At 72.0% G+C, this 57671-nt stretch carries 47 protein-coding genes (1 of these 47 running past the window's edge); 24 read left to right on the top strand and 23 right to left on the bottom strand.

All coding sequences use genetic code 11. The annotated features are described in order from the left end of the window. A protein-coding gene (locus tag ACIRR9_RS19520; RefSeq protein ID WP_403753191.1) for a phosphotransferase family protein crosses the window boundary here: on the top strand, positions 1–265 show its 3' portion. 839 nt of this gene lie to the left of the window's left edge; only the last 265 of its 1104 coding nucleotides appear in the window; the start codon falls outside the window, past its left edge; the stop codon is at positions 263–265. A gap of 1 nt (position 266) precedes the next feature. Here ACIRR9_RS19520 and ACIRR9_RS19515 read toward each other — a convergent pair whose 3' ends face one another. Beyond that, positions 267–725, bottom strand: a complete 459-nt coding sequence (locus ACIRR9_RS19515) for a hypothetical protein (protein WP_403753188.1) — start codon at positions 723–725, stop codon at positions 267–269. Positions 726–991: 266 nt separating this feature from the next. Here ACIRR9_RS19515 and ACIRR9_RS19510 point away from each other — a divergent pair, with 266 nt between their 5' ends. From ACIRR9_RS19510 to fxsA, 4 genes are all read left to right on the top strand, one after another. Next, positions 992–1432 (top strand): Lrp/AsnC family transcriptional regulator, encoded by a 441-nt coding sequence (locus tag ACIRR9_RS19510; protein ID WP_004002750.1) that lies wholly within the window; start codon positions 992–994, stop codon positions 1430–1432. A 161-nt stretch (positions 1433–1593) separates the two neighbouring features. Further along, positions 1594–3198: an amidohydrolase gene (locus ACIRR9_RS19505; protein ID WP_403753185.1), complete on the top strand. Its 1605-nt coding sequence runs from the start codon at positions 1594–1596 to the stop codon at positions 3196–3198. Between the two features lie 610 nt (positions 3199–3808). Then, entirely contained in the window at positions 3809–4603 is a 795-nt protein-coding gene (locus ACIRR9_RS19500) for a polyprenol monophosphomannose synthase (RefSeq protein WP_365343114.1), read from the top strand. A gap of 105 nt (positions 4604–4708) precedes the next feature. Then, the gene (gene fxsA / locus ACIRR9_RS19495) at positions 4709–5272 is read left to right on the top strand and encodes an FxsA family membrane protein (protein ID WP_403258151.1); all 564 of its coding nucleotides are present in this window, start codon (positions 4709–4711) and stop codon (positions 5270–5272) included. Between the two features lie 148 nt (positions 5273–5420). On the opposite strand, the gene ACIRR9_RS19490 is transcribed toward fxsA, so the two are convergent. The 4 genes from ACIRR9_RS19490 to ACIRR9_RS19475 form a co-directional block, all read right to left on the bottom strand. Then, a complete protein-coding gene (locus ACIRR9_RS19490) occupies positions 5421–5795 on the bottom strand; it encodes an RNA polymerase-binding protein RbpA (protein ID WP_010046329.1) in 375 nt (124 codons plus the stop codon). Positions 5796–6076: 281 nt separating this feature from the next. Further along, a complete protein-coding gene (locus ACIRR9_RS19485; protein ID WP_403753181.1) occupies positions 6077–7432 on the bottom strand; it encodes an MFS transporter in 1356 nt (451 codons plus the stop codon). Between the two features lie 41 nt (positions 7433–7473). Next, positions 7474–8241 carry a glycerophosphodiester phosphodiesterase gene (locus tag ACIRR9_RS19480; protein WP_403753177.1) on the bottom strand — a complete coding sequence of 256 codons (768 nt, stop codon included), beginning with the start codon at positions 8239–8241 and terminating at the stop codon, positions 7474–7476. Further along, positions 8238–8891: a YitT family protein gene (locus tag ACIRR9_RS19475; protein ID WP_403753174.1), complete on the bottom strand. Its 654-nt coding sequence runs from the start codon at positions 8889–8891 to the stop codon at positions 8238–8240. Before ACIRR9_RS19475 ends, ACIRR9_RS19480 begins: the two co-directional genes overlap by 4 nt. Before the next feature lie 101 nt (positions 8892–8992). On the opposite strand from ACIRR9_RS19475, the gene ACIRR9_RS19470 reads away from it, so the two are divergent. Next, complete coding sequence (locus tag ACIRR9_RS19470) at positions 8993–10492, top strand: PLP-dependent aminotransferase family protein (protein ID WP_403753171.1); 1500 nt, start codon at positions 8993–8995, stop codon at positions 10490–10492. A gap of 174 nt (positions 10493–10666) precedes the next feature. On the opposite strand, the gene ACIRR9_RS19465 is transcribed toward ACIRR9_RS19470, so the two are convergent. After that, the gene (locus ACIRR9_RS19465; RefSeq protein WP_403753168.1) at positions 10667–12220 is read right to left on the bottom strand and encodes an ABC transporter ATP-binding protein; all 1554 of its coding nucleotides are present in this window, start codon (positions 12218–12220) and stop codon (positions 10667–10669) included. Positions 12221–12257: 37 nt separating this feature from the next. Continuing rightward, positions 12258–12452 (bottom strand): hypothetical protein, encoded by a 195-nt coding sequence (locus ACIRR9_RS19460; protein WP_123978603.1) that lies wholly within the window; start codon positions 12450–12452, stop codon positions 12258–12260. Positions 12453–12746: 294 nt separating this feature from the next. On the opposite strand from ACIRR9_RS19460, the gene ACIRR9_RS19455 reads away from it, so the two are divergent. Further along, positions 12747–13139, top strand: coding sequence for an ankyrin repeat domain-containing protein (locus ACIRR9_RS19455; protein WP_123978604.1), 393 nt, complete (start codon positions 12747–12749; stop codon positions 13137–13139). 310 nt (positions 13140–13449) lie between these two features. After that, the gene (locus tag ACIRR9_RS19450) at positions 13450–14868 is read left to right on the top strand and encodes a HEAT repeat domain-containing protein (protein ID WP_403753164.1); all 1419 of its coding nucleotides are present in this window, start codon (positions 13450–13452) and stop codon (positions 14866–14868) included. A 129-nt stretch (positions 14869–14997) separates the two neighbouring features. On the opposite strand, the gene ACIRR9_RS19445 is transcribed toward ACIRR9_RS19450, so the two are convergent. Next, positions 14998–15216: a hypothetical protein gene (locus ACIRR9_RS19445; protein ID WP_185149711.1), complete on the bottom strand. Its 219-nt coding sequence runs from the start codon at positions 15214–15216 to the stop codon at positions 14998–15000. Here ACIRR9_RS19445 and ACIRR9_RS19440 point away from each other — a divergent pair. Genes ACIRR9_RS19440 through ACIRR9_RS19430 form a run of 3 tightly spaced genes read left to right on the top strand, consistent with a single transcriptional unit; the run spans position 15118 to position 18289 of the window. After that, entirely contained in the window at positions 15118–16248 is a 1131-nt protein-coding gene (locus ACIRR9_RS19440) for a glycosyltransferase family 4 protein (protein WP_403753161.1), read from the top strand. The two genes, ACIRR9_RS19445 and ACIRR9_RS19440, sit on opposite strands and share 99 nt — an antisense overlap. Next, positions 16245–17441 carry a glycosyltransferase gene (locus tag ACIRR9_RS19435; RefSeq protein ID WP_403753158.1) on the top strand — a complete coding sequence of 399 codons (1197 nt, stop codon included), beginning with the start codon at positions 16245–16247 and terminating at the stop codon, positions 17439–17441. The genes ACIRR9_RS19440 and ACIRR9_RS19435 overlap by 4 nt, the downstream gene beginning before the upstream one ends. After that, positions 17438–18289: an SGNH/GDSL hydrolase family protein gene (locus ACIRR9_RS19430; protein ID WP_403753156.1), complete on the top strand. Its 852-nt coding sequence runs from the start codon at positions 17438–17440 to the stop codon at positions 18287–18289. Before ACIRR9_RS19435 ends, ACIRR9_RS19430 begins: the two co-directional genes overlap by 4 nt. A 75-nt stretch (positions 18290–18364) precedes the next feature. Here ACIRR9_RS19430 and ACIRR9_RS19425 read toward each other — a convergent pair whose 3' ends face one another. From ACIRR9_RS19425 to ACIRR9_RS19405, 5 genes are read right to left on the bottom strand one after another with little or no spacing between them, the layout of a single operon-like run. Then, positions 18365–19234 (bottom strand): biotin-dependent carboxyltransferase family protein, encoded by an 870-nt coding sequence (locus ACIRR9_RS19425; RefSeq protein ID WP_403753153.1) that lies wholly within the window; start codon positions 19232–19234, stop codon positions 18365–18367. After that, positions 19231–19866: an allophanate hydrolase subunit 1 gene (locus ACIRR9_RS19420; RefSeq protein ID WP_403753150.1), complete on the bottom strand. Its 636-nt coding sequence runs from the start codon at positions 19864–19866 to the stop codon at positions 19231–19233. Before ACIRR9_RS19420 ends, ACIRR9_RS19425 begins: the two co-directional genes overlap by 4 nt. A gap of 32 nt (positions 19867–19898) precedes the next feature. After that, complete coding sequence (locus ACIRR9_RS19415) at positions 19899–20657, bottom strand: LamB/YcsF family protein (RefSeq protein ID WP_403753147.1); 759 nt, start codon at positions 20655–20657, stop codon at positions 19899–19901. Positions 20658–20676: 19 nt separating this feature from the next. After that, entirely contained in the window at positions 20677–21528 is an 852-nt protein-coding gene (locus tag ACIRR9_RS19410) for a putative hydro-lyase (protein WP_403753144.1), read from the bottom strand. Then, the gene (locus ACIRR9_RS19405) at positions 21525–22844 is read right to left on the bottom strand and encodes an MFS transporter (protein ID WP_403753141.1); all 1320 of its coding nucleotides are present in this window, start codon (positions 22842–22844) and stop codon (positions 21525–21527) included. The genes ACIRR9_RS19410 and ACIRR9_RS19405 overlap by 4 nt, the downstream gene beginning before the upstream one ends. A gap of 150 nt (positions 22845–22994) precedes the next feature. Here ACIRR9_RS19405 and ACIRR9_RS19400 point away from each other — a divergent pair, with 150 nt between their 5' ends. From ACIRR9_RS19400 to ACIRR9_RS19385, 4 genes are all read left to right on the top strand, one after another. Then, complete coding sequence (locus ACIRR9_RS19400; protein ID WP_365343146.1) at positions 22995–23690, top strand: GntR family transcriptional regulator; 696 nt, start codon at positions 22995–22997, stop codon at positions 23688–23690. 165 nt (positions 23691–23855) lie between these two features. Continuing rightward, positions 23856–25382, top strand: coding sequence for a hypothetical protein (locus tag ACIRR9_RS19395; RefSeq protein ID WP_403753138.1), 1527 nt, complete (start codon positions 23856–23858; stop codon positions 25380–25382). A 133-nt stretch (positions 25383–25515) separates the two neighbouring features. Further along, a complete protein-coding gene (locus tag ACIRR9_RS19390) occupies positions 25516–26385 on the top strand; it encodes a hypothetical protein (protein ID WP_403753135.1) in 870 nt (289 codons plus the stop codon). Positions 26386–26425: 40 nt separating this feature from the next. Continuing rightward, complete coding sequence (locus ACIRR9_RS19385) at positions 26426–31024, top strand: hypothetical protein (protein WP_403753132.1); 4599 nt, start codon at positions 26426–26428, stop codon at positions 31022–31024. Positions 31025–31055: 31 nt separating this feature from the next. On the opposite strand, the gene ACIRR9_RS19380 is transcribed toward ACIRR9_RS19385, so the two are convergent. Continuing rightward, complete coding sequence (locus tag ACIRR9_RS19380) at positions 31056–31604, bottom strand: hypothetical protein (protein ID WP_403753129.1); 549 nt, start codon at positions 31602–31604, stop codon at positions 31056–31058. 433 nt (positions 31605–32037) lie between these two features. Between ACIRR9_RS19380 and ACIRR9_RS19375 the strand changes: the two genes are divergently transcribed. From ACIRR9_RS19375 to ACIRR9_RS19355, 5 genes are read left to right on the top strand one after another with little or no spacing between them, the layout of a single operon-like run. After that, positions 32038–34863 (top strand): nitrate- and nitrite sensing domain-containing protein, encoded by a 2826-nt coding sequence (locus ACIRR9_RS19375; RefSeq protein ID WP_403753126.1) that lies wholly within the window; start codon positions 32038–32040, stop codon positions 34861–34863. Continuing rightward, positions 34860–35294: a roadblock/LC7 domain-containing protein gene (locus ACIRR9_RS19370; RefSeq protein ID WP_365343158.1), complete on the top strand. Its 435-nt coding sequence runs from the start codon at positions 34860–34862 to the stop codon at positions 35292–35294. The genes ACIRR9_RS19375 and ACIRR9_RS19370 overlap by 4 nt, the downstream gene beginning before the upstream one ends. A 9-nt stretch (positions 35295–35303) precedes the next feature. After that, positions 35304–35699 (top strand): DUF742 domain-containing protein, encoded by a 396-nt coding sequence (locus ACIRR9_RS19365; protein ID WP_403753123.1) that lies wholly within the window; start codon positions 35304–35306, stop codon positions 35697–35699. 24 nt (positions 35700–35723) lie between these two features. Then, positions 35724–39359: a hydantoinase B/oxoprolinase family protein gene (locus ACIRR9_RS19360; RefSeq protein WP_403753120.1), complete on the top strand. Its 3636-nt coding sequence runs from the start codon at positions 35724–35726 to the stop codon at positions 39357–39359. Then, a complete protein-coding gene (locus ACIRR9_RS19355; RefSeq protein WP_123978622.1) occupies positions 39340–39945 on the top strand; it encodes an ATP/GTP-binding protein in 606 nt (201 codons plus the stop codon). The genes ACIRR9_RS19360 and ACIRR9_RS19355 overlap by 20 nt, the downstream gene beginning before the upstream one ends. A 58-nt stretch (positions 39946–40003) precedes the next feature. On the opposite strand, the gene glpK is transcribed toward ACIRR9_RS19355, so the two are convergent. The 5 genes from glpK to ACIRR9_RS19330 form a co-directional block, all read right to left on the bottom strand. Then, complete coding sequence (gene glpK / locus ACIRR9_RS19350; protein ID WP_403753116.1) at positions 40004–41524, bottom strand: glycerol kinase GlpK; 1521 nt, start codon at positions 41522–41524, stop codon at positions 40004–40006. Positions 41525–41545: 21 nt separating this feature from the next. After that, complete coding sequence (locus ACIRR9_RS19345) at positions 41546–42283, bottom strand: MIP/aquaporin family protein (protein ID WP_403753113.1); 738 nt, start codon at positions 42281–42283, stop codon at positions 41546–41548. A gap of 305 nt (positions 42284–42588) precedes the next feature. Continuing rightward, positions 42589–44229 (bottom strand): EAL domain-containing protein, encoded by a 1641-nt coding sequence (locus ACIRR9_RS19340; RefSeq protein ID WP_403753110.1) that lies wholly within the window; start codon positions 44227–44229, stop codon positions 42589–42591. A gap of 113 nt (positions 44230–44342) precedes the next feature. Further along, positions 44343–45533 carry a lipid-transfer protein gene (locus ACIRR9_RS19335; protein ID WP_403753107.1) on the bottom strand — a complete coding sequence of 397 codons (1191 nt, stop codon included), beginning with the start codon at positions 45531–45533 and terminating at the stop codon, positions 44343–44345. Then, entirely contained in the window at positions 45530–45976 is a 447-nt protein-coding gene (locus tag ACIRR9_RS19330; RefSeq protein WP_403753104.1) for a Zn-ribbon domain-containing OB-fold protein, read from the bottom strand. The genes ACIRR9_RS19335 and ACIRR9_RS19330 overlap by 4 nt, the downstream gene beginning before the upstream one ends. 188 nt (positions 45977–46164) lie before the next feature. On the opposite strand from ACIRR9_RS19330, the gene ACIRR9_RS19325 reads away from it, so the two are divergent. Further along, positions 46165–46698 carry an NUDIX domain-containing protein gene (locus ACIRR9_RS19325; protein WP_384573948.1) on the top strand — a complete coding sequence of 178 codons (534 nt, stop codon included), beginning with the start codon at positions 46165–46167 and terminating at the stop codon, positions 46696–46698. Between the two features lie 10 nt (positions 46699–46708). On the opposite strand, the gene ACIRR9_RS19320 is transcribed toward ACIRR9_RS19325, so the two are convergent. After that, entirely contained in the window at positions 46709–49069 is a 2361-nt protein-coding gene (locus ACIRR9_RS19320; RefSeq protein WP_403753101.1) for a TIM-barrel domain-containing protein, read from the bottom strand. Positions 49070–49282: 213 nt separating this feature from the next. Here ACIRR9_RS19320 and ACIRR9_RS19315 point away from each other — a divergent pair, with 213 nt between their 5' ends. Further along, positions 49283–51250 (top strand): acetoacetate--CoA ligase, encoded by a 1968-nt coding sequence (locus ACIRR9_RS19315; protein WP_403753098.1) that lies wholly within the window; start codon positions 49283–49285, stop codon positions 51248–51250. Positions 51251–51268: 18 nt separating this feature from the next. On the opposite strand, the gene ACIRR9_RS19310 is transcribed toward ACIRR9_RS19315, so the two are convergent. Continuing rightward, positions 51269–52588, bottom strand: a complete 1320-nt coding sequence (locus ACIRR9_RS19310; RefSeq protein ID WP_403753095.1) for an aminotransferase class I/II-fold pyridoxal phosphate-dependent enzyme — start codon at positions 52586–52588, stop codon at positions 51269–51271. A 111-nt stretch (positions 52589–52699) separates the two neighbouring features. On the opposite strand from ACIRR9_RS19310, the gene ACIRR9_RS19305 reads away from it, so the two are divergent. Continuing rightward, positions 52700–53908 (top strand): MFS transporter, encoded by a 1209-nt coding sequence (locus ACIRR9_RS19305; RefSeq protein ID WP_403753092.1) that lies wholly within the window; start codon positions 52700–52702, stop codon positions 53906–53908. A 22-nt stretch (positions 53909–53930) separates the two neighbouring features. Next, positions 53931–54824, top strand: coding sequence for a hypothetical protein (locus ACIRR9_RS19300; RefSeq protein WP_403753089.1), 894 nt, complete (start codon positions 53931–53933; stop codon positions 54822–54824). An 80-nt stretch (positions 54825–54904) separates the two neighbouring features. Here the strand turns inward: ACIRR9_RS19300 and ptsP are convergent, their stop codons facing one another. Together ptsP and ACIRR9_RS19290 are read right to left on the bottom strand one after the other, a co-directional pair. Further along, positions 54905–56575, bottom strand: coding sequence for a phosphoenolpyruvate--protein phosphotransferase (gene ptsP / locus ACIRR9_RS19295; protein ID WP_365343191.1), 1671 nt, complete (start codon positions 56573–56575; stop codon positions 54905–54907). A gap of 110 nt (positions 56576–56685) precedes the next feature. Then, positions 56686–57135, bottom strand: coding sequence for a PTS glucose transporter subunit IIA (locus ACIRR9_RS19290; protein WP_385680688.1), 450 nt, complete (start codon positions 57133–57135; stop codon positions 56686–56688). Between the last annotated feature and the right edge of the window lie 536 nt (positions 57136–57671).

Genomic DNA, 57671 nt, shown 5'->3' with positions numbered 1-57671 from the left:
CTCCGGACAGCGCGGGCTGCCGGGCTTCCTGCGCCGCGACCGCATCGAGGCCCGCTACGCCCGGCTGACCGGCCACACCCCGCGCGACATGGACTTCTACACCCTGTACGCCGCCCTGCGGCACGCGATCGTCATGCTGCGCATCGCCTATCGGCAGGTGCACTTCAAAGAGGTCGCCGTCCCGGCGGATCCGGACACACTGATCCTGCACCACGGCAGTCTGCGCGCCATGGTGCAGGGCAGCTACTGGGACGCGGTGCGGTGACTCAGGCGGCCTGGCGGTCGACGGCGTAGCCGCCGCGGCGCATCGCCGGTACGTGCATCGGGCGCGAGCCCGGGCCGCCGACGTGCGAGAACGGCTGTGTGCGCCAGTTCAGACTCTGCGGGAGGACGAGCAGGAGGGCGGTCTCCTGCTCCTGCGGCTCGGTCGACTCGTCCGTGGAGCGGATGTCGGCGGCCGCGCGGCCCGTACCGGCACAGACCGTGAGACCGAACGGGTTCCACGGCGAGGCGCACAGCGCGTGCTCCGGCAGGAACTCCTCGTCCGCCAGCAGCGCGATGGACTGCGCGCAGTCCGGGCAGATCACCCGGTACATCTCGAAGGTGTCGTAGTCGTCCAGTTCATCGACGTCGAAGAGGTCGGGTTCGACGCCCTCCGGCTCGGGCTCGACGACCAACTGCGGGCGCTTGGACGTGGTGCGACCAGGGCGCTTGAGACTCTGCATGGGTAACTCCCCCTCGGGCTGGGCCGTAAGGCGCTGCGGCCTCGACCACAGCAAGCACTTCCCGTCCGGTCTACGGGGTAATCACGAGACCATCACGGAGCCCACTCAGGGGCTGTGTCGTTCGTCACATGCCGAACGCAGGTGCCCGGTGCGGTGGATTTGTCCCTCAGACGGCGCACAGCCTGCTCCCTGTCACATCACGAACCGGCCATGACCTGCGCCGCTGAGGTATCCCAGGAGATCAGGCGCAATGTAGTTTTTGCGCCATGGAGGAGCTGGACCGTCAAATTGTGCAGCTGCTCGTCAAGGACGGGCGGATGAGCTACACAGACCTGGGCAAGGCCACGGGTCTTTCCACGTCGGCCGTGCACCAGCGGGTGCGCCGGCTGGAACAGCGCGGTGTGATCCGCGGCTATGCCGCGGTCGTGGACCCGGAGGCCGTCGGGCTGCCCATGACGGCGTTCATCTCGGTGAAACCGTTCGACCCCAGCGCACCCGACGACATCGCGGACCGTCTGGCGGGCGTCCCCGAGATCGAGGCGTGCCACAGTGTGGCCGGCGACGAGAACTACATCCTCAAGGTGCGGGTGGCGACCCCGCACGAACTGGAGGAGCTGCTGGCGCGGCTGCGCAGCCTGGCGGGGGTGTCCACGCGGACGACGGTGGTGTTGTCGACGCCTTATGAGGCACGGCCGCCGAGGATTTGAGCGCCGTTGAAGTGTCGGCCGTCGGTTGGCTGCGGGCCCGTCGTGGCTGGTCGCGTCCACGCGGCGGAGCCGCATATCGACACAGCCCCGCGCCCCTTTCGGGGCGCGTTCGGGGTGCCCCTCGTTCAGAGTGATCGGTGTCAGGCGCGAGACTGGTGCCCATGAGTGAGCGCAGCCCCGAGCCCAAGACCGTCCTCCTCCGTCGTGGAGAGGTGCACAGTCCCGCCGATCCGTTCGCTACCGCGATGGTCGTGGAGCGGGGGCAGGTGGCCTGGGTCGGATCCGAGGGGGCCGCCGACGCCTTCGCGGACGGTGCCGACGAGATCGTCGACCTGGACGGCGCCCTGGTCACCCCCGCTTTCACGGACGCCCATGTCCACACCACGTCCACCGGGCTCGCACTGACCGGCCTCGACCTGTCCGGGGCGGCCTCGTTGGACGCCGCCCTCGCGCTGGTTCGGGACTTCGCCGCCGCCCGCCCGGACGACCGGGTCCTGCTCGGGCACGGCTGGGACGCCTCCCGCTGGTCCGACGGCCGCCCGCCGACCCGCGCCGAGCTGGACGCGGCCACCCGCGGACGTCCCCTCTATCTCTCCCGTATCGACGTCCACTCGGCCGTCGTCACCACGGCCCTGCTGGACCTGGTCCCGGGCGCGGTCCCGCGGGCGGACGCTCCACTGACGAGCGACGCCCACCACGCCGTACGCGCCGCCGCGTTCGCGGCTGTGACGCCCGCGCAGCGCACCGAGGCCCAGCGCACCGCCCTCGCGCACGCGGCCTCCCTCGGCATCGGCACCGTGCACGAGTGCGGGGGGCCGAAGATCTCCTCCGAGGACGACTTCACCGGGCTGCTGAGGCTCGCCGCCGGGCTGCCCGGCCCCCGGGTGGTCGGCTACTGGGCGGAGGAGGACGCCGACAAGGCGCGCGAGCTGGGCGCGCTCGGCGCCGCCGGTGATCTGTTCGTGGACGGCGCCCTCGGCTCCCACACCGCCTGCCTGGACGAGCCGTACGCCGACGCGGGCCACACCGGTGCCGCCTACCTGGACGCGGCCGCCGTCGCCGCCCATGTCACCTCCTGCACCGAGGCCGGCCTGCAGGCGGGCTTCCACGCCATCGGCGACGCCGCCGTGAGCGCCGTCGTGGAGGGCGTGCGCGCCGCCGCCGAGAAGGTCGGCCCGGCCCGCGTCCGCGCCGCCCGGCACCGTGTCGAGCACGCCGAGATGCTCACGCCCGAGCACATCGCAGCCTTCGCGGAACTCGGTCTGATCGCCTCCGTGCAGCCGGCCTTCGACGCTCTGTGGGGCGGCGAGGACGGCATGTACGCCCGGCGGCTCGGCACGGAGCGGGCGCGCACCCTGAACCCCTACGCGGCCCTCCTCAAGGCCGGGGTCCCGCTCGCCTTCGGCTCCGACAGCCCGGTCACCCCCCTGGATCCCTGGGGGACCGTCCGCGCCGCCGCCTTCCACCGCACGCCCGAGCACCGCGTCTCCGTACGCGCCGCGTTCACGGCGCACACGCGCGGCGGCTGGCGGGCGATCGGCCGGGACGACGCGGGCGTCCTGGTGCCCGGCGCGCCCGCCGACTACGCGGTCTGGCGCACCGACGAACTCGTCGTCCAGGCACCCGACGACCGCGTCGCCCGCTGGTCCACCGACCCTCGCTCCGGCACCCCCGGCCTGCCCGACCTGACCCCGGGACGTGACCTGCCGGTCTGTCTGCGTACCGTGGTGGGCGGCCGGACCGTGTTCGTACGACCGGGCGAGTGACCCGGTCGCATTCGTACGGCCGGGCGAGTGATCTCCCGGGGTGGCGCGACCGCGATCGACCGCCGTCGCCCCGTCGCGCGACCTGCACATCCTCCCCGCTGACCAGGGGTTTGAGGTCGTCAGGCCAGGTCAGACGACTGTTGACAGCCAGCCGCAGCAGGCCGGTAGGTTCGGCGGAGTCCACCACCGGACGCCCGACCGGGGAGCAGTTCGCGCACTCGTCGCAGCGCCGCTGGGTCAGGGACGGTGTGCCGCACCGGGGCACCGTCACTGGGAGCCAGGCTCAGCGCCCGCGCCGACGAGGGAACGTTCCGGCCGGTCGGGAGGTGTGACCCGGGTGGGGCCCGGACGCTCAGTAGACAACGGCTTTCGGTCGACCCGCAGCCAGCGGGCCCCAGGTCGGCCCGAAGGGCGCCGGGCCCCCATCCGTAGGGGAACAAAGTCGCTGTGCGGGGGAACAGGGTGGCGAAAGCGAGGATGACGGCCACCCGAAACGGGCATCCTTACCCCGTTCTTGTGCAATCGACACCACCATACGAATGAGCTGTCACGTCAGCGCAGGCCGCGGCCACTATGGTGGGACCCCTGCGTACGACATGAAGGGGCAGCAGTGAACGACGGCGACGGGACCCTCGCGGCAAAGGCCCAGGGTAGGCAGTTCGGCCCGCTCGGCACGGCCTTGGTGATCATTCCGACCTACAACGAGGCGGAGAACATCAAGTCCATCGTCGGCCGGGTGCGCAAGGCCGTCCCCGAGGCGCACGTTCTGGTGGCGGACGACAACAGCCCCGATGGCACGGGCAAGCTCGCCGACGAACTGGCCGCCGAGGACGACCATGTCCAGGTGCTGCACCGCAAGGGCAAGGAGGGCCTCGGCGCCGCCTACCTCGCGGGCTTCCACTGGGGCATGGACAACGGCTACGGCGTGCTCGTCGAGATGGACGCCGACGGCTCCCACCAGCCGGAGGAGCTGCCCCGCCTGCTCACCGCGCTGAAGGGCGCCGACCTGGTGCTCGGCTCCCGCTGGGTACCCGGCGGCCGGGTCGTCAACTGGCCGAAGTCCCGCGAGTTCATCTCCCGGGGCGGATCCCTGTACTCCCGCCTCGCCCTCGACCTCCCGCTCCGGGACATCACCGGCGGCTACCGCGCCTTCCGGCGCGAGACGCTGGAGGGCCTGGGCCTGGACGAGGTCGCCTCCCAGGGCTACTGCTTCCAGGTCGACCTGGCCCGCCGGGCGATCAAGGCCGGCTTCCACGTCGTGGAGGTGCCCATCACGTTCGTGGAGCGTGAGCTGGGCGACTCCAAGATGAGCCGCGACATCCTCGTGGAGGCCCTGTGGCGGGTCACCTCGTGGGGCGTCACCGAGCGAGTGGGAAAGATCACCGGCAAGGGCAAGCGGCCCTAGCGGGGACGTGGGGCCCGGCGATCACAGCGAGGGCCCGGAACACTCACAGATCCGGTCGATCATCCCCTTATCCCGCACTGAGCCGGGCCCAGGCACACTGGGAGCATGACGACTGGCGCGCAGACCCCTCCGTACACCGCCCGGCCCCGGCGCTCCCGGCTGGCCAGATATCTGCCGCTGGGTGTGGCGGCGTGGCTGGTGCTGGAGATCTGGCTGCTGACGGTGGTCGCCGGCGCGGCGGGCGGCATGACCGTGTTCCTGCTGCTGGTGGCGGGTTTCGTCGCCGGTTCCGTGGTCATCAAGCGGGCCGGCCGACGTGCCTTCCGGAGCCTCAACGAGGCGATCCAGCGCGGCGGCTCCCCGGAGCGCGGCGGCGGCAACGGCCTGATGATGCTCGGCGGCCTGCTGCTCATGATCCCCGGTCTGGTCTCCGACGCGCTCGGCCTGCTGCTTCTGCTGCCGCCGGTCCAGAAGGCGGTCTCCCGCCTCACGGAGCGCACCCTCGACCGCAAGCTCCGCGCCGCCGCCCCCGGCACCCTGGGCAACGCCTTCCAGCAGGCCCGCATGCACCGCCCGGACGGGAAGGTGGTCCAGGGCGAGGTGATCCGCAGCGACGCTCCGGAGGACGGGGACGAGCCGACGAAGGAGCGGCCGCCGCTGACGCGGTGACCGGCCGCCCCGGTTCTTCCGGGCACCCGGAGGCCTGGTCCCTCCGGGCAGGCGAAGGTTTTTTCGGGCAGGCGAAACCGAGGGCGCCGTACGTTCAGCGAACGTACGGCGCCCTCGGTTTGTTGTGTCGGCTTCCCGTTACACGGGACTATGCGGACTTGCGGCTGTCCCTCGGATGAATCGCGATGTTCATCGCTCCGGAGCGCAGAACCGCCAGACGCTCCTCGAGGACCTCTTCGAGCTCCTCACGGGTGCGCCGCTCCATCAGCATGTCCCAGTGGGTACGCGCGGGCTTGGCCTTCTTCTCTTCAGGGCCGTCGCCGTCCACGAGGAGTGCCTGGGCCCCGCAGACCTTGCACTCCCACTCCGGCGGGATCTCCGCCTCGACCGAGAAGGGCATCTCGAACCGATGCCCCTTCTCGCATGCGTACTCCACGGCCTGGCGCGGGGCCAGGTCGATACCGCGGTCCGTCTCGTAGCTGGTCACCACGAGGCGCGTACCGCGAAGAGCTCGCTCACTCATGAATCGTGCCTCCCGGGCTTGTCGCCCACAGGACAGGTGTCGCTGTCGTCGTCATCCGGTCAACGTCCGGTCGGCGGTAAAGATTCCCGTTCCGGGTCATGCGTCGCCGTCGTAGCCGCCCCTTGTTGTACCCACCAGCGCCCGGTTTGTCACATCTGCTAACAGATGTCACCCAGCGTTTCGGCATCTTTGACGCGCAGTAACGGTACGCCTGGCAGGCCAAACGCGTACACTACCGCCCTTTCGCGTTGAACGCTAAATCTTCTTGCTGGATCTTGTCGTCAGATCTTCTGCGGCACCGGGTTGCCGGCCTCACTGATCGCCTGCCGCACCGGCACCCGCGCCAGCAGCGCGAACCCGATGACGAAGAAGACCACCAGCGAGATGATCGCCGAGCGGTAGCTTCCGGTCAGCTGGTAAGTGATCCCGAACAGCAACGGTCCCAGCCAGCTCATCCCCCGATCGCTCACCTCGTACGCCGCGAAGTACTCGGCTTCTTTTCCGGGCGGTACGAGATGCGAGAACAGGGAGCGGGACAGCGCCTGGCTGCCGCCGAGGACGAGACCGATGCCGCCCGCGAGGACGAAGAACCACACCGGTGCCCCGGCCGGCAGGAAGTACCCCGCCGCCAGCGTCACCGTCCACGCCACCAGCGACCCGAGAATCGTGCGCTTCGCCCCGTGGGTCCGCGCCAGCCGCCCCATCGTCAGGGCACCGGCCACGGCCAGCACCTGCACCATCAGGACGGCGCCGATGAGTGTCGACTGACCGAGCCCGAGCTCCTGGGAACCGTAGATGGACGCCTGGGAGATCACGGTCTGGATGCCGTCGTTGTAGATGAGGTACGCCAGCAGGAAGGAGAGCGTCAACGGGTGGCGGCGCATGTCCCGGACCGTCGCCACGAGCTGACGCAGCCCCGGTGCCGTCGCCTCGGCCGTCCCGCCGCCCCGGCCGCCCCGGTCGCGCAGCCACTGCAGCGCCACGAGGGTGAAGGCGCCCCACCACAGTCCCGCCGCGGCCAGACAGATCCGGACCGCTTGCGTCTCGGACAGGCCGAAGGAGCCGTGCGCGGAGTAGAGGACCAGGTCGGCGACGAGCACCAGGGAGCCGGACGCGTAGCCGAAGGCCCAGCCGCGGGAGGAGATCGTGTCGCGTTCCTCGGGCGGCGCGATCTGGGGGAGGTAGGAGTTGTAGAGCATCAGGGCGACGCACTGGGCGGCGTTCGCGACGATCAGCAGCGCCCCGCCGAGCAGGTAGCGGTCGCCGTCCAGGAAGAACATGCCCGTCGTCGCCACGGCCCCGGTGTACGCGGCCGCGCCGAGCAGCCGCTTCTTACGCCCCGTGCGGTCGGCCGCGCTGCCCACCAGGGGCATGAGCACGACCGCCACGATCACCGACAGGGAGACCGAGTAGGCGAAGAAGGAGCCCGCCCGGACCGGGATTCCCAGTGGGTGCACATAGCCGTCGGCGTCGGCCGCGTTGTCGGCGACCGATGTCAGATACGGACCCAGGAACACGGTGAGGACGCTCGTCGAGTAGACGGAGCACGCCCAGTCGTAGAAGTACCAGCCGCGCTGTTCGCGCCGCAGCCCGGTGGCCTCGTCCGAGACCCCCGTCCGCACGGTTTCGGTGCCCACCCGTGCCCTCGCCTTTCCCGCAGCGGTGCCGTGCGCGGGTCTCAGACCCAGACGCCCCGGTCCTGCATGACCTCGCGCAACGTGTCGATGTGATCGGTCATGATGCCATCGACACCCAGGTCCAGGAGCCGGTGCATCCGCTCCGGTTCGTTGATGGTCCACACGTGGACGTGCAGCCCGCGCGCATGGGCGGCGCGCACGAAGCGCCGGTCGACCACCGGAACGCCGGACTGGAACTCGGGCACCTGCGCGGCGACCGCCGACCGGCGCACCGCCGCGGGCAGCCCCCAGGAGCGCAGCCGCAGCCCGACCACACCGCGGGTACCGAACGAGGTCGCCAGCCGCGGCCCCGCGATGCGCTGCGCCCGCAGCACCCGCGCCTCCGAGAACGACCCGACACAGACGCGGTCGTACGCGTCCGTCTTCTCGATCAGATCGAGGAGCGGCCGCAGCGCCGGCTCCGCCTTGGCGTCCACGTTCCAGCGGACGTCCGGGAACTCCTCGAGCAGTTCCTCGAAGAGGGGGAGCGGCTCGCGGCCCGCCACGCGCGCGTGCCGTACGTCCTCCCACGGCAGGTCGGCGATCCGGCCGGCCCCGTCCGTGACCCGGTCCAGGGTGTCGTCGTGGAAGGCGACGAGCTTCCCGTCCGTCGTAGCGTGCACATCGGTCTCGATGTAGCGGTAGCCGAGCTCGACCGCGCGCCGGAACTGCGCCACGGTGTTCTCCAGGCCGTCGGCGGCCCCGCCCCGGTGGGCGAAGGCGATGGGGCCGGGGTGGTCCAGGTACGGGTGGCGTGTCAGCGTGCTCACGAACGCAGTATGGCCTGCTCCGATGACCCCTTGGCAACGACCGCGCTGCGACCGGATGCCGTCCGCACGGCGAACACCTTCAGGAACAGCTGGGCGAGCGGCCCGATGGCCACGGCGTAGAGCAGGGTGCCCACGCCGATCGTCCCGCCGAGCGCGAAGCCGGTGACGACCACGGCGACCTCGATCGCCGTCCGGATCAGCCGGATCGAACGGCCGGTGCGCCGGTGCAGCCCCGTCATCAGACCGTCGCGCGGACCCGGTCCGAAGCTCGCCGCGATGTACAGCCCGGTCGCCACCCCGTTGAGTACGATCCCCGCCGCCATCAGCGGGATCCGCACGGCGAACGCGTGTGCCACGGGGACGACGGCGAGCGTGGCGTTCATCGCCAGGCCGATGACGAAGACGTTGGAGACCGTGCCGAGGCCCGGACGCTGCCGCAGCGGGATCCACAGGAGCAGCACGGCCGCGCCCACGATGATCGCCACCGTGCCGATGCTCAGCCCGGTGCGCCGGGCGAGCCCCTGGTGCAGCACGCCCCACGGCTCCAGACCCAGACCGGCCACGACGAGAAGCGCGGAGCTCACGCCGTACAACGTGAGCCCCACGTAGAGCTGGACCAACCGTCGTCCGAGACGGCCTTGCGTGGACAAGAGATACCCCCCTGGTGGTGAAGGTGGCCTGACCCGTGTCACTCTGTGGCTTGGGAGAGTGAGCCATCCATGGCCAATTCGGGGAAGGTGGACTGATTCTCGTGACGCAGTGGACTTCGGCGGTTGGCGCCGCACAGCTCGCCCGGCTGCTCAACTCGCAGCAGGAGCGCCCGGCCGGTCCCGGCACCCGGCGTCCGCCCGCCTACCGTGCGCTCGCCGACGGGGTCCGGCTGCTGGTGCTCGAAGGGCGTGTCCCGGTCGCCGCCAGGCTGCCCGCCGAACGCGAGCTGGCGCTCTCCCTGTCCGTCAGCCGTACGACCGTGGCGGCCGCGTACGAGGCACTGCGCGCGGAGGGGTTCCTGGAGTCCCGGCGGGGCGCCGGCAGCTGGACCGCCGTCCCGGCGGGCAACCCGCTGCCCGCCCGTGGCCTCGAACCACTGCCCCCCGAAGCCCTCGGCTCGCTGATCGACCTGGGCACCGCGGCCCTGCCCGCCCCCGAGCCGTGGCTGACCCGCGCGGTCCAGGGCGCCCTGGAGGAACTCCCGCCGTACGCCCACACCCACGGCGACTATCCGGCCGGCCTCCCGGTCCTGCGCTCGATGATCGCGGAGCGCTACACCGCGCGCGGGATCCCGACCATGCCCGAGCAGATCATGGTCACGACGGGTGCGATGGGCGCGATCGACGCGATCTGTCACCTCTTCGGCGGACGTGGCGAACGCATCGCCGTCGAGTCGCCCTCGTACGCCAACATCCTGCAGCTGATGCGGGAGGCGGGCGCCAGGCTGGTCCCCGTCGCGATGGCCGAGGGGCTGTCGGGGTGGGACATGGACCGCTGGCGCCAGGTCCTGCGGGAGGCGGCGCCCCGGATCGCGTACGTCGTCGCCGACTTCCACAACCCCACCGGGGCGCTCGCCGACGAGGACCAACGCCGTCGGCTGGTGGACGCGGCCCGCTCGGCGGGGACGGTGCTGGTCGCCGACGAGACGATGACCGAGCTGTGGCTGGACGACGATGTGGAGATGCCGCGCAAGGTCTGCGGTTTCGACCCGGCGGGCTCGACCGTCGTCACGGTCGGCTCCGCCAGCAAGGCCTTCTGGGCGGGCATGCGCATCGGCTGGGTACGGGCGGCTCCCGACGTGATCCGCAGCCTGGTCGCCGCGCGGGCCTATGCCGACCTGGGGACGCCGGTGCTGGAGCAGTTGGCGGTGAACTGGCTGTTCAGCACGGGTGGTTGGGAACAGGCCGTCGAACTTCGCCGGGCGCAGGCGCGGGAGAACCGGGACGATCTGCTGACCGCGATCCGACGGGAGCTGCCGGGCTGGGAGTTCGAGGTGCCGAAGGGCGGCCTGACGCTCTGGGTCCGTACCGGGGGCCTGTCGGGCTCCCGGCTGGCGGAGGCGGGGGAGCGGGTGGGGGTGCGGGTCCCCTCGGGGCCGCGGTTCGGGGTCGACGGGGCCTTCGAGGGCTATGTGCGCCTTCCGTTCACCGTGGGGGGAGCGGTGGCGGAGGAGGCGGCGGTGCGGTTGGCCGCGGCGGCGCGGCTGGTGGAGTCGGGGGTCACGGGAGGGAACGAGTCGCCGCGGAGTTTTGTGGCGTAGTTGTTCGGCTGCGGGTGAGTGGGGGCTGGTCGCGCAGTTCCCCGCGCCCCTGAAGGGGCGCTGCAGCAGCCGTCCTTTTCAGCTCGCGCAGCTGCGGGCATGCGTGCCGCCTGGGGCGGCACGGGTGGGCGCAGCGGCACCCCGCAAGCGCGGGCGAGTGACACCCACCTCACCTCAGCCCTCGGCGACCGCAGCCTCCACCGGCACCGCTTCCATCTCCTCACTTCGCGGTGGGAGCAAGGACAGCACCGCTTCGCGGTACACGTCACTCGTCGCATCGTCGTACGGATCCGGAGTGGCCGGTACCTGAAGCCGCAGTACCGGTCCGTGCCCCAGTCGGGCGTAGCCCCGCCCCGGCGGCACCTGGGCCAGCGGTGTCGTATGGGGCGGAGCCCCCAGCGCTGCCGCCAGCTCGTCCGGCAGTGCCGGACCGAGCACGGCACGCGCGCGCGTGTGCTGTCGTACCGCCTCGCTCAACGCGTCCGCGCTGTCGAGGTGCTCGGCGACGACCACGGTGACGTTCGCCGCGCGGCCGTGCCGGAGGGGGATCTGGAGGAGGGCCTGCGGGTCCTTGTGGCCGTCCGCCGAAGCCAGGTGGAGGAACGGGCTCGGGCGGTCCAGCAGGATCCAGAGGGGACGCCGGCAGTCGTCCGGCGGCGGGTGGCCCGTCTGGCGCGCGCGGTTGACGGCGATGAGGCGCCGTTCCGTCTCGTGCGCCGCCCACTCCAGGCTGGCCAGCGCCCCGGCGAGACCGCACTCCACGGCGAGGACCCCGGCCCGGCCGGAGAGGCAGGCGTACTCGCCGGTGCCGCTGCCCTCGACGACCAGCACGTCACCGTACTGGAGGGCCTGCAGGGCGATGGAGCGCAGCAGGGTGGAGGTGCCGCTGCCGGGGCGGCCCACGACGAGCAGGTGCGGTTCGGTGGAGCGGGCGCCGGTGCGCCAGACGACCGGGGGGACGTCGCGCTGCTCCTCGCCGTACGCGAGGGGGAGCGTGCGCTGGACCTCGGTGGGGTCGGTGAAGCCGAGGACCGTCTCGCCCGGCGCGGTGACGAAGCGCTGGGCGGCGATGTCGGTGGGCAGGGGGGCGAGGACGGTCATCGTGAGCAGGTTTCCCTCCTCGTCCCATGCGAAGTGGTACTCGCGGCCCCGCCCGGACTTCGCGGTGAGCAGGTACTCGATCCGCGCGCGGGCCCCGGGCTCGCCGTCCGGGAAGTACGCGGGGTAGCGGATCACCAGCTGGCCGACACGGCCCGCGTCGTCGAACTCGTGGGCGATGAACGCTTTCTCCCACTCCCCGCCGTGTGCGTACAGCGGCGCCGGGTCCTCGGCGGCCGAGAAGTACGGCACCAGGGCCTCGTACAGGGACTGGAGTCGCTGGGTCTGCGACTCGTCGGGGCCCTCCGGCGGGGGTGCGGCGTGGTCGCGGCCGTGCCAGGCGCTCGCCGCCATCAGGGTGATGACGGCGAGCAGCGGTCCGTACGGCACCAGCGCCATGACCAGGACGACCGAGGCCACCATGAAGAGCAGTGGTCCGCGCTTGTCCTTGGGTGTCTCCGCCCATCTGCGCCGCCCGGCCGAGGCCAGCCGGCGCAGCCCGCGGGTGACGGTGATGAGCGGATGGAGGACATCGGTGGCGCTGTCTGCGGCCGTCCGGGCCAGATCCCGGCTGCGGGCGAGCTGTGCGCTGCCGTTGCTCAGAATGCGGGGGAGAGGGCGCAGGGCCACTGCTGTCTCCTGACGGTGCGTACGGGCGGGAGGGGCGTCAGAACTTGATTCCGCCGAGCAGGCTGGCCAGGCTCTCGCCGCCGGCCTTGATGCTCGGGGCGATGGCCGTGCTGGCGAGGTAGAAGCCGAAGAGCGCCGAGGTCGTGGCGTGCGACGCCTTCAGCCCGTCCTTGCGGAAGAAGAGGAAGACGATGATGCCGAGCAGGACCACGCCTGACATGGAGAGGATCATTTGAGATCTCCTGGTGTCGAAGGGGGACAGTCACCATGAGTTCTTCCAGGATCACAGCAGGTATCCATACGATAAAAGGTGCAAATGAGTGAATTTCGGAGAATTTCACTCGGTTGGCGGATCGTTTCTGATTCATCCTGACCGTCGTGATCTTTACCTCGGGCAGATCCGCTCATGTTCACCCTGAGCCAGTACGCTGGCGATTCACTCGTACGGCCCCGCGGCCCGCCCGTTGCCGTACGCTCCCCCCGTCCGCGGAAGTCACCGCAGCACACAGGAGAGGCGGTCCGGCCGATGAGTGAAGCCCCCGACCCGGAGGTCGTGGAGCTGGCTACCAGGATCTTCGATCTGGCCCGGCAGGGGCGGACCGAAGCGCTCGTGGCGTACCTCGACGCGGGCGTTCCGGCCAACCTCACCAACGACCGCGGCGACTCCCTCGTGATGCTCGCCGCCTACCACGGGCACGCCGAGGCGGTGCGGGAGCTGCTCGCCCGCGGTGCCGCGGCGGACCGGGTCAACGACCGAGGCCAGACCCCGCTCGCCGGTGCGGTCTTCAAGGGCGAGACGGAAGTGATCAAGGTGCTGCTCGAGGCCGGCGCCGACCCGGCGGCGGGTACTCCGTCGGCCGTCGACACCGCGCGGATGTTCGCCAAGACGGAACTTCTGGAACTGTTCGGTACCCATTGACCCAACTGACCCATCTGTTCTGACCAGCTAAAACACACAAAACGGGGGAGGCGGTACAGGGCCGCCGAAATTTCGGTCGCGGCAGGTCGAAGTGCCGAGTCATCATGACGTCGTGATTCACGGACGCGATGGCTGGGCAGGTGTTGCCGCACCGCGCGGGCCGTGATGCGGTCCGCATGGGCCACTGACGAGAGGCAGAGAGAAATGGTCTACAGCAAGCAAGAGACGGCGGGCGCTCCGACGTTGTGTCACGCGGCCAGGTAGTGCGTGTTCTCCGGTTGCGTCGACGCTTGATGTGAGGCTGTTTCCCATGTTCGATCCGGTCATAGCGCCCAGCGGTACGCTGCTCGGCCTGCTTCAGCGGGGCCGCGGCGACGGCACGCTGCACGCGCTCACCGCCCCGCGCGCCGAGGCGCTCGCGGCTCTGAACCACTGTGTGCTGCGCGATCCCCGCCACGACTGGCAGGTGGAGAACCGCTCCCTTTACTACGCCCGGCTCTACCTCGACCTGAACGGCGAGCTGGACGCCATCGAGGCGCACCTCTTCGACACCGAGGACATCCTCGACACCGAGGAGTCCCGCACCGGCCTCGCGCTGGCCGTGCTCGGGCACCTCGCCTCCTACGGCAGGCGGGACGCGCTCGAACTGCTGCGCAGGTACGCCGCCACCGGCGCCAACTGGGCCTGGGCCCTGGACGAACTGGCGCTGCGCGACGACGACGCGGGCCTGCGCGCCCTCGCCGCCCCGGTGCTCGCGCGGTTCGCCACGGACGCCGAGGGCGAGGCCGAGCTGGCCGCCGCCGTGCGGGACGCCTTCGAACCGCGGCCCTGGCGGCTGTGGGCCGAGGATCCCCGCGAATCGATCGCCACGCGCGTGCGTGCCGCGCAGGAAACCGGCTGCTTCGACCGCTGGCAACGGCAGATGCGACCAACCGGGCCCCGTCCGGGGTGGAGCGTCCAGGCGGTCTTCGAGTGGGCCCAGCAGGGCGTCGAACGGGGCGCGGCCCTCCATGTGCCCGCCGCCCGCTGCCTGGTCGCCGTGGCCGGCCCCGAGGACCGGCCGGAGATTCTCCAGGCCGCCAAGGACGGCACCGACGGAGCCCGCTGCACCGCGCTGCGCTACCTCGCCGACACCAACGACCCCGACGCGCTGAACCTGATCGAAGCGGCGGTGATCGACGGCACGGCCGCCGTCGTGGAGGCCGCCGTCGACGCCTTCGAACGTATGCGCAGTATCGCCGCCGTCGACCGCGCCCGCGGCTGGGCCCGCCGGCCCGACGCCCTCGGCGCCGCCGCCGGACGGATGCTCGCCTGCCGGGGCGGAGCCCAGGACAGCGAACTCGTGCTCGCGGCGCTCCGGGAGGCCGTACGGGGCGAGGGCCCCGACGCGCCGACGCTGTGGACCCTCGTCGACGGCACCGGACGACTCGGAATCGCCTGCGCCGCACCCGTGCTGCGCCACGTCTACCGAGAGACCGCCTCGTCCCATCTCCGCGGTCGCGCCGCCCGCGCCCTCGCCGCCACCGACCCCTCCTTCCCCACCGGATTCGCCGTCGAATGCCTGTGGGACTGCGAGGAGACCACCCGCGAGATCGCCGCCCGGCACGCCGAGACCGGTGACGCCCGGGTCGTCGAACAGCTCCGCCGGCTCGCCGCCGACCCCGCCGAGGAGGCCGAGGTCCAGACGGCCGTACGCAGCCGCATCGGACCGGACACCACCGCCGTGTGACGCATCGCCACGGGGGACCACGGCTTCACCACGAGAGACCACGGCTCCACCACGGGAACCACGGGGGGTCCCGCACACGTTCCGTACTCGGACGACTGCCCGTCGGGTGAACAGCCGGTGACCGGCAGGTCAGCCGGGCATGGCCACCGGCTGGCCCGCTCGGGTGTGCAGGTCAACGCTCATGGGACGTTTAACAACCGGAAAGATCCACTTTGACGCGGCCACGTCCAGCGCGGCGACAACACCGGTATGCGTGTCGTCATCGTGACCGAATCCTTTCCCCCCGATGTGAACGGCGTGGCCCACTGCGCGCTCCAGACCGCCCGACACCTCGTCGATCGCGGTCACGCTCCCCTCGTCGTCGCTCCGGCTCCCGCCCCCGGACACAGGCTCGACGCGTCCGCCGCGCCCTGCCCCGTGGTCCACGTCCCCTCCCTCCCGCTCCCGGGCTATCCCCAGGTCCGCGTCGCTCTCCCCAGCCGTAAGCTCGCCGCCGCGCTGATCGAGCACCGCGCCGACGTCGTCCATCTGGCCAGCCCCTTCATCCTCGGTGTCCGCGGCATGGCGGCCGCCGCCCGCCTAGGCATCCCCGCCGTCGCCGTCTACCAGACCGACCTGGCCGGATACGCCCGTACCTACGTGGGCGCCGGCGAGGCGGCCGCCTGGCGGCGGATCCGGTCCGTCCACGGCGCGGCCGACCGCACCCTCGCCCCGTCCACCGCCTCGATCAGCGACCTGGAGGCGCACGGAGTCCCCCGGATCCAGCTGTGGCAGCGCGGCGTGGACACCGTCCGCTTCCGCCCCGAGTTCCGTGACGAGGCACTGCGCCGCGAGATCGCCCCGAACGGCGAGGTGATCGTCGGCTACGTCGGCCGTCTGGCGCCCGAGAAGCAGGTCGAACTCCTCGCCGGGGTCTGCGGCCTGGAAGGCGTGAAGGTCGTGATCGTGGGCGACGGGCCCGCTCAGGCCCACCTCACCGAGGCGCTGCCCGGCGCGGTCTTCCTCGGCCGCCGCACCGGCCACGACCTCGCCCGGATCTTCGCCTCGTTCGACGTCTTCGCGCACACCGGCCCCTTCGAGACGTTCTGCCAGACCGTCCAGGAGGCCATGGCCAGCGGCGTCCCGGTCGTCGCCCCCGCCGCCGGCGGTCCGATCGACCTGGTCGACCACGGCCGCACCGGCTTCCTGGTCCCGCCGCGCGACGCCGGCGCCGTCCGCGAGGCCGTCGCGTCCCTCGTGGCCGACCCCGCGATGCGGGCCGGTTTCGGCGCCGCCGCGCGCGAGACCGTCGAGGGCCGCACCTGGGCCGCGGTCGGCGACCAGCTGATCCAGCACTACGAGGACGTGCTCGCGGCACGCCGGACGGTGGTGGCGGCATGACCGGCGAACCGCTGCGCATCGTCCGCCTCGCCAACTTCGTGGCACCCTCCTCCGGCGGCCTGCGCACCGCCCTGCGCGAGCTCGGCAAGGGCTTCGTGGCCGCCGGTCACGAATCGGTCCTGATCGTGCCCGGCGAGCGCTACTCGGACCGGACCGAGGAGCAGGGCCGCGTCATCACCCTGCCCGGCCCGATGCTGCCCGGCACCGGCGGCTACCGCGTCCTCGTCGACAAGCAGCGGGTGCAGACCCTCCTGGAGTACCTCGCTCCGGACCGCCTGGAGGTGTCCGACCGCACCACCCTGCGCTGGACCGGCCGCTGGGCCCGGCGCGCCCGGATACCCGCCGTGATGGTCTCCCACGAGACCGCCGACGGTGTCCTGCGCACCTGGGGCATGTCCGAGAACATGTCCCGGCGCACCGCCGACGCCCTCAACATCCGTACGGCGCACACGTACGCGCGCGTGGTGTGCACCACCGAGTTCGCCGAGCGCGAGTTCATCCGCATCGGCGCGCGCAACGTCGTACGCGCCCCCCTCGGCGTCGACCTGGCGGGCCGCCACCCCTCACTGCGCGACCTGGGCCTGCGGGAACGCTACGCGCGCGAGGACGAGACGCTCCTCGTCATGTGCTCGCGGCTGTCCGTGGAGAAGCGGCCCGGCACCGCCCTCGACGCCCTGGAGGCGATGGTGCGGCGCGGGCGCCGGGTGGTCCTGGTCGTCGCCGGCGACGGGCCGCTGCGGGAGCGTCTGGAGCAGCGGGCGCGGGAGCGGAGGCTGCCGGTGACCTTCCTGGGGCATGTCTCCGACCGGGACAGCCTGGGCGCGCTGCAGGCGTCCGCCGATGTCGCCCTGGCGCCCGGACCCGCCGAGACCTTCGGGCTCGCGGCCCTGGAGGCCATGGCCTGCGGGACGCCCGTGGTGGCCAGCGCCTCCTCCGCGCTGCCCGAGGTGATCGGATCCGCGGGGGCCACCGCGGCCGACCGCGGGGAGGCGTTCGCCGACGCCGTGGAGATGCTCCTGGAGCGTCCCGCCGCCGAGCGCCGGGAGGCGGCACGCGCGCGTGCGGAGTGCTTCAGCTGGGGCACGGCCGTGGAGGCCTTCCTCGCCGCGCACGACGCGCCGGTGCTGTGCCGTCGTGACGAGAGCGCAGTGACGGAACCGGTCCGTCGTGTCGTTCCGGAGGGCGTGGCATGAGAGCGGTCCGGTTCGTGGCGCTCGGGGACTCGCTGACCGAGGGCGTGGGCGACCCCGCCGGCGACGGGTGGCGCGGCTGGGCCGCGCTGCTGGCCGGCGGACTCGCAGCGAAGGAGGTGGAGTTCACCAACCTCGCGGTCAGCGGGGCGCAGACCCGGGACGTACTGGAACGCCAGACCCCGGCCGCGCTGGAACTTCGTCCCGACATCGTCGCCGTCGTCATAGGCGTCAACGACACCCTGCGCTGCACCTTCGACATCCACGCGGTGGCCGAACGGCTCGACAAGGTCTACGCGGCCTTCACCGCGTCGGGCACCACCCTGCTCACGGCCTGTCTGCCCGACCCCGGCTCCATGCTCGGACTCCCGGGCGCCCTGGCCCGTCCGCTGGCCCGTCGGCAGCGTGCGGTCAACATGGTGGTGCACGCGCTGTCCGAGCGGTACGGGGCGGTTCACCTGCACGCGGCGGAGGGCGCCTGGCTCGCCGACCGCGCGATGTGGAGCGCGGACCGGCTGCACCCGTGCGAGCTCGGGCACCGGCAGCTCGCCGTCCGCTTCCACGCCCTCCTCGCCCCGATGGGCAAGGCGACGGGGAGGGCGCCGTCGCCCGAGCCCGAGTTCCCGGCGCCGACGAAGAAGGCGAGCCTGGTGTGGCTGGCCACCGCCGGCACCGCGTGGGTGATCAGGCGCTGCCGCGACCTGCTGCCCCAGCTGCTGCGGCTCGCCCTCGACGAGATGCGGCACCGCCGCAAGGGCACCAGCGCCCGACTGGACCTGAGCGCGTCCGCCGCCGTGTCCGCCGCGCTGGCCGCCCTCCAGCCGCCGGAGCGGCCGGCCGACGCGGCGTGAGGCCGACCTGCCGGCCGAGGCCGCATCGGCGGTCGAGCGGCGGCTTACGACGGTTCGGCGACGGCGTATCGCCGTTCAGCGACGGCGTACGGCCACGAACCGGACCGGGATGCCCGGGACCGCCTGGGCCGCCGCCGGGAGATCGGCGGCGCGGACCACCGCGATCACCGGATAGCCGCCGGTGGTCGGATGGTCGGCGAGGAACACCACCGGACGGCCGTCCGGCGGAACCTGGACGGCGCCGAGGACCATGCCCTCACTGGGGAGTTCACCGGGACGGGCCCGCTCCAGGGCGGGCCCTTCCGTGCGCAGCCCGATGCGGTTGCTCGCCGACGACACGCGGTACGCGCGCGAGGTGAACGCCCGTACGGCAGCGGGCGTGAACCAGTCGGCACGCGGCCCGAGCGTCACCCGCAGCACCAGCTCCGCCGGCGGGGACGGCTGCGGAGCGACGTCCACGCGCGCGTGCGGGCCCGCCGGAGTGCCCAGCGGCAGCACCGTACCGTCCGCCAGCGGAGCGGGACCGAGCCCGGAGAGCAGATCCGTGGCCCGGCTGCCCAGCACGGGCTCGACGGCGACACCGCCGGAGACGGCCACATAACTGCGTACACCGGACAGGGCCGTACCCACCTCCAGCAGCTCCCCGGCGGCGACCACGACGGGTGCGCCCCACGCGGCCGGGCGCCCGCCCACCGCGACCGGACACGGCGCACCCCCGACCGCCACCACCACCGTCGAACGCGGCCGCACGGCACAGCCGTCGAGGGTCGTCTCCAGGACGGCCGCCTCGGGGGAGTTGCCGACCAGCCGGTTGACGAGCGCCGCGGCGGGGGCGTCCAGTGCTCCGGAGCGGGGCACCCCGAGATGCGCGTACCCGGGCCGCCCCCGGTCCTGCACGGTCGTCAGCGCCCCGGCCCGTACGACGACGAGTGCCCGGTCGGTCACAGGCCCCCCACCGGCCCCACCGGCCCCACTGGCACGAACCGCACCCGCGTACCCGGCGCCAGCAGTGCGGCCGGCACACGCGCGTGGTCCCACAGCACCGCCTCCGTCGTCCCGATCAGCTGCCAGCCGCCCGGCGACGAGCGCGGGTACACGCCGGTGTACGGCCCGGCCAGCGCCACCGCCCCCGCGGGCACGGCCGTGCGCGGAGTGGCGCGGCGCGGCATGTCGTACTGGGCGGGGAGCCCGGTGAGATAACCGAAGCCGGGCGCGAAGCCGCAGAAGGCGACCGTGAACTCGGTTCCCGAGTGGATACGGGCCACCTCGTGCTCGGACACCCGCCAGCGGGCGGCGACCTCGGAGAGGTCCGGGCCGTCGTAGCGCACAGGCAGCTCGATCGCCGCACGCGCGCGTGCGGGACGGGGAGGGATCTCGGCGGCGGACAGCTCGGCGGCCCGGTGGGCCGGGTCGTCGAGGCCGTCGAGCAGGACCGTGCGGGCCGCCGGCACGATCTCGCGGACCACCAGTGAGCCCTCCGCGCGGCGGCGCAGCAACTCGGCGTGCAGGGCCTGGGCCTCGGCGTCGGAGCCGACCTCGAGGAGCAGGGCGTCGTCACCGACAGGGCGGGTGGTCATGGGCATGGTGGTGCCGGTCGGCATCGTCCCGGTCACGCGAAGGCCGCCACGGTCACGCCCGCCTCCGTGAGCCGCGTGCGCACCCTGCGTGCCAGCTCCACGGCGCCCGGGGTGTCACCGTGCAGACAGAGCGAGCGGGCACGCACGCCGATACGCGCGCCGGAGTGCGCGATGACCGCGCCGGAGCGTGCCAGTTCCACCGAGCGCTCCACCACCGCCTCCGGGTCGCTCACCACCGCGCCTTCGCGCCCGCGCGGGACGAGCATCCCCTCGTCGGTGTAGGCGCGGTCCGCGAACGCCTCCGTGACCGCCGGCAGCCCCGCCTGCGCGGCCAGCTCCAGCAGCCGCGAACCGGGCAGCCCCAGGACCGGCAGCGAGGCGTCCGCGAGGAGCACGCCGCCGACCACCGCGGCGGCCTGCTCCTCGTCGTGCACGACCCGGTTGTAGAGCGCGCCGTGCGGCTTCACGTACGCCACGCGCGCGCCCGCCGCACGTGCGAAGACCTCCAGGGCGCCGATCTGGTAGGCCACCTCGGCCGCCAGCTCGGCGGGCGGCACGTCCATCGCGCGCCGCCCGAAACCCGCCAGGTCCCGGTAGGACACCTGGGCGCCGATCGTCACCCCGCGTTCGGCCGCCAGTTCGCACACCCGCCGCATGGTGGCCGCGTCCCCCGCGTGGAAGCCGCAGGCGACATTGGCACTGGTGACGACGGACAGCAGCTGTTCGTCGTCGGTGAGCCGCCAACGGCCGAAGCCCTCGCCCAGGTCGGCGTTCAGGTCGATCGAGGTCATATATCCGCTGTCTCTCGTGTCAGGCCACGCGGTACTGCTCGTCGCGGGCGTCGGTGATGAACATCTGGCCGGGCGCGTGGGTGATGGCGAAGGGCGGGCGCGAGGCCGTCACCACCGCCTGCGGGGTCACCCCGCACGCCCAGAACACCGGGATGTCGTCGGGGTCGGCGTCCACCGGGTCGCCGAAGTCGGGCCGGCCGAGGTCGTCGATGCCGAGTGCCGAGGGATCGCCGCAGTGCACGGGGGAGCCGTGCACCGCCGGGAGCAGACTGCTCTCCCGGATCGCGGCGGACAGCCGTGCCGGCGGCACCGGGCGCATCGACACCACCATCGGCCCGCTCAGCCGCCCCGCCGGACGGCACGGGCGGCTGGTGACGTACATCGGCACGTTCCGGCCCTGCTCGACATGGCGGATCGGCACGCCGGCCTCGGCCAGCGCCCACTCGAACGTGAAGCTGCACCCGAGCAGGAACGACACCAGATCGTCCCGCCAGTACGCGCGCACGTCCGTCGGCTCGTCCACCAGCTCCCCGTCCCGCCACACCCGGTAGCGCGGCAGGTCGGTGCGCAGGTCCGCGCCCTCCGCGAGGACGGTGCTCGTGGCCCCGGCGTCGGTGACGTCGAGCACCGGACACGGCTTGGGGTTGCGCTGGCAGAACAGCAGCATGTCGTACGCCCAGTCGGCGGGCACCGAGATCAGGTTGGCCTGGGTGTGTCCGGCCGCGACCCCGGCCGTGGGGCCCGCGAGGCCCGCCCGGAAGCGGGCCCGCGCGGTTTCAGGGCTCCACGCGTGTGCGTGCTCGTCGACGAGGGTGACGGGACGGTCTTCCACGGCGACCACCGGCACCGGGTGATCTTCCGTACGGGTCATGCCAGTTCCTTCCCGCGCGTCTCCGGCAGCCCGAGCAGAGCCAGGGCGGCGAGTCCGTATCCGGCCGCGCCGAAGACCAGCGCGCCGCCCACGCCCCAGCTGTCGGCCAGGAAGCCCACCAGGGTCGGGAAGACCGCGCCCACCGCGCGGCCCGCGTTGTACGTGAAGCCCTGCCCGGTGCCGCGGACCGCCGTCGGGTACAGCTCGCTCAGATACGAACCGAAGCCGCTGAAGATCGCCGACATGCAGAAGCCGAGCGGGAAACCGAGCACCAGGAGCACCGTGTTGGCGTTGTCCGGGATGTTCGCGTACGCCAGCACACAGACCGCCGACAGCAGCGCGAACAGCCAGATGTTGCGGCGCCGGCCGAGCCGGTCGGTGAGGTAGCCGCCGGTGAGATAGCCGAGGAAGGCTCCCGAGATCAGGAAGGTCAGATAGCCGCCGGTGCCGACGACCGACAGACCGCGCTCGGTCTTCAGATACGTCGGGATCCAGGTCGCCAGGGTGTAGTAGCCGCCCTGGACGCCCGTGGACAGCAGGCCCGCGAAGACCGTGGTCCGCAGCAGACCGGGCGCGCCGGCCGTGCCGGGCCGGAAGATCGCGGCGAACGAGCCGCGCTGCGGGCTCTGTTCCCGTACCGCGACCGCCTGCGGGGCGTCGTGCACCCGGCGGCGCAGCCACACCACGAGCAGCGCGGGCAGCGCGCCGGTCCAGAACATCACCCGCCAGGCCATGTCGTCACCGACGAACGAGAAGACCAGCGTGTAGACGATCGCGGCGAGGGCCCAGCCGACGGCCCAGGAGCTCTGGACCGCACCCAGCGTGCGGCCGCGGTGCCGGGCGCTCGCGTACTCGGCGACCAGGATCGCGCCGACCGCCCATTCGCCGCCGAAGCCGAGGCCCTGGAGGGCACGGAACACCAGCAGCGTCTCGTAGTCGGGCGCGAAGCCGCAGGCCACCGTGAAGACCGCGTAGGTGATCACCGTGATCATCAGGGCGCGGACCCGGCCGACCCGGTCCGCGAACACGCCCGCCGCGGCGCCGCCGACCGCGGAGACCACCAGGGTGACGGTGGTGAACAGGCCGGTCTGGCCCTTGTCCAGGCCGAAGTACGCCGCGAGCGCGACCATGCTCAGCGGCAGTGTGAAGTAGTCGTACGAATCCAGGGCATATCCACCGAAAGCTCCGGCGAACGCGTGCCGACCGCGCGGACCGAGGGCGCGCAGCCAGCCGAACGCGCCGTCCTCGGCGGTGCGTTCACCCCTGCCCGGGTGTGTGTCGGAGGTCAGGGACTGCGGTGGAGGGGGCGTGCTCATGGGCACCTCGCAGATGAGGGACGGAGGGTGCTGGGACTGAGCAGTGCGGGGCCGCTCCTTGGGGAGCGTGTTGAGCACCGTAGAGGATCGTTCAACGATCCTTCAATACCCATGTTGTTTCGTTCTGGTGTCTGCGGTTGAATTCCGGGCATGGCAGAGCAGCTGACGGGACTGGCCGACGACCGCTCCCTCCTCGGGCGTACCAGCACCGCGGAACGGGTCTCCGACATCCTCAGGAGCCGGATCGCCGACGGCTATTTCCCGCCGGGAACCCGTCTGTCGGAGGACGGCATCGGCGGTGCGCTCGGGGTCTCCCGCAACACCCTGCGCGAGGCGTTCCGGCTGCTCACCCATGAACGCCTGCTGGTCCACGAACTCAACCGGGGCGTCTTCGTCCGGGTCCTGACCGTCGAGGACGTCGAGGACATCTACCGCACCCGCGCCCTCGTCGAGTGCGCCGTCGTACGCGGCCTCGGCAAGCCGCCGTACACCCTGGACGCCCTGTCGGCGGCGGTCACCGAAGGGCAGCGGGCCGCCGCCGCGAATGACTGGAAAGCGGTGGGTACGGCCAATATCCACTTCCACCGGGAACTGGTCGCCCTGGCCGGCAGTGAACGCACCGACGAACTGATGCGCAGCGTCTTCGCCGAACTTCGCCTCGCGTTCCACGTGGTGGACGACCCGCACGCCCTGCACGAGCCGTATCTGGCCCGCAACCGGGAGATCCTCCAGGCCCTGGAGACGGGCGACAGGCGCGGGGCGGAGAGTCTGCTTGAGACGTACCTCACGGACTCCCTGGAACGAGTGGTGGAGGTCTACCGCCGCCGAGTCGACAGCACCCCGTGATTTCAGTGCCCCGTAAGCTCAGCGCCCCGTAAGAGGCGCGGGGAACTGCGCGCCAAGCCCCCACCGGCCCGCACTCTGACGAACCTCTGCGGTTGCCCGGCGCCACCGGCGGAGCCACCCGCGTCGTTTGGGTCGTTGTCAGACCAAGGACCTAGTCTGTGCACCGTGACTTCGCCTGCACCGACGGACAGCGTTCCGCCCCAGTTCAGCGCGGGGCCGCGCCCGGCACCGGGCCCGGCCGCCGACGAGGGACTGGCGCGGCGGCTGCGCGCGCTCGCCTGCACGGCTCCGCTGCACGACCTCGACGCACGCAAGGCGAACCTGGCCGGCGAGTACTCGGTGTACGGCATGGCCGAGGTCGCCCTCGCCGCCATCGACCTGGTCACACTGAACATGGACTTCGACACCGGCGCCGACCACGAGCAGATCGTCGCCCGGCTGATCCCGCGGATCTCCGCGCAGACCCCGCATCGCCCCGTCGCCGAGCACGAGCGCGTTGCCCGCTGGGTCCTGGAGAACCTGATCAACGTCGGCAGCGTGGACCGCGGTTTCCGCGCCGTGTACGGCACCTTCGCGTCCGACGGGTCGTACGTCCGCCGTGACTACGACTTCAAGCTCATCGAGGAGGTGCCGGGCCCCGGCGGCACGGTGTACCTCCGGACCACCGACGAAGCCGTCAACGTCCTGGTCGGAGCCCTCGACACGGACGTCACCAGCGCCCAGATCGCCGCCGAGGTCAAGCTGGAGGTGCTGATCAACCGCGGTCGGCTCGCCGACGCCCAGCTCGCCGCGGAGCAGGCCCGCTACCGGACCGTGCAGTACTCGGAGACCCTGCGCCGAGCCCTGGACGCCACCCGGCGCAACGTCCGAGCGGTGGACTGGCTCAACGCCGTCCCCGACATGATCGCCGAGGCCCTGGAACACGTGGCCGACCGCTACCGGCACGAGAACGCGATCCTCACCAACATCCGCAAGGCCCGCGACGAGACCGAAGAGCCCGAGAACAAGCGGCGCGCCGCCGAGCTCGTGGACATCGTCAAGGACTGCATCCGACGCCATACGCAGTTGCAGTCGCGACTGCTGGAGGCCGGGCCGCTGTTCCGCGCGGAGCAGGACCGGCAGGCGTTCGCGACGCCGATGACGACGTCCGGGATAGACCTGTACGGGCATCTCGTCGCGCCGGTGCTGCCGTTGCCGCTGGAGCAGGCGAGCCGGGTCACGGGGGCGTTCTTCGCACGCGGGACCGGGCTGCGGACGCCGGTGTCGGTGCGGGTCGGCGACCTCGTCGACATACTGCTGACACCGCCCGTGGAGCGGGAGCACCTGGGTGCGGAGATGCCGGAGCCGGACCTCATCGCCACGCCGGACGACAGCCGGTTCAGCGAGGAGCAGCTGACCGCGGCGATGGAGCTGCTGGATCTGCCGGCGGACGCGCCGCGACGGTTGTCGGGGCTGTTGGCGCAGGCACGGCGGTCCGATCCCGATCTGCCCTATCTGGTGGCCTTGTTGGCCGTACACGCGGCCAGTCCTGCGGTGGGTACGGCGTATCGGCAGGGCGAGGAGAAGTTGCTGTTCGCGGTGGATGACGGGACCGAGCTGGACGATCCCGAGTTCGGTGGGGCGGATCTGATCGTGGGGACGGCTTTGCTGGATGCGGTGGGGATGGCTGCGGACCGGACCGAGGCGGCGTGATGTCGTGTGCCGGGTGCGGGCCGGTGGGGGCTTGTCGCGCCCACGCGGCGGTAGCCGCAGATTCGACACAGCCCCGCGCCCCTGAAGGGGCGCTTGTGCCGACCCCTGTTTTCAAGACCGAGGAGTTGTCGTTGTGAGCGAGTACGTCGAGGCCGAGGTGTCTGCCGGGACGGCGCCCGCTGCCGTCACGCCGGCCGACGCCGCCGATGCCGCGCGGCTCGTCGCCTTCGGGCTGCAGCCCAAGCTGCAGCCCGCGCGTGATCAGGAGTACACGGAGCTGCTGCGGCGGTACCGGGAGGACTCCGCGTTCGCGCGGCTCGCGGATGCCGTGGCCGCGGGGCTCGGGCTTGTGGTCCTTGAGGTGTCGCCCCGCGCGGGAATGGCCGTGACCGCCGCCGAGGACTCGGTGTTCGCCGTTCGCATGGGCGACTACGCGCGTCGTACGTCGGCGGACGGCAGCGACCGGTTCCTGCACGGGCTCGCCCATCTCGCCGTCGCCGCGCTGGCGTTCCCGCGCCCCGAGGACCTGGCCGACGACGGCTACATCGGGCGGATCACGGTCAACGGCGTCGACGCCTTCGTCCGGCAGGCCTGCCGCCGTCTGGAGGAGCGGGCGGAGGAGCTGGGGGAGAACACCGACCCGGCCACCGACGCGCCCGGTCTGGAGGCCGCCTGGCGGATCTGGGCCAGACGCAGCGCGACCGGGGCGACCAAGGACGCCCGCCGGCTGGCCGGTTCCACCACCGGCATCATCGGCAAGGCGGTCGCCTTCCTCACCGACTCCGGGTTCCTCCAGCGCACCGGTGACGACCAGGGCGGCACCTACCGCACGACGGCCCGCTACCAGCTCCAGGTGCGGGACATGGCCGGCAGCGCCGCCATGGCCGAGCTACTGGAACTCGGCGTCGTCCCGATCACCGACGGCACGGCCAGCCTGATGCCCGCCGACGACACCGAGGACCTGGACCTGGTCGCCGACGCCGGGCTTCCGTTCCACTCCTGAGCTGTCAGAACCCCTATCCCAAGCCTTACGAGAGTCCGCCATGTACGAGCTGTCCCGGGTCCGCCTCTACTCCATCGGGCCGGCCGGTGCGCGCTACGCCGACACCGTGCTGGACCTGCGGGGTGTCGGCGAGCCCGTGCCCGACCCGGCCCCCACCCAGGCGGAGTTCTTCGAGGAGGAGCCGGTCGGCCCGCCGCGCCGGCCCGCGCCCGCCGGGGTGCTCTTCCTGGAGAACGGCGGCGGCAAGTCGGTGCTGCTCAAGCTGATCTTCTCGGTGATGCTGCCGGGTCACCGGAACACCCTCGGCGGCGCGAGCTCGGGTGTGCTGCGCAAGTTCCTGCTCGCCGACGACTGCGGACATGTCGCCCTGGAGTGGCAGCACACGCTCACCGGTGAGTGCGTGGTCGTCGGCAAGGTGAGCGAGTGGCGGGGGCGGCAGGTGTCCAACGACCCGCGGAAGTTCGCGGAGGCCTGGTACTCGTTCCGGCCCGGCCCGGGGCTCTCCCTGGACAGCCTGCCGGTCGCCGAGTCCACCGCCGTACGGCCGCCCGTGGAGGGCGCCTCCGGGGCGCAGGGGCGACGGCGGACCATGAAGGGCTTCCGGGACGCCATCACCGAGGCGGGCAAGTTCTATCAGCACCTGGAAGTGCACTGGGAGGAGATCCACGACCGCTGGATCGAGCACCTCGGCGAACTGGGCCTGGACCCCGAACTCTTCCGCTACCAGCGGGAGATGAACGCCGACGAGGGTGAGGCCGCCGGCCTCTTCGCGGTCAAGAAGGACTCCGACTTCACCGACCTGCTGCTGCGTGCCGTCACCGACACCCGGGACACGGACGGGCTGGCCGACCTGGTCGGCGGCTTCGGCAACAAGCTGGGGCGGCGCGCCGAGCTGATCGCCGAGCGGGACTTCACCGCGGGGTCGGTGGATCTGCTCGGGCGGATCGTCGAGGCCGCCGAGACGCGGTCACGCGCGCGGGACATCCACGCGGGCGCCGAGCGCCGTACCCGCACGCTGGCGCGCCGGTTGTCCGCGCGCGGCGTGCAGGAGCGGGTGCGCGCCGCCGACCTGGCCCAGCGGGTCACGGCCGCGGCCTACGCCGTCACGCACTCCGAGGGCGCCCGCGAGCGCAGCGCGTCGATCGCCAACGAACTCGCCTACCGCCACGCCTCGCTGGCGCTGGCCGTCGGTGAGAAGTCCGCCGCCGCGCAGAAACGCGAGCTGGCCGACGCGCGCACCCTGCACTCCGCCTGGCAGGCCGCCGAGGCCGTGCTGCGGCACCGGGCCGCCGCCGACCGGGTCGCGCGCGTGGCCGCCGCCATCCAGGAGGCGGAACGGGACGCGGCTCCGGCCCTCGCCGCCCGCGCCAAGGCCGCCGTGGATCTCGTACGGGCCCTGCACTCGGCCGCCGAGAGCGCCGAGCTTCTCGCGAACGAGGAGGAGGAGCGGTCCGCCGCCCTCCAGGAGGTCAGCGACTCCGCGTACCGGGACTCCACCTCCGCCGCCACCGAGGCACAGCGCGCCCGCAGCGAGGTCGGCCATCTGCGCCAGCGCCTGGGCGAGGTCGAGCAGGAGACCGCCGAGGCCGTCCGCGCGGGCTGGCTCGACGACAGCGCCCCGGACGCCGACCCGGCACGGGCCGCCCTCGCGGCCAGTGACGCCGAGAAGACGGCCGTGGCCGCCTGGGACATCGCCCGCGAGGCCGCCCGCAAGACGGCCGAGCACGCACGCGAGGCGGCCTCCGCCGAATCCCGCGCCGAGCTCACGGCCGCCCGCGCGTCGGACGCGGCGACCGCGGCCGAGCGGACGTACGACGCCGAGCAGCGCCTCGCCGAGGCCCTGGCCGCCGAGGAGCGGCTCGCCGAGCTGCTGGGGCTCACCGGATCGCGTGGGGCGATCCCGCAGCCCCGGCAGGGGGCGGACGGCGAGGGGGCCCTCAGCGCCGAGGAACTCGACCGGTTCGCGGACGAGTTGCGCGAGCTGCTCGACGACGCCGTCGGTTCCGCCGAGCGGCACCTGTTCGAGCTGCGCACCGCGGCCGCCGACGACTCCCGGATCCTCGGCGCCCTGGGCGACGGCGGGCTGCTGCCGCCCGGCCCCGACGTGCTGGCCACCGTCGAGTTCCTCGGAGAGCACGGCATCCCCGCCCTGCCCGGCTGGCGCTATCTCGCCCAGGCCGTCGACCCGGTGGACCACGCGCGCGTGCTCGCCGCCCGCCCCGAACTCGTCGACGGCGTCATCATCACCGACCCGGACACGCATGCGCGTGCCCGGGAGGCGCTCGGCGAGGCGGCCCTGCTGCCGCGCTCCGCCGTCGCCGTCGGCACCGCCGCCGCCCTGCTCGCGCCGACCCCGGCCGACGACGCCACCCCGGGCGACGTGTTCCTCGTACCGCCGAACCCGGCCATGCACGACGAGCACGCCGCCGACGAGGAACGGCAGGCACTGCGCGCCCGGGCCACCGAGCGGGACGAGGAGATCCGCACCCTTGCCGCGCGGCTCGGCAAGGACCGCGAGCTTGCCGCGCGGCTCGCCTCCTGGCGGACCGGCTGCCCGGCCGGCCGGCTCGTGGAGCTGGCCCAGGCCGCCGGGGACGCGCGCGTGTTCGCCGAGGAGTCCGAGGCCGAGCTGGCCGAGGCGCGGACCGTGCGGGCCGAGGCCGAGGAGGCCGCCGCCGAGGCCGCGCAGGTCCGCGACGAGCGGCAGGAGGCCGCCCAGAAGGCCCGGCGCGCCGCCGACGCCCTCGCCGGCCTCGCGTTCCGGCTCCGCGAACGCGCCGGCTGGCAGGTCAAGCTACGCGAACTCGCCGACGAGGCCACCGAGTCCGAGGCCCGCGCCCAGACCTGTCTGGAGCGCGCCCGGGTCGCCGACGAGGACCGGCGCGCCGCCCAGCGCGCCGCCGACGACGCCCGCCGCACCGCCCGGGCACTGCGCGCCGAGCGCTCCGAGATCGCCGGCGCCCCCGACGAGGTGCCCGAGGCGGACTTGGACGCCCCCAAGTCCTCGCTGCCCGCCCTGCGGGAGGCCTACCGGGCCGCTTCGCAGGTGTACGAGAAGGTCGGAGTCGGCGCCGACCTGCGCGCGGAGCAGGCGCGTTCGGAGAGCGACGAGAGCGCCGCGCTCACGGAGCTGGACCGGCTCAGCAACAAGGTCCGCACCCGCGCGGAGCAGCTGCTCCAGTCGCCGGACGGCTCCGACGGGCCCTCCCGGCAGGCCGCCGCCGCCCGTGCGGAGGAGCTGGTCCAGCTTCTGGAGACCCGCATGTCCACCGCGAGCGAACAGCTGGGGCGACTGCGCGGCGAGGCCGAACGACACGCACCCGAGGACGGCGAGGCGCACACCGAGCTGCCCGAGGAACTCCAGCCGCGCGACGCCGAACACGCACAGGCGCTGCTGCGCACCGCGACCGCCGAACTCGCCTCCCGCACCGAGGCTCTGACCCAGGCCCGCGAGGCGCACGCCGAACTGCTGGACGCGCACCGCGCGGCCGAGGACGCGGCGAGCGGCTTCGACGAGATCGCCGCCATGCTCCGCGACCTGCTGCGCGAGCACACCTCCGAGGAGGACCAGGAGGAGCCCGAGCCGTACCCCGGCAGCCCGGAGGAGGCCCGGCAGTCCGCCGCCGAGGCCCGCCGGTCGCTGCGCGGCTGCGCCGGTGATCTCTCCGCCGCGGAGTCCGCGGTACGCGAGGCGAGCGATGTCCTGGTACGCCACGCCAACTCCACGCGCTACGAGGCGGTACGGACCCCCGCGCGGCAGCAGATCCGTGAACTGCCCGCTGCCGCGCTGCCCGAGCACGCCCAGAAGTGGGCCGACGCCTTCGCCCCCCGACTGCGGGTGCTCACCGACGAGTTGGCGCAGCTGGAGCGGAACCGGGACTCGATCGTGGACCGGCTGCGGGGACTCGTCGAGTCCGCGCTCGCGACCCTGCGGTCCGCCCAGCGGCTGTCCCGGCTGCCCGAGGGGCTCGGCGAGTGGTCCGGGCAGGAGTTCCTGCGCATCCGCTTCGAGGAGCCGGACCAGGCCACGCTCACCGAGCGCCTGGGTGAGGTCGTCGACGAAGCGACCAGGGCGGCCGTGAAGAAGAACTCCGATCTGCGGCGGGACGGAATGTCCTTGCTGCTTCGGGGGGTTGCGGCAGCCCTGCAGCCGAAGGGGATCGCCGTCGAGATCCTCAAACCGGACGCGGTGCTGCGCGCGGAGCGGGTGCCGGTGGGGCAGATGGGGGACGTGTTCTCCGGCGGACAGCTGCTCACCGCGGCCATCGCCCTGTACTGCACGATGGCCGCGCTGCGGTCCAACGACCGGGGGCGCGACAAGCACCGCCACGCGGGCACGCTGTTCCTCGACAACCCCATCGGACGTGCCAACGCGACCTATCTGCTGGAGCTTCAGCGGGCCGTGTCGGATGCCCTGGGTGTGCAGCTGCTGTACACGACCGGGTTGTTCGACACGACCGCGCTGGCGGAGTTCCCGCTGGTCATCCGGTTGCGGAACGACGCGGACCTGCGGGCCGGGCTGAAGTACATCAGCGTGGAAGAACACCTCCGGCCCGGTCTGCCGCAGCAGCCGCAGGCGGGGGAGGCCGTGCGCAGTGAGATCACGGCGACACGGATGTTCAAGAAGCCGTCGGCCTAGAGATCCCCGTCCTGCACCGCTCGCGGTGTCCTCAGGGGTGGGACAGCTGTCCGGCCTTGGAGGCCCGACGCCGTATCCGCTCCTGCTCGCGCCCGGCGGCGCGCTCCTGCCGCCGGGCCGCGCGCCGCTCGCGGCGGAGCGTGCGTGCCGTACTGCTCGGCTCCGAGACCACGCCGTTGCGCTGGTTCCACACCTGACGGGTCACCAGGACGTCCACCGCGCTCCAGGTGGCCACCACCGTGCTCGCCACGCTGCTGATCACCATCGGGAACGCCAGCCAGGACTGCGCCAGCGTGCACAGGAAGGCCACCATCGCCTGGATCAGCGTGACGGCGATGATGATCACCGCCCGCACGGAGGCCGTACGCACCGGATCCGCCATCCGGTACCGCTTGGCGGGCTCCTCGACCCACAACGGCCGGTACTGCGCGGACTGTTGCGTACGTGCCCGCGCACCGGAGAGCTCCGCGCCGCGGCCGTCCGGCGCACCCCTGCGGTCCGGTGCTCCGGTCCCCGGACGCACTGTCGAGCGCACCGCCGCACCGTCCTCGGGCGCCAAGCGCCGCTGAGCCGTCCCCATCAACGTGTCACTCCCCACCGCCGGCAGCTCTCTCGCACCGGTGTCCGATGACACCGACTCCCCAGTGGCTGCCCGGCTTACGCTGTTTTACGCCGCCCGAATACTAGATGCGGTTCCTGTGGCCGATTCCGCACCCATTGCCCATAGACAAGGACGAACGAACTCGCCCGATGATTCCCGACCAGCGAAAAATTCCGGCCAACTGATCCTTCGTGCCGTTCCCGTACCGCTCGCGCGAGTCGGTGCGCCCGTGGGGGCAATCTCCCGCAATGCCCGGACAACTCTCCCTGTCTGCGCGCCATGTCCCGGCACCGAGGCGGAAGTTCGGCCTCCGGACACGTCTTCGAGTTATCCATGTGACGGTAGTAGGCTCGCGCCGTTTGTTGACGTACATGTGCACCCCCGGCCGGTGGGGGTCGAGCTGGGGGAGGCCATGCGCTTTCGCGGGAAGTCCATCCGCCGGAAGATCGTGGCGCTGCTTCTCGTGCCGCTGGTGTCCCTGACGGCGGTCTGGGGCTTCGCGGCCGTGCTCACGGGACGCGAGGTCACCCAGCTGTTCCAGGTGTCCTCCACCGTCGAGAAGCTCGGCTATCCCACCGAGGACACCGCCCGGGTCATCCAGCAGGAACGCAGGCAGACTCTCGTCTATCTCGCCGACCCGCGGGCGGCCGACGCGCTCGCCGCCCTGCACCGCACGCGCGCCGCCACCGACAGCGCCGTCGCCGAGCTCCGGAGGAACATCGGCGACAAGGACCTCCGCAACGGCCTGAACGCCGACGAGAGCGAGCGCCTCACCGCCGTGCTCGACACGTTCGAGGGCATCGCCGCCCTGCGCCGCAGCGTCGAGGAGGGCACCGTCGGCCGCACCCAGGCCTACGACCTCTACAACCGCCTCGTCGACCCCCTCTACGCGCTGCTCACCACCCTCGAGGGCATGGACGACGTCGAGATGGAGAAGCAGGCCCGCGCCCTCGACAACATCGCCCTCGCCCGGGAGCTCCTCTCCCGCGAGGACGCCCTGCTCGGCTCGGCCCTGGTGGTCGGGAAGGTCTCCCGCGACGAGACCCGCGAGATCTCCGATCTCGTCGCCCAGCGCACCCTGCTCTACGACGTCGCCCTGCCTCTGCTGCCGGCGGCGGAACGCGACCGCTACGACCGCTTCTGGAAGGACGCCACCACCGCCCCCCTGCGGACCGCGGAACAGTCCGTCATCGCCCTCGGCGCCGGCGTCCCGAACGACGTCAGCGCCAAGAGCTGGGACACCGCCGCGGGCAGCGTCCTCAAGGAACTGGGCACCCTCGACGACCAGGTCGCCGACCGCTACCAGAACCGCATCCGGCCCGTGGCCGTCGATGTGATCCTGCAGGCGGCCGTCGTCGGCGTCCTCGGCGTGGTCGCCGTGCTGTTCTCGCTCGTCATGTCGGTCCGGACCGGCCGCGGACTCATCCGCGACCTGCGGCTGCTGCGCCAGGAGGCGCACGAGGCGTCCGGCGTCCGGCTGCCGAGCGTCATGCGCCGGCTGTCCGCGGGCGAACAGGTCGACGTGGAGACCGAGGCCCCGCGCCTGGAGTACGACAAGAACGAGATAGGCGAGGTGGGCCAGGCCCTCAACACCCTGCAGCGCGCCGCGGTCGAAGCCGCCGTCAAACAGGCCGAACTGCGGTCCGGGGTCTCCGAGGTCTTCGTCAATCTCGCCCGCCGCAGCCAGGTCCTGCTGCACAAGCAGCTCACCCTGCTCGACACCATGGAGCGCAGGACCGAGGACACCGACGAACTCGCGGACCTCTTCCGCCTCGACCACCTCACCACCCGGATGCGCAGGCACGCCGAGGGCCTGGTGATCCTCTCCGGCGCGGCCCCCTCCCGGCAGTGGCGCCGGCCCGTCCAGCTGATGGACGTGGTGCGAGCCGCCGTGGCCGAGGTCGAGGACTACGAGCGCATCGAGGTCCGCCGCCTGCCCCGGGTCGCCGTCACCGGCCCCGCCGTCGCCGACCTCACCCACCTGGTGGCCGAACTCCTCGAGAACGCCACGGTGTTCTCGCCGCCGCACACCGCCGTCCAGGTCCTCGGCGAGCGCGTCGCCAACGGCTTCACCCTGGAGATCCACGACCGCGGCCTCGGCATGGCCGCCGAGGCGCTGCTGGACGCCAACCTGCGGCTCGCCGAGACCCCCGAGTTCGAGCTCTCCGACACCGACCGGCTCGGCCTGTTCGTGGTCAGCCGCCTCGCCCAGCGCCAGAACGTCCGAGTCTCGCTCCAGCCGTCCCCCTACGGCGGCACCACCGCCGTCGTCTTCATCCCCGACGTGCTGCTGACCGACGACGTCCCGGACACCAACGGCATCGGCTTCCGCCTCGACCGGGACCGCCTCACGAAGGAGGCAGCGCCCGAGGAGAGCCGCGCCACCGCCCTGACCCAGGTGCCGGCGCAGCGGCCCGGGCTGCCGGGTGCGCTGCTGGACGGTCCGGTCGAACTGGAGGCACCCGTCGACCTGGACGCACTGGACCGTTTCCCGGGCGCCCTCACCGACGAGGACAGCGAGCGCGGCGGCCTGTTCCGCCCCCGCCGCTCCATCGCCCGCGGCTCCGACGACACCGCACCCGCCGTGAGCGAGCCCCATCAGCCGGCTCCGGAGACCGCGGACGGCTTCCGCGACGAGCGCACCGGCGGCCCCGTGCCGCTCCCCAGGCGGCGTACGCCCAAGCTGGTCAGCTCCCACGGCAAGCCCGTCACCGAGCAGCGCTCCCGCCGGGCCGAGCCGGACGAGCGGGGCCCGGCGGACACGGGCCGCCCCGAGCCGGGCGGACTCGCTCCGCTGCCCTCCCGCCGCCGCACCGAGCCGTCCTCGCAGCGCGCCGTCGGCCCGGTCGGCCGGGTCGAGCAACCCACCGCGTCCCCGGCAGGCGGCCCGGACGAACCCCCCGTGCTGCCCCGGCGCAGCCGCCGCTCCGAGATCACCTCCGGCAGCGGCACCGACGACTCCGTCCCGCCGCTCGGCAGCACACCCCCGGAGGCCGCATCCGGCACCCGGCCGCTGCCCAAGCGGGTACGGCAGGCCAACCTGGCCCCGCAACTGCGACAGGACCCCGTACGGCCTGCCCGCCGGGAGGCGGAACCTGTCGAGCGCGATGCCGACGAGGTCCGCAGCCGCATGGCCTCGCTCCAGCGCGGCTGGCAGCGCGGCCGGGACGAGAACGCCGCGGGCGACGGGTCCCGGCACGGCGCAGCACAAGGAACGACTAAGGGGGACGGTCGATGACCGATCCGAAGACGACCGGCCACACGGCGACGAACAAGGGTGAGCTGAACTGGCTCCTGGACGACCTCGTGGACCGGGTCGCCAGCATCCGCAAGGCCGTCGTGCTCTCCGGCGACGGCCTGGCCACCGGTGTCTCCAAGGACCTCACCAGAGAGGACAGCGAGCACCTGGCGGCCGTGGCCTCCGGCTTCCACAGCCTCGCCAAGGGCGTGGGCCGCCACTTCGAGGCGGGCAGCGTCCGGCAGACCGTCGTGGAGCTCGACGAGGCCTTCCTGTTCGTCACGGCCGCCGGTGACGGCAGCTGCCTCGCCGTCCTCTCGGACGCCGACTCCGACGTCGGCCAGGTCGCGTACGAGATGACGCTCCTGGTCAAGCGGGTCGGCGTACATCTGGGTTCCGCTCCGCGCACCGATCTGCCCTCGGGCGGGTAGTGGAGTGACATGAGCGGAGACGGTCAGGAAAGAAGTCACTGGTTCGACGACGAGGCCGGACCGGTCGTCCGTCCGTACGCCATGACGCGCGGCCGCACCACCAGTGCGGCCCAGCACCGCCTCGATCTGATCGCGGTGGTCGTCGCGGAGGCGCACGCGGACGACCCGGAGGACGACCGGACGCTGTCCCCGGAGCATGTGGACATCGTCGAGCTCTGCCGGGACGTCCCGCAGTCCGTCGCCGAGCTGGCTTCGGAGCTCGATCTGCCCATCGGAGTGGTCCGGGTCCTCATCGGCGACCTCGTCGACGGGGAACTCGTCCATGTCAACCGGCCGGTACCCCCGGCCGAGCTGGTGGACGAGAGTATTCTGCGCGACGTGATCAACGGCCTCCGGGCCCTGTGACCGGCGCGGAAGCGGAGAAGTGACGTGACAGGCTGGCAGTTCTGGGTCGACCGTGGCGGTACGTTCACCGACGTCGTCGCGCGGCGCCCGGACGGCCGGCTGCTCACCCACAAACTGCTCTCCGACAACCCCGCGCGGTACACCGACGCGGCCGTGGCAGGCGTACGCGAACTCCTCGACGGCTCCGGCGACCCCGTCGACGCCGTCCGTATGGGCACCACCGTCGCCACCAACGCACTCCTGGAACGCAAGGGCGAGCGCACCCTTCTCGTCATCACGCGCGGCTTTCGCGACGCCCTGCGCATCGCCTTCCAGAACCGCCCCCGCATCTTCGCCCGCCGCATCGAGCTGCCCGAGCTGCTGTACGAGCGAGTCGTCGAGGTCGACGAACGGATCGCCGCCGACGGCACCGTGCTCCGCGCACCCGACCTGGACGCCCTGGCCGGCCCGCTCCAGGAGGCGTACGACGACGGGATCCGCGCGGTCGCCGTCGTCTGTATGCACAGCCACCTCCACCCCGCCCACGAGCAGGCGGTCGGCGATCTGGCCGCCCGCACCGGCTTCCCGCAGATCTCGCTGTCCAGCGAGGTCAGCCCGCTGATGAAGCTCGTCCCGCGCGGCGACACCGCCGTCGTCGACGCCTACCTGTCGCCCGTGCTGCGCCGCTACGTCCGCCATGTCGCCGACGAACTCGAAGGCGTGCGGCTGATGTTCATGCAGTCCAACGGCGGGCTCGCCGAGGCCGGGCAGTTCCGCGGCAAGGACGCCGTCCTGTCCGGGCCGGCCGGAGGGATCGTCGGCATGGCCCGGATGTCGCAGCTCGCCGGCTTCGACCGGGTCATCGGCTTCGACATGGGCGGTACCTCCACCGACGTCTCCCACTTCGCCGGCGCGTACGAACGGGTCTTCACCACACAGATCGCGGGCGTCCGGCTGCGCTCCCCGATGCTGGACATCCACACCGTCGCCGCGGGCGGCGGCTCGGTGCTGCACTTCGACGGCTCCCGCTACCGCGTCGGCCCGGACTCGGCCGGTGCCGACCCCGGCCCGGCCTGCTACCGCGGCGGTGGCCCGCTCGCCGTCACCGACGCCAACGTCATGCTCGGCCGCATCCAGCCCGCCCACTTCCCCCGGGTCTTCGGACCCGACGGGGACCAGCCCCTGGACGCCGGCCTCGTCCGCGACCGCTTCACCGACCTCGCGCGGCAGATCCGCGAGCGGACCGGCGACGACCGCACCCCGGAGCAGGTCGCCGAGGGCTACCTGAGCATCGCCGTCGCCAATATCGCCAACGCCGTGAAGCGGATCTCCGTCCAGAAGGGCCACGACGTCACCCGCTACGCCCTCACCACCTTCGGCGGGGCCGGCGGGCAGCATGCGTGCATGGTCGCCGACTCGCTCGGCATCCGCACCGTCCTGGTGCCGCCCATGGCCGGTGTCCTGTCCGCGCTCGGCATCGGCCTCGCCGACACCACCGCCATGCGCGAACAGTCCGTCGAGGCCCCCCTGGAGCCCGCCGCCATGCCCGGCGTCCGCAAGACCGCCGACGACCTGGAGGCCGCGGCCCGCGCCGAACTCCGCGCCGAGGACGTCCCGGAGGACCGCATCGAGGTCACCCGCCGCGCCCAGCTGCGCTACGACGGCACCGACACCACCCTCACCGTCGAACTCACCGAGCCCGACGCGATGAAACACGCCTTCGAAGAACGTCATCGCGCCACGTACTCCTTCACACTCGACCGTCCGGTCGTCGTCGAAGCCCTCTCCGTGGAAGCCACCGGCATCACCCAACCCCCCGATCTCTCCGCCCTCGCCCCGTACGAGGGCCGTCCCGCCGCCCCGGAAACCGTCCGCCTCCACACCGGCGGCGCCTGGCGCGACGTACCCCTGCACCGCCGCGAGGACCTTCCCCCCGGCGTATCCGTCACCGGCCCCGCGATCATCACCGAGGCCGGCGCCACGACCGTCGTCGACGACGGCTGGCGGGCCGCGGCGACCGACGACGGGCATCTGGTCATGGAACGCGCGACGATTACGCAGAGTTCCGATCTCGACACAGAAGCAGACCCGGTCCTGCTCGAAGTCTTCAACAACCTCTTCATGTCCATCGCCGAACAGATGGGCGCCCGGCTGGAGTCCACGGCCCAGTCCGTCAACATCAAGGAGCGGCTGGACTTCTCCTGCGCCCTGTTCGACCCGGACGGGAACCTGGTGGCCAACGCCCCCCACATCCCCGTCCACCTGGGTTCCATGGGCACCAGCGTCAAAGAGGTCATCCGCCGCCGCGGCACCTCGATGCGCCCCGGCGACACCTACGCCGTCAACGACCCGTACCACGGTGGCACCCACCTGCCCGACGTCACCGTGATCACTCCCGTCTTCGCCACGCAGGGTGACCGGATCCTCTTCTACGTCGCCTCGCGCGGCCATCATGCCGAGATCGGCGGCATCGCCCCCGGCTCGATGCCCGCGAACAGCCGCACCATCGACGAAGAGGGCGTCCTCTTCGACAACTGGCTGCTCGCCGAGAACGGCCGGTTCCGCGAGGCCGAGACCCATCGACTGCTCGCCGGGGCCCGCTACCCCTCGCGCAACATCCGCACCAACCTCGCCGACCTGCGTGCCCAGATCGCCGCCAACCGCAAGGGCGTCGACGAAGTCGGCCGCATGATCGAGGAGTTCGGCCTCGACGTCGTCCAGGCCTACATGCGGCACGTCCAGGACAACGCGGAGGAAGCGGTCCGCCGGGTCGTCGACGCCCTGGACGACGGCGAGTACGCCTACGAGACCGACTCCGGCGCCGTCATCCGCGTACGCGTGCGCGTGGACCGCGCCGACCGGCGCGCGACCATCGACTTCACGGGCACCTCGGCCCAGCTCGCCACCAACTTCAACGCCCCGTTCTCGGTCGTCAACGCGGCCGTGCTGTACGTCTTCCGCACCCTGGTCGCCGACGACATCCCGCTCAACGACGGCTGCCTGCGCCCCCTGGACATCGTCGTACCGCCCGGGTCCATGCTCGCCCCCGAGCCGCCTGCCGCCGTCGTCGCGGGCAACGTGGAGACCTCGCAGGCCATCACCGGCGCCCTCTACGCGGCGCTCGGCGTCCAGGCCGAAGGCTCCGGCACCATGAACAACGTCACCTTCGGCAACGACCGCCACCAGTACTACGAGACCGTCGCCTCCGGATCCGGCGCCGGCGACGGCTTCCCCGGCGCGAGCGTCGTACAGACCCATATGACGAACTCCCGGCTCACCGACCCGGAAGTCCTGGAGTGGCGACTGCCCGTCCGCCTCGACGAGTTCGCGGTACGAAGGGGCAGCGGCGGCGCCGGCCGCTGGCACGGCGGGGACGGAGCGGTCCGCCGTATCCGCTTCCTCGAACCCATGACCGTCTCCACGCTCTCCCAGCACCGTCGCGTCCCGCCGTACGGTATGGCGGGCGGCGCGCCCGGCGCGCTCGGCGCCAACCGGGTGGAGCGGGCCGACGGCACGGTCACCGAACTCGGCGGCAGCGACGCGGCGGACGTCCGCCCCGACGACGTGCTCGTCATCGAAACCCCAGGTGGCGGCGGGTACGGAAGTCCGTCACCCGGCGACCCCCACCAAGGACGACCCCATCAAGCAGGAGAAGAGACCGATGATCTTCGGGCGATCTGAGCGCGGCAAGCCCCCGGTCGAGCCCGTCACGCTCAAGATCCTCGTGGCCGGCGGCTTCGGCGTGGGCAAGACGACCCTCGTCGGCGCGGTCAGCGAGATCAGGCCGCTGCGCACCGAGGAGTACCTCACGGAGGCCGGGCGACCGGTCGACGACACCTCCGGCGTCGAGGGCAAGCACACCACCACCGTCGCCATGGACTTCGGACGCATCACCCTGCGCGAGGACCTGGTGCTGTACCTGTTCGGAACCCCCGGGCAGGAACGGTTCTGGTTCATGTGGGACGAGCTGTCCGAGGGCGCGCTGGGCGCTGTGGTGCTCGCCGACACCCGTCGGCTGGAGGACTGTTTCGCCGCCGTCGACTACTTCGAGCGGCGGTCCATACCGTTCCTCGTCGGCGTCAACTGCTTCGAGGGCTCGGCCCGTTACCCGGTGGAGGACGTCCGGCAGGCGCTCGACCTCGACGAGGACGTACCGGTTCTGCTGTGTGACGCCCGGGACCGTGAGACTGTCAAGGAGGTGCTCATCGGCGTCGTACAGCACGCGATGGCGTACGCGGCGGCCCACCGGCAGGCCGTCACCACCTGAGCGGCGGCGGCACGGCCCGTACCCCCGCCGACCGGGGTACGGGCCGTGGTCCCAGGGGTTACTCGTCGCCCTCTTCCAGCCAGCCGAAGCTCTTCTCCACCGCCTTGCGCCAGTTGGCGTACTCGCGGTCGCGCACCGACGCCGCCATGGCGGGTGTCCACTCCACGTCCTTCTGCCAGTGGGACTTGAGTTCGTCGAGATCGTTCCAGACGCCGGTGGCCAGGCCGGCCGCGTAGGCGGCGCCCAGGCAGGTCGTCTCGGAGACCCGGGGGCGGATCACCGGCACCCCGAGGACATCGGCCTGGTGCTGCATCAGGAGGTTGTTCCCGGTCATGCCGCCGTCCACCTTCAGGGTCGTGATCTGCACCCCGGAGTCCTGGTACATGGCGTCCACGACCTCCCGCGTCTGCCAGCTGGTCGCCTCCAGGACCGCACGGGCCAGATGCGCCTTCGTGACGTACCGGGTGAGCCCGGTGACGACCCCGCGCGCGTCCGAGCGCCAGTAGGGCGCGAACAGGCCGGAGAAGGCGGGCACGATGTAGGCACCGCCGTTGTCGTCGACGCTCGCCGCCAGGGTCTCGATCTCGTCGGCGGTGCGGATGATGCCGAGCTGGTCGCGGAACCACTGGACGAGCGCGCCCGTTATGGCTATCGAACCCTCCAGGCAGTACACCGGCGCCTCACCGCCGATCTTGTAGCCCATCGTCGTCAGCAGCCCGTTCTTGGACGGCACCGGCCGGTCGCCGGTGTTGAGCAGCAGGAAACTGCCCGTCCCGTAGGTGTTCTTCGCCGTGCCGACGTCGTAGCAGGCCTGCCCGAAGACCGCCGCCTGCTGGTCGCCCAGGGCGGACGCCACCGGTACGCCGGCGAGCTGGCCGACGGCGGTGCCGTACACCTCGGCGGAGGACCTGATCTCGGGCAGGATCGCCGCGGGGATGTTCATCGCGGACAGGATGGAGGCGTCCCACTGCAGGGTTTCCAGGTTCATCAGCATGGTGCGCCCGGCGTTGGTGACGTCGGTGACGTGCCGGCCGCCGTCGGTGCCGCCGGTGAGGTTCCAGATCAGCCAGGAGTCGATGGTCCCGAAGGCGATCTCACCGCGCTCGGCGCGGTCCCGGAGCCCGGGCACGTTGTCCAGCAGCCAGGCCGCCTTGGGCCCGGAGAAGTAGCTGGCGAGGGGCAGCCCGGTCTGGTCGCGGAAGCGGTCCTGGCCGTCGGTGCCGCCGAGTTCGTGGCACAGGGCCGCGGTGCGGGTGTCCTGCCAGACGATCGCGTTGTGCACGGGCTTGCCGGTGGCCCGGTCCCACAGGACCGTCGTCTCGCGCTGGTTGGTGATGCCGAGCGCGCTCAACCGGTCGGCGCGCAGCCCGGCCTTGGCCAGCGCCCCGGCGACCACGGCCTGCACCTTGGACCAGATCTCGGTGGCGTCGTGCTCCACCCAGCCCGGCTTGGGGAAGATCTGGCGGTGCTCGCGCTGGTCGACGGCGACGATGGCGCCGCCGTGGTCGAAGATGATGCAGCGGCTCGACGTGGTTCCCTGGTCGATTGCGGCGACGTACTTCTCGGCGGTGTCCGTCATGGCTACCCCTTGGTCGCTGGATCAGAAGGCTGCGTTGTAGATGAGGCCCGCGAGCGCGCCGCCGGCCAGCGGGCCGACGACGGGGATCCAGGCGTAACCCCAGTCGGAGGTGCCCTTGTTGGGGATCGGCAGGAAGGTGTGCACGATCCGGGGGCCGAGGTCGCGCGTCGGGTTGATGGCGTATCCGGTGGGCCCGCCGAGGGACAGCCCGATGCCGACGACGAGCAGCGAGACGATCAGCACCGTGGTGCCGGACTCGCCGAGCCCCTTGGTCAGCCCGAACGCGAGGATCGGCAGGACCAGCGCGATCGTCGCGATGATCTCGGTGATGAGGTTGGCGACCGGGTTCCGGATCTCCGGGATGGTGGAGAAGATGCCCAGCGTCGGTGTCGGCTCCTCCGCGGTCTCCTCGTCGGGCACATTGGCCTGGAACTGGGCGAGATAGACCAGGTACGTCAGGACGGCGCCCAGCATCGCGCCGACGAGCTGGCCGAGCAGATAGACCCAGACCTTGCTCCACTTGCCGGTGTCGACGGCGATGCCGATGGTGACGGCGGGGTTGAGCTGCCCGCCGGAGAGGGGAGCGGCGGTGTAGGCACCGGCGAGGACGCCGAACCCCCAGCCGAACGCGATCACCACCCACCCCGCGGCCCGGGCCTTGGAGTGCCTGAGGGTGACGGCGGCGCAGACACCGGCACCGAACAGGATCAGGATGGCCGTGCCGATGACTTCGCCGACGAATATGTCTCCATTGCTCATGGCGGGCTCCTAGGGCGCTGGCCGGAGATCACCCCGGCACTCCGAGCAGGAACGGTTCCCTTGGCGACGTCAGCCGAAGGCAGGGAAGGTCCCGCGCCCCGCCCGGCGTCCGTGACGAGCGTGCCGTAGCAGCCGAATCGCCCATGGGGGAGCAGGCCTCAGAACAGGAGCGGCCCATGGCGCAGTGCCTGATTACGCCGAGAATGTACGGCGATGTCGACCGACACCGGAAGTTTTCACCGGCACCCAGGGAGCGTCAAGGTCGCCGACGGCAACGATGACAGGTGACTCGCGGAAAACCGCTTTCACGGCTCCACCGCCGCGTATCCGGCCTGGGCCGGATACCCCGAGCCGCGCCGGATCTCGTGGCCGGGCAGGCCTGCCCGCCCCAGCACCCAACTCGCCCCGTGCAGCGCCTTGGCGGCCTTCTTCAGCGGCGCCAACCAGGCGGCCGCCTGCCGGTGGTCGATCACGCTCCCGGGACCACACACGACGGTGGCCAGGGACAACGTGACAGGCCGCCCGCCGGCCGCCCAGGGCGCGTCGAGCACCCCGGTGACGAGCGACGCCATCCCCTCCTCGTCGGCGAGCACCAGGAAGTCGTCCCCACCGATGTGCCCCACGCGCGCGTGGCCGGCCACGGCCTGCTGAAGCGCCCGCCCCACCGAACGGATCAGCTCGTCGCCCGCGGCGAACCCGGCACCGTCGTTCACCTGTTTGAAGTGGTCGATATCGAGCCAGCTGAGCGCGAAGACACGGCCGTCCGCGATCCACCGGTCCACCTCGCCCGTGATCGCGTCCGAACCGGGCAGCCGGGTCAGCGGATTGAGCCCGGCCGCCTCCTCGACACGGGTCTCGGCGAGGGCCCGTACGAGGTCGGCGAGGCGTACGACGCCCACACAGCGCCCGAGCTGGTCGACGACCGCCACATCGTCCGAGGTGCGGTCCCGCTCGCCGACGGCCACCACGTCCAGTACCTCCCAGGCGGTGGCGTCGACGCCGACCGTGCGCGGTGCGTCGCCCAGTTTGAAGGCCGGGCGGTCCGCGTACAGGGCGTGTCCGTAACGGCCCGACATCGACAGCAGGAAGCGGGAGCGGTGCACCGACCGGACCGGGGCGCCCGTCTGGTCCACCAGGAGGACTCCGGAGACCTCCGGGGAGCCGGTCAGCAGGGCGCGCACCTGGAGCGCGGACGCGGTGACCGGCAGCAGCGCGGCGGGCCGGACGAACTCCCGCACGGACGGCCCCGAGCGCGGTGGGGGCAGGGCGGCGGGGGAGAGCGGCGGAACGTATACCTCCGCCACCGGGATCCGGGCCGGCGGCGCGAACAGCTCGCCCTGGGCCAGCTGCGCCCCGGCCGCCAACGCCGCCGCGTGCTGCCGTTCGGTCTCCACGCCCTCGACGGCCACCAGGGCGCCCAGCTCCTCGCACAGGGTCCGCATCGCCCGCACCGCGGCCGGCCGGGCGAGCAGCGAGGCGTCGAGCTTGACCAGGTCGGGGGAGAGGTCGGTGAGCAGCCGCAGTGGCACGTCCCCGTCGCCGATGCCGTCGGCGCTGATCCGGAAGCCCTGGCCGCGCAGCATCGCGACGGCCTCCAGCAGGGCCCGGTGCGGCACGTGCGTGTACGGCGGCACGATGTCCAGGGTGACCTCCCAGGGCATCCGGCCGGCCTCGTGGATGGCCTCGGGCAGGGCGCCGATGCCGCCCAGATCGGCGAGTGTCGCCGCGAACACGTTGATGTGCAGCGGCAGCATCGTCTCCTTGCGCGCCGCGGCGCGGAGCGCCAGCACGGCCAGTCTGCCGTCGAGTTCGGGGTCTCGGCGGGCTTCGGCGAGGATGTCACCGGTCTCGGGGCGGGCAAGGATCTCCAGTGCGGCGATCCCGCCGGTCGTCAGATTGACCACCGGCTGGAAGGCGAAACGGAGAGTATCCGTCCAGGAGGGCACGGGAGCATGATGGCTCCACCGGCGTACGCCCAGGGGCAGTTCATAAGACGTTCACGCAACCGCCCGAGGTGGTGACACGGGGTATCGGGTCCCCCGTTGCCACACCCGTCCCGCTAGCGCACCGCTATCACGGACGAGCCGTGTCCGAACAGCCCCTGGTTGGCCGTGATTCCCACGCGTGCGTGGGCTACCTGCCGGTCACCCGCCGTATCCCGCAACTGCCAGGTCAGCTCGCATATCTGGGCGATCGCCTGAGCCGGCACCGCCTCTCCGAAGGAGGCGAGCCCACCGCTGGCGTTGACGGGTGTGCGGCCTCCCAGGGCGGTCACCCCCTCGCGCAGCAGCTTCGCGGCCTCGCCCTCGGCGCACAGACCGAGATCCTCGTACCACTGCAACTCCAGGGCGGTGGAGAGGTCGTAGACCTCCGCGAGGCCGAGCTCCTCGGGGCCGATGCCCGCCTCCTCGTAGGCGGCCCGGGCGATGGACGCCCGGAACGTCTCGGCCGGGGGTGCCACGGCCGCCGCCGAGTCCGTGGCGATGTCCGGCAGGTCGAGGACCGTGCTCGGATAGCGCGGCGTGACCGTGGACACCGCGCGGATGCGCACCGGCCGCGCCACCCCGTGCCGGCGCGCGAAGTCCAGGCTCGACAGCACCAGCGCGGCCCCGCCGTCGGAGGTCGCGCAGATGTCCAGCAGTCGCAGCGGATCGGCGACCACCTGGGAGGCGGCGACCTCCTCGGCCGTGACCCGCTTGCGGTAGCGGGCGTACGGATTCAGCGCCCCCACGGCCGCGTTCTTCACCTTGACCAGTGCGAAGTCCTCCGGGGTGTCCCCGAACACCGCCATCCGCCGGCGCGCGTACAGCCCGAAGTACGTCGGATTCGTCGCCCCCAGCAGCCGGAAGCGCAGCCAGTCCGGATCGTCGGGGCGGTCTCCTCCGGCGGGCCGGAAGAAGCCCTTGGGGGCCGCGTCCGCGCCCACCACGAGCACCACGTCCGCGAGCCCCGCCAGGATCTGTGACCGCGCCGCGGCGACCGCCTGGGCCCCCGACGCGCAGGCCGCGTAGACGCTCGCGACCCGTGCTCCCTGCCAGCCCAGCGCCTTGGCGAAGGTCGCGCCCGCGACATAGCCGGGATAACCGCCACGGACCGTGTCCGCGCCCACGATCGAGCCGACGTCCCGCCACTCCAGCCGGGCGTCCGCGAGCGCCGCGCGGGCCGCCGCCGTCCCGTACTCGACGAAGCTGCGCCCCCACTTGCCCCAGGGGTGCATGCCCACGCCGAGCACCGCCACGTCCGCCGTCATGCCGTCACCCCCGTCGGCCGCCAGTGCCAGGTCGTCCAGGTCGTCTCCGCGTCCTCGCTCAGCACTCCGGGGACGGCCTCGACCTCCATGCCCACCGCCAGATCGGCGACGGTGATCCCGGGAACCGCCTGTCCCAGCACCACGATCCGCTCGGACTCCAGCTCCACAGCGATCAACGCGTACGGCTCCCACGGAAGTTCCGGATCGCTCACATAGGGTGACGGCGGCCGGTATCTGCTGTCGGTGTACGACCAGATCCGTCCGCGCCGGGAGAGCGGCACCTCCTCCAGGTCTCCGCCCGCGCACCCGGGATTGCGGCAGTGGGCGTCCTCGCGCGGGAAGAAGACCGAGGCGCAGGCCCCGCAGCGGGTGCCCAGGAGCCGGAAATCGTCTCCCGCGCCCGTGAACCAGCCTTCGACCGCCGGTGTGCGTGTACTCGACACAGCTCCTCCAGGGCACCTGATCTGACGGAACGTCAGAAGTGTGCCACGGGCTCCGGGAAATGGGCAGGCCGAGCCGTCGGATCGCATCACGCTGTCCGGTTCCCGGCCGTCCGGCGTCGTTTCACTTCCGGAAGGCGACGTTCCCCTGACCGTAAGACGTCGTTCCCGTGATCGGATAAAGTCCGCGCGTGTCCGAAAATCAGCACCCAATTGCCAACTCCGCTCCGGACTCGCACTGTTCGAGCTGCGGAGCGCCGTACGGAGCAGGAGTCTCCGGCTGGCCGCGCACCTGCCCGGCCTGCGGCCACACCGCCTACCGCAACCCGCTGCCGGTGGCGATCGCCCTCCAACCCGTGTACGACACGAAGGGCACCGCCCTCGTCGTCATCACCCGAACCGTCGCCCCCGCGCGCGGAGGCACCGCGCTGCCCGGCGGTTACGTCGACGACCGCGAGGACTGGCGGCACGCCGTCGTCCGTGAACTCAAGGAGGAGACGGGCATCGACGCGGCCGCCCGCGACGTACGGCTCGTCGACGCCATGAGCTCACCCGACGGGCACCTGCTGCTGTTCGGAGTCCTCCCGGAACGCCCGGTCGAAGGGCTCCCGCCGTCCGGCGCGACGGACGAGACGGAGGGCTGGCACCTGCTGCGCAGACCCGAGGAGCTGGCCTTCCCGCTGCACAGCGTCGCCGTACGCGCCTGGTTCGAGGGCCGCTACTGAGCCCTCCGGCTCATCCCAGCCCCCTGATGTGCACGGGGCGGGACGGCTCGCGCACGCCGTTCTCCCCCTCCTGCCCGACCACCACCCGCCGGTCCTCCCAGCGGGCGACATAACGCTCGATCTCCGGCTCGTCCCAGCCGTCGCCCGCGTCCGGCACGAACAGTCCGCCCCCCGTCCGCCCCCGCACGGGCGCCCAGACCTCCAGCCGCGTCCCGCCGTCCTCGCCCCGCACGGGAAGGACGGCACCCGCGCGCGCGAGCACCGGGATCCGCGACAGCGGAGCGTCCACCAGCACCTGCCCGGGCCCCTCGTACACCCGCTCCGTCAGCGTGTCGTACCAGCGCCCCCGGGGCAGCTGCACCGCACGCCGGTCGGCGCCCGGATCCAGCACCGGCGCCACCAGCAGACCGTCGCCCAGCAGGAACGCGTCCTCACAGTCACGCAGCGCCCGGTCCTCGGGCGCACCCCACCACAGAGGGCGCGCATAGGGCGCGCCGGTCCGCCTCGCCAGATGCGCCAGCGTCATGAAGTACGGCAGCAGGCGCCTGCGTTCGAGGAGCGCCACGCGCGCGTGCTCCAGCACCTCGGGTCCGAACTCCCACGGTTCCCGGCGCCCCGCGCGCATGCTCGCATGCGTGCGGAACAGCGGCAGGTAGGCGCCCAGCTGGAACCAGCGCAGAAACAGCTCGGGCGACGGACTCCCGTCGAAACCGCCCACGTCCGGCCCGGAGTACGGCACCCCGCACAGCCCGAGCCCCAGCACCAGCGACAGGGACGCGCGCAGCCCCGGCCAGCCGGTGGCGACGTCACCGGACCAGGTGCCCCCGTAGCGCTGCAGGCCGGCCCAGCCGGAGCGCGAGAACAGGAACGGCCGCTCCTTGGGAGCCAGTTCGAGCAGGCCCTCGTAGGCCGCCTGCGCCATGCACAGCGCGTAGACGTTGTGCGCCTCCCGGTGGTCGCCGCCGCGGCCCTCCAGGTGGTGCCGGGCCGAGCGCGGCAGTGTGGACTCGCCGAAGGCGTTGAAGGACGTCGGTTCGTTCATGTCGTGCCAGAACCCGGCGAAGCCCTCGTCGAGCCGCTCCTCGTACAGCCCGCCCCACCACTCACGCACGCGCGCGTGTGTGAAGTCGGGAAAGACCGACTCACCGGGCCAGACCACACCCTCCACCGTCCGCCCCGACGGGTCGCGCACAAAGGCGTCGATGGACGTCCCGGCGTCGTGGACCGCGTTGCCCGGTTCGGCTTTCACCGCCGGGTCGACGATCGACACCAGCCGGATCCCGTCCCGCCGCAACTCCTCCGCCAGCGTCGGCAGCTTCGGGAAGCGCTCGTGGTCGACGGTGAACACCTGATGGGCGTCGTAGTGGTCGATGTCCAGGTGTACGGCGTCCAGCGGCAGACCGCGCTCCTGGTAGCCGGCGACGATCCGCCGGACCTCCTGCTCGCTGCCGAAGCCCCAGCGCGCGTGGTGGTGTCCCAGCGCCCAGGTCGGCGGCAGCGCGGGCGCGCCGGTGAGCGAGGCCCAGGTGTGCAGCACGCGCGCGGGGGTGCCCACCATCACCCAGCACCGCAGCGGACCGCCGTCCATGCGCAGCTCGCACCGCCCGGTCCGGTCATGGCCGGAACCGGCTCCCTCCTCGCCCTCCCGGAGGGTCACCGTCCCGTCCCACGAGGAGTCGTGGAACACCAGATGCGTGGCCGCGTCCGCCACCACCAGTTGCACGGGCATGGTGAGGTACAGCGGATCGTCACCGGGCCCGAAGGCACGGCCGGGATCGGTGTTCCACAGCCGGTACGTCCCGTCACGCAGCCGCGGCCCCGAGGCACGCCCCCCGAGACCGAAGAACCGGGCGTCCGCGGCCACCTCCGAGCGCTGCACCCAGCGCGCGGTACCCCCGCCCACCGGCTCCCACCACCGGGGCGGCAGATCACGGCGCAGCAGCATGCCACCGGGCGTGCACACCTCCACCGCGCCGTGCCGCGAGACGCTGACCGTCACCCGCTCCGCCACGACCCGCCAGCCGCCGTCCGTGTCCGGCTCCAGGACCGCCCGCGGATCCGGCTCAGGGCAGCGGCCCGCCAGCGCGTACGACGGCTCGGGACAGGCCCCGTCCCAGCCCCAGAAGACCGCACCGTTCACGGTGACCATGATCCGCAGCTCGGACCGGCCGAAGCGGATCACACCGCCTCCCGGCCCCGGCTCCGCGTCCCGCACCGTCCCCGGCACCCGGGCGCGCTCGGCCCCCCGCGCGGGCAGCCCGGCAGCATCGATCCGCCTCCTGCGCCACGCCGCCCGTACGGTACGCAACCCCTGAGCCGCCTTCCTCGAACCGACCACTCTCACCGAACGCACCAGGTCACGACCGTCCATGCTGCTCACCCTGCCACTCGGCGCTCCACACACGCGTGCCGTTCAACTGCCGTTCACCCGTGCCGGAACCACATCTTCACGACACGGACTATGTGGAGCGCTCCCTGGTGCAGAAGTCGATCACATGGCATCGTCCCTGTCAGCCTCGTCACGCGCACACCCCAGCCCGTGCGCGAGAGACGCACACCAGCGCAGAAGCCCGGGAGCCGCCCCATGTCGACCGCGAACCCCCAGCCGCTCTGGCAACCCGATCCGGAACGGATCGCCCAGGCGTACATCACCGAGTTCCAGTCCTGGGCGGCAGAACACCACGGAGCGCCCGCCGACGGCGGGTACCCGGCCCTGCACCGCTGGTCCGTCGACCAGCTGGACACGTTCTGGAAAGCCGTCACGGAATTCTTCGACGTACGGTTCTCGACGCCCTACGCGCGCGTGCTCGGTGACCGCTCCATGCCCGGCGCCGAGTGGTTCCCCGGGGCACGGCTGAACTATGCCGAGCACGCCCTGCGCGCCGCCGCCACCCGCGCGGACGAACCCGCGCTCCTGTACGTCGACGAGACCCACGAACCCCGTCCGGTCACCTGGGCCGAACTCCGCCGTCAGGTCGGCTCCCTGGCCGCCGAACTCCGCGTCCTCGGCGTCCGCCCGGGCGACCGCGTCAGCGGCTACCTCCCGAACATCCCCCAGGCCGTCGTCGCCCTCCTCGCCACCGCCGCCGTGGGCGCCGTCTGGACCTCCTGCGCCCCCGACTTCGGCGCCCGCAGCGTCCTGGACCGCTTCCAGCAGGTCGAACCGGTCGTCCTGTTCACCGTCGACGGCTACCGCTACGGCGGCAAGGAGCACGACCGCCGCGAGATCGTCGCCGAACTCCGCCGCGAACTGCCCACCCTGCGTGCCGTCGTCCACATCCCGCTGCTGGGCACCCCGGCCCCCGAAGGCGCCCTGGAATGGTCGGCCCTGACCACCGCCGACACCGAACCCGCATTCGAACAGGTCCCGTTCGACCACCCGCTCTGGGTGCTCTACTCCTCCGGAACCACCGGCCTGCCCAAGGCCATCGTCCAGTCCCAGGGCGGCATCCTGGTCGAACACCTCAAACAGCTCGGCCTGCACTGCGACCTGGGCCCCGAGGACCGCTTCTTCTGGTACACCTCGACCGGCTGGATGATGTGGAACTTCCTCGTCTCCGGCCTGCTCACGGGCACCACGATCGTCCTGTACGACGGCAGCCCCGGCTACCCCGACATCAGTGCCCAGTGGCGCGTCGCCGAACGCACCGGAGCCACCCTCTACGGCACCTCCGCCGCGTACGTGATGGCCTGCCGGAAGGCCGATGTGCACCCCTCCCGCGACTTCGACCTCTCCTCGGTGCAGTGCGTCGCCACCACCGGCTCGCCGCTGCCCCCGGACGGCTTCCGCTGGCTGCACGACGAGGTCCGTGACGACCTCTGGATCGCCTCCGTCAGCGGCGGCACCGACGTGTGCTCCTGCTTCGCGGGCGCCGTGCCCACCCTCCCGGTCCACACCGGCGAACTGCAGGCGCCCGGCCTCGGCACCGACCTCCAGTCCTGGGACCCCAGCGGTAAACCGGTCGTCGACGAGGTCGGCGAACTGGTCGTCACCAACCCCATGCCCTCGATGCCGATCCACTTCTGGAACGACCCCGACGGCAGCCGCTACCACGACAGCTACTTCGACATGTACCCCGGCGTGTGGCGGCACGGTGACTGGATCACCGTCACCTCGCGCGGCTCGGTGATCATCCACGGCCGTTCCGACTCCACGCTCAACCGCCAGGGCGTACGGATGGGCTCGGCCGACATCTACGAGGTCGTCGAACGACTGCCCGAGATCAAGGAATCCCTCGTCATCGGCATCGAACAGCCCGACGGCGGCTACTGGATGCCCCTGTTCGTCCAGCTCGCCCCGGGCGCGGTCCTCGACGACGCCCTGCTGAACCGCATCAAGCAGGCCATCCGCGAACAGCTCTCGCCGCGACACGTCCCCGACGAGATCATCGAGGTCCCCGGCGTCCCGCACACCCTCACCGGCAAGCGCATCGAGGTCCCGGTCAAGCGCCTGCTGCAGGGCACCCCCCTGGAGAAAGCCGTCAACCCAGGATCCATCGACGACCTCGGCCTGCTGGGCTTCTACGAGGACCTGGCCCGCAAGCGCGGCTGACCTTCCCGGCAGGCCCGCTCACCCTCCGTAGGTGGCCTCGGACTCACCCAGCACGGCGGCGAAGTCCGAGGCCAGCCGCACCGCGTCGACCGGCTCAAGACCGGAGACCGAGATCCGGACGCCCGGTCCAGCCGACAGCCGGAACCGGGCCCCGGACGCCACCCACCAGCCGTGCGACCGCAGGCCGTTCACCACGGCCGACTCGTCCCGCACCGGTACCCACAGGTTCATCCCGCTCGCGCCGTGCGAGACGATCCCGTACCCGGCCAGTTCGCCGGCCAGCGTCTCCCGGCGCAGTGTGTACGCCGCACGCGCGCGTGCCACCAACGCGCGCGTGTCCTCGTCCGTCATCAGCGCGAGCACGGTCTCCTGCAACAGGTGACTGACCCAGCCCGATGTCAGGAGCAGCAGCCCGTCATGGCGCGCGAGCGTCGTCGGATCACAGGCGGCCGCCGCCCACCGCAGGTCGGTCCCCAGGAACTTGCTCACCGTCCGCACATGCACCCAGCGCGCCAACCCCGCACCGGTCAGCGAGTGCAGTGGAACGTCGGTCACCGAGGAGGCGTGATCGTCCTCGATCACCAGGACCTCGGGTTCCTTCCGCAGCACCTCGGCCAACGCGTCCCGGCGGGCCGCGGAGACGCAGCCGCCGTACGGATTCTGCGCCCGAGGGCTGTACACCACGGCCCGCACACCCGCGCGCAGCGCGGAACGCAGGGCCTCCGGACGAATTCCCTCGTCGTCCACGGCCACCGGCACGATCCGCAGCCCCAACGCCGGGACGAGATCGAGCAGATGGTGGTAGCCGGGGTCCTCCATGGCGACGGCGTCCCCGGGCCGCAACTCCACGGAGAGCAGTCGGCCGATCAGATCCAGGGCCCCGTGCGCGAACGTCACATGCTCCACCGGCACGCCGTCCGGCCGAAGCCAGTCGCGTACGGCCTCCTCCAGGCGCACGAGCCGGGGCGCCGAACGATGTGAGCGGACGCCGGGGGAGAGCCGGGAGGGCGGCACCAGGCCGGGCAGCAGGGCGGGGTCGGGATGCCCGTCGGCCAGATCGCGGAGCCCCTCCGGAACCCGGGCCGGCCGCCGTGACGCCACGGCCGGAACCGGGGCCACCACGGTGCCGCCCCGCCCGCGCGTGACGACGATCCCGCGCCGCCGCAGCTCCTTGTACGCCGTCGCGACCGTGCCAGGACTCACCCCCAGCTCGTCCGCGAGCCGGCGCACCGGCGGCAGCGCCTCCTCAGGGGCCAACCCGCCTTCCGCCACGCCCTGTTCGACGGACGCGGCAATCCCCTTGGCTGTCGTACCACTGATCCCATATTGTATTACCACGTTGGCGATTATGTATCAATACATAAATTCCGACAAGGGGGAGCAGTGAAAGCGAAGCCCGGTGCGACCGCACGGCCCCGCCGCATACCCGGAGGCCGCAACGGACGCAGAATGCTCGCCATCGCCCTCGTCGACCGCATCGGCAGCGGCCTGTGGGCATCGGTCTCGGTCCTCTACTTCACCTACGTCTCCGGCCTCTCCCTCGCGGAAGTCGGCACCCTCGTCGCCGTATCGGGCGCCATCGGCATCGCGGGAGCCCCACTGGGCGGCCGTCTCGCCGACCGGCTGCCCCTCACCCGAATCCTGGCCGCACTCCAACTCGTCCGCGCCGTCGCCTCCTTCACCCTGCTCACCACCGACAACTACGCCCTGCTGCTCGCCATCTCGGCCGTCGGCGCACTCGGAGACCGCGCCGCCAACGTCCTCACCAAGCTCTACGCCACACGCATCGCGGGACCCGACCGCGTCCGCTACCAGGCCTTCAACCGCACCGTCGCCAACGCGGGCTGGGCCCTGGGCGGCCTCGCCGCCGCGGCGGCCCTCGCCCTGGACACCACCACGGCCTACCGCTGGCTCCTGGCCGGCGACGCCCTCTCCTTCGTCGCGGCCGCACTCCTCACCCTGCGCTGCGGCGAACCCCCGTCGCCCTCACGGGTCGTGGCCGGCTCGAAGGCCGAGCCCGGGACCGCGAAGCCGGCCAACCCCTGGCGCGACCGCGCCTACCTGGCATACGTCGCGACCGACACCGTCCTCTTCCTCGACGACGCCGTCTTCAAAGTCGGCCTCCCGCTCTGGATCGCCCACAGCGACCAGGTGCCCCACGGCCTCGCACCCCTGCTGATGGTCCTCAACAACGTGATGGTGGTGGTGCTCCAGGTCCCCCTGGCCCGCTTCGGCACCACCAGCGAAGCCGCCCGCCGACTCCTCGTCCCGCTCTCCGCCGCGTTCGCCCTGGGCGGCATCACGATGGCCCTCTCCGCCACCGGCGGAACGCTCACGGCGATCCTCCTGCTCACCGCCGCGGCCGCCGCGTTCACCGTCGCCGAGATGCTCCACGCCACCATCTCCTGGGAACTCTCCGTCGCCCTGGCACCCGACACCGCCCAGGGCACCTACCTCGGGGTCCACGGGCTCGCCCAGTCCGCCCAGCGCAGCATCGGCCCACTCGCCGTCACCACAGCCATCGCCACCGGCCCGTTCGGCTGGACCGCATTCGGCACCGCCATCGCCCTGACCTGCGCAATCCAGCACCGCCTGGTCCGTGACCGGCTACCGAGAACCGCATTGTCAGTGGTGCCGATTACTGTGAGTGAGCATTGATCGACCGCTCACAGGGGGAACCATGGCGCACACCGACCACCGGACCATGCGACGCGTCCTGCGCCGCGAAATCGCCGGCACCATCGGCCTGCTGACCGACGAACACGACTTCCGCGCCATGCGGCGCTACCGCACCTTCACCTTCGACGACCACCCCACCTACCTCCGGCAGATCGAAGCCCTCCTCAGGACCCGGGCATCGGAGGGCACCCACACCACACTCGCCCTCTTCGACCCCGACGAATACGCCGAGTTCTGCACGGACACCGGACTCACCCCGGACGACCCCGCGAGCCGCACCCGCTTCACCGCCGAACTCGCGGCCACCGGCGCCACCATCCCGTACGACGGCCGACCCCTCACCGACCTCGTCCCCGTCCTCGTCGACGAGGCGGTACGCCAGGCGACCTGGGAGTACGCCAGCACCCTCCTCGCCCGTCTCGGCCCCTGCCCCACCTGCGGCGAGGACATCGGACGCGCCGCCTTCACCCGCGCCTCCCACCTCCTCGCCCGCATCCTCGACACCGCCCCGCCAGGCGACCGCCACCTCGTGTGCAGCGTCTCCGGACCACCCGAAACCCTCGTCACCGTCCTCCACGCCGACCAGGGCAGCGAGGGCACCACACACCTCGACGAAGCCGAACTCCTCGAATTCACCAGCGTCCTCGCCCTCGGCCTGGCCACCCGCAGCCCCGGCGGACTCGTGATGCGCACCAGCGCTCCCGGCACCGCTGACCGCATCTACGGCTGGCGACTGCGCGGCGAGGGCCTCGTGCCCCTCACCGCCGGCGAGGTCTTCGACGCCTACTGCACCGACGCCGAATCCGGCGACCTCATCTCCCCGGAACCCGGCGTCGACTACTGCACACCTCCCGACCTCGGAGACCAGGACACGACACCGGGCCACCACCACTGAACGCACCAGGGGCGCCCCACCCACAGGTGGAACGCCCCTGGAAAGACCGCCGAAAGACAGCCTGTCCCGGCCGCGCCCGGCTACTCGCCGGACAGCACCGCCTGAGCCGCCGTGCGCGCCTCGTCCGCACTGTCGGTGGCCCGCGCGGCCGCGGCGGCCCGCTCGCACTGGGCCAGCGTGTACTTGGCCAGCATCGCCCGGACATAGGGAATCGACGCCGCACCCATGGAGAGGGAGGTGACACCCAGACCCGTCAGCACACAGGCCAGCAGCGGATCGGACGCGGCCTCACCGCACACACCACAGCTCTTGCCCTCGGCCTTCGCCGCCTCCGCGGACAGCGCGACCAGGTCGAGCAGCGCGGGCTGCCACGGGTCCTGCAGCCGGGACACCGCACCCACCTGACGGTCCGCGGCGAACGTGTACTGCGCCAGGTCGTTCGTGCCCAGCGACAGGAACTCGACCTCCCGGAGGATCGAGCGCGCCCGCAGCGCGGCCGACGGAATCTCCACCATCGCGCCGAACTTGGCACGCAGCCCCGCCTCACGGCAGGCGTCCGCGAACGCCTTCGCGTCGGCACGGTCGGCCACCATCGGCGCCATCACCTCAAGATGGACAGGCAGCCCCTCGGCGGCCTTCGCCAGCGCGGTCAGCTGGGTGCGCAGCACATCCGGGTGGTCTAGCAGCGTCCGCAGACCGCGCACGCCCAGCGCCGGGTTCGGCTCGTCCGCAGGGGTCAGGAAGTCCAGCGGTTTGTCGGCGCCCGCGTCCAGGACACGCACGACGACCCGACCCTCCGGGAACGCCTCGAGCACCTGGCGGTACGCCTCGACCTGCTTCTCCTCGGAAGGAGCACTCTTGCTGTCGTCCAGGAACAGGAACTCGGTACGGAACAGACCGACGCCCTCGGCACCGGCCGCCACCGCCGCCGGCACGTCGGCCGGTCCGCCGACGTTGGCCAGCAGCGGCACCTTGTGCCCGTCCGCGGTGGCACCCGGGCCGGTCGAGGAGGCCAGCGCGGCCTTACGCTCGGCGGCCGCGGCCTCCAGCTCGGCCTTCTTCTCCGCACTCGGGTTCACGAAGATGTCGCCGGTGCTGCCGTCGACGGCGATCACCGTGCCCTCGGCGAGCTCACCGGCACCCGGCAGCGCCACCACGGCCGGCACACCGAGCGCCCGCGCCAGGATCGCGCTGTGACTCGTCGGCCCGCCCTCCTCGGTCACGAAACCGAGCACCAGCGTCGGGTCCAGCAGCGCCGTGTCCGCCGGCGCCAGGTCCCGCGCGACCAGCACGTACGGCTCGTCACTGTCCGGGACACCCGGCATCGGAACCCCCAGCAGGCGGGCGACGATACGATTCCGCACGTCGTCCAGGTCGGCCACCCGGCCGGCCAGGTATTCACCGGCTCCGGCCAGCAGCTCGCGGTAGGCGGCGAACGCGTCGTACACAGCACGCTCGGCGGTGCTGCCGACGGCGATCCGGCGCTCCACATCGGCCATCAGCTCAGGGTCCTGGGCCATCATGGCCTGGGCCTCGAGCACCGCCTGGGCTTCGCCGCCGGCCAGGTTGCCGCGCGCCATCAGGTCGGCCGCCACGGCGTCCACGGCCTGACGGGCGCGTCCCGGCTCCCGCTCCGCCTCTTCCGCCGGGATCTGCTTGGCCGGCGGCTCCAGCACCGCCGTTCCCATGTGCCGAACCTCGCCGATCGCCACACCGTGGCTCACGCCGACGCCTCGCAGCGTTGTCTCCATCTCACCCGTCTCCGATAGTGCGGCGGGTCCCGCCGCCGCGATGGTTGTCATGGTCGCTGCCGTCTCCGTCATACGACGGCACGGCGGCGGGGTCGTCCGCCGGAGACGAGTCAGTTCCAGGCGAAGAGACTGTCGCCGGCCTTCACGTCGCCGTCTTCACGGAGGTCGGAGAGAGAGTCGGCCGTTGCCTCCAGGGCCACGACGGGGCACACCGGGGACTTGCCGGCGGCCTCGACCTCGGCCGGGTTCCAGCGCACCATGCTCTGACCGCGGGTCACGGTGTCGCCCTTGTTGACGAGGAGCTCAAAGCCCTGTCCGTTGAGCTGCACGGTGTCGATACCGAGGTGGGTGAGCACGCCGTGGCCGCTCTCGTCGACGACGACGAACGCGTGCGGGTGGAGAGAGACAACGACTCCGTCCACGGGCGCCACCACCACGGAAGGCTCACGCGCGGGGTCGATGGCCGTGCCTGGGCCGACCATGGCCCCGGAGAAGACCGGATCCGGCACTGCGGCGAGTCCGATGGCACGTCCTGCGAGCGGGGACGTCACGGTGGTCATGGGAAGCCTCCCAGGAGTGGAGCTGCTTACGGGCCGTCACTACCTGTCCCGGACGGCACTGAGCAGCAGCGTATGTCATGTGAAGTGGCGGTTCCGCATGGAAGGTACCAGCTAGTGGTCTAGACCACCAGCCTTATCGATTTGCACGGCCTTCGAGGCCCCGTGTACAGTCGTACTCCTGCTTGAGACCGAGCGGCGCCGTAAAGCGTCCTTACTCAGCAGCACCCAAACTTGTCAGATCCTAACTCGGGATCATCTTCCGCATGCCTGCGGGAGGGTGGTCAGAGAGACGGAAAAACACTGATAGAGTTTGGAACACCGAAGGGAAGCCCGGAGGAAAGCCCGAGAGGGTGAGTACAAAGGAAGCGACCGTTCCTTGAGAACTCAACAGCGTGCCAAAAATCAACGCCAGATATGTTGATACCCCGTCCGTCGGAACATTCCGATGGTCGAGGTTCCTTTGAAAAAACACAGCGAGGACGCTGTGAACGGTCGGATCATTCCTCCGACTGTTCCGCTCTCGTGATGTGTCGTCC

Origin of the sequence: Streptomyces sp. NPDC101234, assembly GCF_044767525.1 — a bacterium.
Classification (GTDB): Bacteria; Actinomycetota; Actinomycetes; order Streptomycetales; family Streptomycetaceae; genus Streptomyces; species Streptomyces sasae.
Note: the sequence above shows the minus strand (reverse complement) of the source record. Positions and strands in the feature narration are given on the sequence as shown.

Coding starts and splice junctions, on each gene's coding strand:
- ACIRR9_RS19515 (WP_403753188.1), bottom strand. CDS start 725: ATGCAGAGTCTCAAGCGCCCTGGTCGCACCACGTCCAAGCGCCCGCAG.
- ACIRR9_RS19510 (WP_004002750.1), top strand. CDS start 992: ATGGAGGAGCTGGACCGTCAAATTGTGCAGCTGCTCGTCAAGGACGGG.
- ACIRR9_RS19505 (WP_403753185.1), top strand. CDS start 1,594: ATGAGTGAGCGCAGCCCCGAGCCCAAGACCGTCCTCCTCCGTCGTGGA.
- fxsA (WP_403258151.1), top strand. CDS start 4,709: ATGACGACTGGCGCGCAGACCCCTCCGTACACCGCCCGGCCCCGGCGC.
- ACIRR9_RS19490 (WP_010046329.1), bottom strand. CDS start 5,795: ATGAGTGAGCGAGCTCTTCGCGGTACGCGCCTCGTGGTGACCAGCTAC.
- ACIRR9_RS19460 (WP_123978603.1), bottom strand. CDS start 12,452: ATGATCCTCTCCATGTCAGGCGTGGTCCTGCTCGGCATCATCGTCTTC.
- ACIRR9_RS19455 (WP_123978604.1), top strand. CDS start 12,747: ATGAGTGAAGCCCCCGACCCGGAGGTCGTGGAGCTGGCTACCAGGATC.
- ACIRR9_RS19450 (WP_403753164.1), top strand. CDS start 13,450: ATGTTCGATCCGGTCATAGCGCCCAGCGGTACGCTGCTCGGCCTGCTT.
- ACIRR9_RS19440 (WP_403753161.1), top strand. CDS start 15,118: ATGCGTGTCGTCATCGTGACCGAATCCTTTCCCCCCGATGTGAACGGC.
- ACIRR9_RS19435 (WP_403753158.1), top strand. CDS start 16,245: ATGACCGGCGAACCGCTGCGCATCGTCCGCCTCGCCAACTTCGTGGCA.
- ACIRR9_RS19430 (WP_403753156.1), top strand. CDS start 17,438: ATGAGAGCGGTCCGGTTCGTGGCGCTCGGGGACTCGCTGACCGAGGGC.
- ACIRR9_RS19420 (WP_403753150.1), bottom strand. CDS start 19,866: ATGACCACCCGCCCTGTCGGTGACGACGCCCTGCTCCTCGAGGTCGGC.
- ACIRR9_RS19415 (WP_403753147.1), bottom strand. CDS start 20,657: ATGACCTCGATCGACCTGAACGCCGACCTGGGCGAGGGCTTCGGCCGT.
- ACIRR9_RS19410 (WP_403753144.1), bottom strand. CDS start 21,528: ATGACCCGTACGGAAGATCACCCGGTGCCGGTGGTCGCCGTGGAAGAC.
- ACIRR9_RS19405 (WP_403753141.1), bottom strand. CDS start 22,844: ATGAGCACGCCCCCTCCACCGCAGTCCCTGACCTCCGACACACACCCG.
- ACIRR9_RS19400 (WP_365343146.1), top strand. CDS start 22,995: ATGGCAGAGCAGCTGACGGGACTGGCCGACGACCGCTCCCTCCTCGGG.
- ACIRR9_RS19385 (WP_403753132.1), top strand. CDS start 26,426: ATGTACGAGCTGTCCCGGGTCCGCCTCTACTCCATCGGGCCGGCCGGT.
- ACIRR9_RS19380 (WP_403753129.1), bottom strand. CDS start 31,604: ATGGGGACGGCTCAGCGGCGCTTGGCGCCCGAGGACGGTGCGGCGGTG.
- ACIRR9_RS19375 (WP_403753126.1), top strand. CDS start 32,038: ATGCGCTTTCGCGGGAAGTCCATCCGCCGGAAGATCGTGGCGCTGCTT.
- ACIRR9_RS19370 (WP_365343158.1), top strand. CDS start 34,860: ATGACCGATCCGAAGACGACCGGCCACACGGCGACGAACAAGGGTGAG.
- ACIRR9_RS19365 (WP_403753123.1), top strand. CDS start 35,304: ATGAGCGGAGACGGTCAGGAAAGAAGTCACTGGTTCGACGACGAGGCC.
- ACIRR9_RS19355 (WP_123978622.1), top strand. CDS start 39,340: ATGATCTTCGGGCGATCTGAGCGCGGCAAGCCCCCGGTCGAGCCCGTC.
- glpK (WP_403753116.1), bottom strand. CDS start 41,524: ATGACGGACACCGCCGAGAAGTACGTCGCCGCAATCGACCAGGGAACC.
- ACIRR9_RS19345 (WP_403753113.1), bottom strand. CDS start 42,283: ATGAGCAATGGAGACATATTCGTCGGCGAAGTCATCGGCACGGCCATC.
- ACIRR9_RS19335 (WP_403753107.1), bottom strand. CDS start 45,533: ATGACGGCGGACGTGGCGGTGCTCGGCGTGGGCATGCACCCCTGGGGC.
- ACIRR9_RS19320 (WP_403753101.1), bottom strand. CDS start 49,069: ATGGACGGTCGTGACCTGGTGCGTTCGGTGAGAGTGGTCGGTTCGAGG.
- ACIRR9_RS19315 (WP_403753098.1), top strand. CDS start 49,283: ATGTCGACCGCGAACCCCCAGCCGCTCTGGCAACCCGATCCGGAACGG.
- ACIRR9_RS19305 (WP_403753092.1), top strand. CDS start 52,700: ATGCTCGCCATCGCCCTCGTCGACCGCATCGGCAGCGGCCTGTGGGCA.
- ACIRR9_RS19300 (WP_403753089.1), top strand. CDS start 53,931: ATGGCGCACACCGACCACCGGACCATGCGACGCGTCCTGCGCCGCGAA.
- ptsP (WP_365343191.1), bottom strand. CDS start 56,575: ATGGAGACAACGCTGCGAGGCGTCGGCGTGAGCCACGGTGTGGCGATC.
- ACIRR9_RS19290 (WP_385680688.1), bottom strand. CDS start 57,135: ATGACCACCGTGACGTCCCCGCTCGCAGGACGTGCCATCGGACTCGCC.